The sequence below is a fragment of the Hahella sp. KA22 genome (assembly GCF_004135205.1).
Taxonomy (GTDB): domain Bacteria; phylum Pseudomonadota; class Gammaproteobacteria; order Pseudomonadales; family Oleiphilaceae; genus Hahella.
This window is the reverse complement of sequence record NZ_CP035490.1, coordinates 5,562,843-5,619,927: the sequence shown is the minus strand read 5'-3', so window position 1 is coordinate 5,619,927 and position 57,085 is coordinate 5,562,843. Positions and strand designations below refer to the sequence as shown.

The window sequence follows — 57,085 nt, the reverse complement described above, 5'->3', positions numbered from 1 at the left end:
CCGCCGTAGACCTGCATGCCGTAGCTTGTGCACTCCTGGGCTGTTTCCGTCAAAAAGGCTTTGACGATTGGCGTCAGCAGCGCCAGCTTCGCTTCTGCGGCGGCTTTGACGTCAGCGTCTTCGCTGTATAGCGTCAGGTCGATTTGCTGGGTGCAATACATCGCCAGGGCGCGTCCGCCTTCGCGGATTGCTTTTTGCGTCAGCAGCATGCGCCGTACGTCGGGGTGCACGATGATTGGGTCTGCGGGTCTGTCCTTGTTGACGGGGCCTCTGAGCGAGCGCATTTGCAGGCGATCGCGAGCGTAGCTGATTGCGCCTTGAAACGCCGCTTCCGTGGCCGCCAGACCTTCCAGCCCTACGCCGACGCGAGCCGCGTTCATGAAGGTGAACATGCAGTTGAGACCGCGGTTGGGCTCGCCGATCAAATAGCCGCGAGCGCCGTCGAAATTCATGACGCAGGTGGCGCTGCCTTTGATGCCCATCTTATGTTCAAGGGAACCGCAGGATAACGTATTGGATGTCGTGATTTCGCCGCTGTCGGACACATTGAATTTGGGGACGATAAACAGGGAAATCCCTTTGGTGCCCGCTGGCGCGTCCGGTAGACGAGCCAGGACGACATGGACGATGTTGTCGGACAGATCATGGTCGCCGGCGGAGATGAATATTTTTGTTCCGGTTATTGCGTAAGCGCCGTCGGATTGCGGTTCAGCTTTGGTTTTCAGCAGCCCCAGATCTGATCCGCAGTGGGGTTCTGTCAGACACATGGTGCCGGTCCAGCGGCCTGCAATCAGATGAGGTAAGAAGCGCTGCTTTTGTGAATCCGAACCATGAGCCAGGATGGTTTCAATACAGCCCTGGCTCAGTCCCGGGTACATGGCCCAGGCGTGATTGGCGCCGGAGAACCACTCGGACAGAATACTTGACAGGGAATAGGGCAAGCCTTGGCCATCGTACTCTAACGGCTGCGACATGGCTGGCCAGCCGCCCTCGACATATTGTTGATAGGCTTCTTTAAACCCTTTAGGCGTTGTTACTACACCGTCATTCCAAGAGCAGCCTTCCGTATCTCCCGCCGCATTCAGCGGCGCCAGGATATTCTCCGCAAATTTACCGCCCTCCTGCAGGATCGCCTGCACCATATCCGGCGTTGCATCCGCGAACCCCAGTTTTTCGTAATGCTCAAAGAAACCCAGCAGTTCATCCATCACAAACGCCACATCACGCTGCGGAGCTTTGTAGTTCAACATATGCCTACCTCGTATTATCAATCACGAACAGCCAAATATACTCAGCCAATAAACCCAGTTTACCCGCAGAGGCAGGTTAAGCCGTTGGTGGTTTTTGACAAAAATGATGCGGGATTGGACGGAGTGAGGAGATGTCTTTAAGTGTCGCTGGCAGAGACCGTAAGTAAATGGAAGGGGGGGGAGAGTTATTGAGTTTCTGAAAGCAAAAAGCCCGCAACAGCGGGCTTCCAATTCAAGTCATTAACTTTGGACTTTGCCTTTAGGCAGTCCAATGACGATTGATATCAGCGCCATGAGCCCCAGCAGCCAGCAATACTGAATGTTGCCGATCAGTTCTACTGGAGAGACTTTGGCCAGGGATGACGCCAGCAGGGCTTGTGCGCCGTAGGGGATGATGCCCTGGACCACGCAGGAGAAGATATCCATTAAGCTGGCGCTGCGACGTGGGTCGACCTGATAGCGGTCGGCGATATCTTTCGCCAGACTTCCGGACAGTAGAATCGCGACGGTGTTATTGGCGGTGCAGACGTTGGTCAGAGCGACAGTAGCGCTGATGCTCAATTCGCCGGCGCGGCAGGTGTGCTGCTTGGCTCCGCCAAGACGGCTGATGCGGTCGATGGTCTTCGCCAGCCAATCCAGGCCGCCCTGTGACTTCATCATGGCGCCGAGGCCGCCGATCAACAGGGATAGGATCAGGATTTCCTGCATGCCTGTGTATCCTGCGTAAATGTCTTTGGACCAGGACGCCACGTTGTAGTCAGGCTGCATGAACAGACCAATCCCACCCGCCAGCACAATGCCGCTGAACAGCACCAGCATAACGTTGACGCCCAATACCGCCAGCGCCAGCACGGCGACATAGGGCAGGATGCGGATCAATTCGTAGTCCTTTGGCGCTTCCACCACGGCGTTACTGCTCTGGAAGTACAACCAGATTAAGGTCAGCGCCGCCGCTGGCGCTGCAATCATGAAGTTCAGTTTGAACTTGTCGCGCATTTCGCAGCCTTGGGTGCGAGTGGCGGCGATGGTGGTGTCGGAAATAATAGACAGGTTGTCGCCGAACATGGCGCCCCCTACCACGGTGCCGATGGTCAGCAGCATGGGGAGTTCCGTTGCGTCAGCGACGCCAACTGCAATGGGAGCAATGGCGGCGATGGTGCCCATGGAAGTGCCCATAGCGGTGGCGACGAAAGCGGTGATGATGAACAGTCCTGGCAATACCAGAGAAGGCGGTATCACGCTGAGCCCGAAATTAACTGTAGCATCCACGCCGCCCACGGCTTTGGCGACGCTGGCGAAACCGCCCGCCAGCAGATAAATCAGAACCATGGTGATGATTGTGTTGTCGCCGACGCCCTTGATAAAGGTTTCTATGCGCTCATTCAAGGTTCCGCGCGCCATCATTACCGCCAATAGAATAGCGGGCAGGATCGCGACCGGCGCGGAGATTTGATAAAAGGCGTACTCAACGCCCTCTGACTGATACCAGAGGCCGCTGCCGACAAACAGCGCCAGAAACAGCGCTAGCGGAAGCAAAGCTAAGGGAGATGCTTGGGACATATTACTTCTGTATTCCACGAATGATTAAGAGCCAACCCGTTCTGTACAGATACAGGGCGCGGACTATAAAAAGGCGAAAGATTATAGGTAACGGAAAATTAATCTCTAATAATTTATCGTGATCGGCAGCTTTGTTTCGGTTATAAGTCGCACCTTTTTAAGGTCATAAAGAAATATTTGGCGTAAAAACAGCTCCTTATATTTTCTGTCCTAGTGAAGCGTTCAGGCGTCGCCTTGAGTGCGTCATAAGTTTTTCGTAGAGTCAACGAACTGTCAGCTTTTCCGGGCGTCGGATTTTCTGTACATCCTTGGAAGTAGGGAAGCGCTGGCTGCTCACAGCAGTACTTTACGCAACTTCAGTCAAGGAATGATTGTTATGAGATTAGCTTTGTTGTTGATGACGGCAGTAGTATTGACAGGACTTCAGGGAGAGCGTGTTTTAGCGCAAGATTTCATTCTCCGACCGCAACGACTTATTGTTCACTATGTAGGCGATGCTTCGCCGCCTCGATTCTCTTCTTCCTTCTCTCTAATTTCTCCCTCCGCACGCAACGCTTTGCAAAGCATGGATTATCTACGCCCCCTTGCTGTTGGCGCTCGCCGCCTGTATCAGGCAAAGCGCCGGCTGACGCAGACTGAGCTGGCGCAGTTGAAACAAGATTTACTCAGTGACGCCAGCATCCTTGATGTGGAAGAGGACATATTACTGCATAAGGCGGTGGCTCCTGATGATCCGCGTTATGTCGAGCAATGGGGATATTTTGATGCAGTGGCGGGCATCAACGCGCCCGCTGCATGGAGCCTGGCGACAGGTTCAGGTGTCGTGGCGGCGGTTCTGGATACGGGAATCGTCGCCCACTCGGATATGGACGCCAATGTCGTCACCGGGTACGACTTTGTCAGCGATCCCGTTGTCGCCAATGATGGCGATGGCCGTGACGCCGACGCCAGCGATCCTGGGGACTGGGTGGCGCAAAATGAGTGCTATGACGGATCGGAAGCAGAGAATTCCAGCTGGCACGGTTCGCATGTGGCTGGGACGATCGGGGCTGTCACCAATAATCATATTGGCGTTGTGGGCGTGGCGTTTAATGCTCGCATATTGCCCGTTCGCGTATTGGGCAAGTGTGGTGGGTATCTGTCAGATATTGCGGACGCTCTGGTGTGGGCGGCGGGGGCTCCTGTGGATGGCGCGCCAGAGAATTTACATCCCGCCAAGGTTATCAACATGAGTCTGACAGGGCAGGGGCGTTGTGGTGGAACCATGCAGTCGGCGATCAATATGGCGCGCCAGCGTAATGTCAGTGTGGTGGTCGCCGCCGGCAACGCCAATTCGGATGTCCGCCAGTTTTTACCGGCGAACTGCAAAGGCGTGATCGCGGTAGCCGCCAATAACAGAGAGGGCGCGCGGGCCTGGTACTCCAATTTCGGTCGCAAAGTCGACGTTTCTGCGCCGGGGGGCGAGACTGATGTACTCAGCAACGGGGTGTTGTCCATTTGGAATACCGGCCTGACTGTGCCGGGGGAGGAGGCCTATCAATTCTATCAAGGCACCAGTATGGCGACGCCCCATGTGGCCGGGATAGCCGCTCTCTTGTATGAAGCTGACCCTGGAGCGACGCCGGGACGGATCGAAAGCGCTATAAAACTGGGAGCGAGGCCATTGCCCGGAGATTGTGATGGCGGATGCGGCGCCGGCATCGCTGACGCTACGCGAGCGCTGGCCGCGCTGAATGGCGACCTGCCGCTGCCGGCGCGGGGCGTGTTAAGGCTGGAGAATCTGCAAGGGGAGGAAAACGCATGGGACTACTATCGCTTTGAGGCGCCGCGCGGGGCCATTGAAATGGTGATCAGGACATTCGGCGGGACTGGCGATGTGGATCTCTATGTCGCTGACGATGTACGCCCCACACCGAATAAATATGATTGCCGCCCTTTCATAGACGGCAATGAAGAGCAATGCGTGTTTCCCAATCCCGAACCCGGCGTGTGGTTTATCGGGTTGCGCGGACGCCATAGCTATCGCGGCGTCAGCGTCACCGCCAGTTGGCGTAAACCCTAGCTGCCGCTATTTCTATTCAGACTGAGTTGACCTGCCTGATGCTGTCAAAGTGAAGGCCGTATTTGGCTAGATATTGACGCAACCGATGGGAATCGTTCGTCTGTTTTTTGCGGAGGCGGGAGGCATTATAAATAGTGCGTCCCGCCTCCGCGCCGTCCCGACAGTTTCTGCACACTTCGATGACGGCTTTCAGTTGCACTTTCTCAATATAATCAACGTGCTCAAGCTGTTCGAGGTCGAGATATTGTGCCAGAAAATCATCCAGCGATAAGCTGCTCACCATCGCCGGCGACTCGGCATGCGACCACAGATAACGCAGTCGCTGTAACTCTTCATCCACATGTTCCGTCTTGATGCGCCCTTTGTCCGCCAGAGTCGCCATGCGCACGATACTGGCGTTGAGGTCGCGGAAGTTGGCGGGCCAAAGCGCTTCGGGAGACAGTGCGAACTCAAGATAGCGGGCGCGGGCTTCTTTGTTGAACGTCACTCTCTCGCCATGGTTGCGCTCAAAGCGATCTAGTTCGTATTCGATGTTGGGCTCGACGTCCTGTTTTCGCTCCGCCAGTCCGGGGAGGCGGTAAGTCCACAAATTGATGCGCGCAAAAAGATCTTCTCTGAAGCGTCCTTCCCTGACTTCCTTGCGCAGGTCTTTATTAGTGCCGGCGATCAGCTGAAAGTCGCTTTTCTCCTCCAGGTCAGCGCCCATGGGCAGAAAGCATTTGTCTTCGATGGCGCGTAACAGCATGGCCTGTTCATCCAGGCCCAGCTCGCCCACTTCATCAAGAAACACCATGCCTTTGTCCGCGCGCTTTAATAAGCCGTCCCGCTTATCCAAGGCCCCGGTAAATGCGCCTTTCTTATGGCCGAATAAGGTGGACATGGCGTTGTCGCCTACCAGTGTGGCGCAATTGGTTTCCACAAAATCGCCAGTCACCAGATTGCGTTTCTTCTTCAGCTCATAGATGCGGCGAGCAATGTGAGATTTACCAGCGCCAGTCGGACCGGTAATCAACATAGGTGCGATAGAGCGCTGGGCGACCAGTTCGATTTGCTGAATCATCCGGTTGAAGTCCGGGTTGCGGGTCTGAATGCCGGACTTCAGAAAATCTTCACCCTCAAGGTGATCTTTGCGAAAGCGCTCCGCAATTGCATCGTACCTGGAAAGGTCCAAATCAATGATTTGGTGTCCCGGTTCGCTCGCACCTTCCTTTGGCGGCGCTGTTTGCAACAGTTTGCCGGGGAAAATACGTGATTCGTGCAATAGGAATATAACGATCTGCTGAATATGTGATCCGGTGGTGATGTGGAAGAAAGAATTGGCGCTGGGGTCAAACCTGAAGTCGGAAAGAAAGTCTCGTAACTGCAGATAGGTGACTTCTAATTCCCATGGGGAGGAGAAGTTCACTTCATGGATGACGACTTGCGTATCCGGGCTGACGACTTTGATGTCCTCCGCGACTTCTTCAGCAAGCGCCAAATCTTTACGTGAGCTGAGTAAGTGCAGCTCATCCACCGGAAAATGCTCGGGGCGTTGTGCGATAGAGACATTCGGCCTCCAGCGCTCCCAGCGCTTCTCAAACTTACCGCGACGCTTGGACACGACATCCAAAGTTGTGCCAAGAATGGATAGGACGATATTTTTGCTGTTCATCGAAATTTGGGACGTATCCAAGGCAATATTTTGATATCCGGCATGATATTTATTGCGGCGCGTATAAGCTACGTCCAATACAGTATTTTCTACTCGATAATTTTATAAGTCTTTATAAAACAGAGGTTTAGTTTTATTTTTGGCGTGGCGGGAATAAGTTGGCACGGCGCTCGCTATAACAACTACAGATCCTGGCTGGCAGCCATACCTTCAGAATCTGGCTCGTCTGAGAAAGAGAGCCGCTTTACGCCGCCTTAGCTTAATCGGTTAGAGCACTGGCTTCATAAGCCATAGGTTGTCGGTTCGAGTCCGACAGGCGGCATCAAAAAAGAGGTCGTGGCAGAGCGGTAATGCATCAGTCTGCAAAACTGACGATCGCGGGTTCAAATCCCGCCGACCTCTCCAGTTCATAAATATCCACTTTCCCATTGCGCCAGTCGTCTAATGGTGAGGACGCAAGGTTTTCAACCTTGTAATGTCGGTTCGACTCCGTCCTGGCGCACCAAAACTTCCTCTCATTGCTGAATAACGTTTTGGTCTCCTAAGAGTCTGTGTGTGCTGCTCAATTCTAAAAGCTCGACCTGAATGATCCACTGAGGAGTGAACAGCGAAAAAGTGCTGGCGTTGATAAGTTTGTTAGAGCTTGAATCTCAGGCTAACGGTTTATAGCTTGGCGACTGATGGTTGAATTTATTGGCGTTGGCTAAATTCTTGAGGTGTTTTGATTGGATGCTTTCTGTCGTCGGAGGGGGGCTTCTATCTGAAACCAGAAACAAAAAAAGCGCCTTATGCGCTTATTTGTCAGAGTTGAAGTTCAACTCTTTGCTGTCTTTATCCTTAAATTAAATGGTGCCGAGGAGAGGACTTGAACCTCCACGGGGTTGCCCCCACTAGCACCTGAAGCTAGCGTGTCTACCAATTTCACCACCTCGGCACTTCAGGATGGCGCGAACTTTACGCGTCGCCTGGATCTTTGTCAACGCTTTTTTTGAGTTGGGTTTTAACTTTTTTTAAAACCGCGCCCAATTTGAAAAAGTTGAATAAAAAGCAGGCGTTAAGGTGCTCTGAACCCTTAAGTTGTTCTAAATTTATACATGGGTCGGGCGCATCTGCGAATGGTTTTTATATGCGGGAATTATGTTAATGTGACGGAAAACCAACCATATCGGTCGCAGGTCCCGCTATGTTGATGAATTTTGTAGATTTAAGGTCCTTTTAATGGGAAAAAAGAAAAAGAGTAGTTTGGATCCCTTTGCGGAGCGCGAAGCCGCCCGTTATGAACACCCTACCGCGAGTCGCGAATTTATTCTTGCCTTTCTTGAAGAGCGCGGCGCTCCCGCAACTATTGAAGAAATAGCTTCCTCTTTTAATGTGGTGCAGCCTGAGCCCTATGAAGGTTTGCGTCGTCGATTGATCGCCATGTGTCGGGATGGGCAGCTGGTGTGCAATCGCAGGGGAGCCTATGGCCTACCAAAGAAGATGAATCTGATTCGCGGTCGGGTGCAGGGACACAAAGATGGCTACGGCTTTGTTATTCCTGAAGAGGGCGGCTCGGATTTGTACCTGTCGTCACGTCAGATGAAGCGGGTCTTTGATGGCGATATTGTGTTGGTGCGCGAAGAAGGCCGCGAATTTAAAGGTAAGCGTGAAGGCGTGATCGTTGAAGTGGTCGAACGGCGAACATTCGAAGCCGTAGGACGCATATATATGGAGAGCGGGGTCGCTTTCGTTGTTCCAGACAATCCTCGTATTACTCAGGACATCCTGGTGCCGGAACATGCTCTCAATGGCGCTAAGCACGGACAATATGTGACATTGGAGATTGTGCGTCAGCCCGATGTCCGCGTTAATCCCATGGGGCATGTTAAAGAGGTGCTGGGTGAGCACATGGCGCCGGGTATGGAAATCGATGTCGCTCTGCGCACTTACTCCATTCCATTCCGCTGGCCTGAAGAGGTCGATGCGGAGGCCGCCAAGTTCAAGTCCAAATTGAGTGCGCGCGATAAAGCGCACCGTGTCGACATTCGACATCTGCCATTAGTGACAATTGATGGCGAGGATGCGCGGGATTTTGATGATGCGGTCTATTGTGAGGCGAAGAAGTCTGGCGGCTGGCGTTTGTATGTGGCGATTGCTGATGTTTCTCACTACGTGAAACCACAGACGGCGTTGGACAAAGAAGCCTTTCAGCGCGGGAACTCAGTTTACTTCCCTAATCGCGTGGTCCCCATGTTGCCCGAGGTGCTATCCAATGGGCTGTGCTCGCTCAATCCTGATGTCGAGCGTTTGTGTATGGTCTGTGAAATGACCATTAGCCAGAAGGGGAAGCTGAGCGGCTATAAGTTTTATGAAGGGCTGATGCTTTCCAAGGCGCGGCTGACCTACACGAAGGTGGGCGCCTACATTGATGACCCTGAGTCTGCCGAGGGGAAAGCCTTTGCGGAAAGATATGCTGATCTGGCGCCGCATATTCGCGAGCTACATAAGTTGTATATGGCATTGAGGTTGGCCCGGGAAGAGCGCGGCGCCATTGATTTCGAAACCGTTGAAACCCGTATTCTTTTCGATTCGGACCGCAAGATCGATAAGATCGTACCTGTAGTGCGCAATGACGCCCACAAACTCATAGAAGAATGCATGCTGTGCGCCAATGTGGCGACGGCGAAACTGTTAGAAAAATACGAAATACCTTCTCTATTTCGCGTGCACGAAGGGCCTACGGCGGAGCGACTGGAGAATTTGCGCGCGTTTCTTGGTGAGTTAAGTTTAAGTCTTGGGGGCGGCTCCAATCCGAAGCCGTCAGACTATCAGGCGTTGACGGAGATTATCCGTGGCCGGCCTGATAGCGCCACACTGCAGACTGTCATGTTGCGTTCGTTGAGTCAGGCGGTATATCAGCCGGAGAACAAGGGTCACTTTGGTTTGGGGTATGAGGCGTATACGCATTTTACTTCGCCGATTCGTCGCTTTCCGGACTTGCTGGTGCACAGAGCGATCAGGGATCTGATTCGAAGTGAACGGCCCTGCAAGAATGTGCAGCGGGTAGAGGGCGCGCCAGCCTTACCTAAAAGCGCGCGTTATAACTATGACATGCAGGCGCTACTTGTTCTTGGAGAGCAATGCTCGATGACTGAGCGCCGCGCGGATGAGGCCACTCGCGACGTGATGAGCTGGCTCAAGTGCGAGTACCTGACTCAACATGTGGGCGAGAAGTTTGATGGTATTGTGGCGGCTGTCACCGCGTTCGGACTTTTCGTCGAGCTTAAAGATTTATATGTGGAAGGGCTTGTCCATGTTTCCTCGCTGAAGAGCGACTATTATCAATTCGACGCGGTGAAGCATCGTCTTGTCGGAGAGCGCACGGGCGTTACGCATCGCCTGGGCGATGCGGTGAGGGTGCAAGTGGTCCGAGTCGGACTCGAAGATCGTAAGATCGATTTGGAAATGATTGGCGAGCCCAAACGCTCGGCGTCGGGTAAAAAGAACAAGCGCAAGGAAATTCTGGCGCAATGGAATGAAGAGTGGAAAAAGGAAAAGAAAGCGGGTGGCGGACAGCCTGCAAAAGGCGCCAAAGGAGGCAAGCGTTCCGAGGCGAGTGGTCCTTTGCGCAAACCGCAAAAAAAAGGACGCCGCAAACGCTCTTAGCAGTATGAAAAAGCTGGCGTAAAGCAAACACTAAACCGGTAGAATGCCGGTTTTTTAACGTACGGAACGAGTTTAACTGTGTCTGAATCAAACATTGTGTTTGGGATGCATGCGGTAAGAGCGCTACTGCAGAAGCATCCGGGTAAAATTGATCGTTTACTGCTATCGGAGCAGCGCCATGATCATCGCTTGCAGGAGATAGCGCAACTGGCTCAAGAGCGTCGGGTGCCCTTTACTCAGGTAGGTAAGTCAGCGTTGGATAAGGCGGCTGACGGTGCGCATCAGGGGGTTGTGGCTTATCTGAAAGCGGACCGGATGAGCAATGAAACCGATTTGGAGGAGTTGCTTGAGAAATTGGAGGAGCCGGCGTTGTTGCTCGTCTTGGATGGCGTTACGGATCCTCATAACCTTGGAGCCTGTCTCCGTTCCGCTAACGCAGCGGGCGTGCACGCCGTCATCGTGCCGAAGGATAAATCCGCTCCGTTGAATGCGGCGGCTAGAAAAGTGGCTTGTGGGGCTGCAGAGGTAACGCCGCTGATTCGCGTTACGAATCTGGCGCGTACGTTGAAGCACATTCAAACTTATGGCGTCTGGCTGGTTGGCGCGGCCGGCGAAGCTGAGCAAAGTCTATACCAGGCTGACCTTAAGGGCTCAATCGCTATTGTGATGGGGGCGGAGGATAAGGGAATGCGCCGCCTGACCCGCGAAAACTGCGACAGTCTCGTCAATATTCCCATGTTGGGTGAAGTCAGCAGTCTGAATGTGTCCGTCGCCACAGGCGTGTGCCTGTTTGAGGTAGTTCGACAGCGCCAGTTTGGTTAGTTTGTGTTCGTTTTCGGGCTTGCAAGTCTTGCTGAACAGGCATAGAATGCTGCCCTCTTAAAACCACCATCAACTCCTTGCTTTACGAAAACGCAACGTAAGGCTGTTAAACCGAAGGGAGCTACAATGCGTCACTACGAAATCGTGATCATGGTTCATCCTGATCAAAGCGAGCAGGTGCCTGCAATGGTTGAGCGTTACACCTCCAGCGTAAACGCTGGCGGCGGTAAGGTTCACCGTCTGGAAGACTGGGGTCGCCGCCACATGGCTTATCCCATCAACAAAATTCACAAAGCGCACTATGTGTTGATGAATATTGAGTGTTCTCAAGAAGTCATCGACGAACTGATGCACAACTTCCGCTTTAACGACGCCATCCTCCGTGACCTGGTTATCCGTCGTAAGGATGCTGTGACCGAAGTGTCGCCCATCAAAGCAGCTGAGTCCCGCGAACAACGCGCTCCTCGTGGCGAAGATCGTCCCGCTCGCGTCGTTGCAGACGACGTTGACGACTCTGACGACGATTCTGACGACGAAGACAGCAACGACGAATAAGTTATAGGAGGCTACCCATGGCTCGTTTCTTTCGCAGAAGAAAGTTCTGCCGTTTTACTGCCGAAGGCGTAAAAGAAATTGATTACAAAGATGTAGAAGTATTGAAAGGCTACATCACTGAGACTGGCAAAATCGTGCCAAGCCGCATCACCGGCACTAAGGCGCGTTACCAGCGTCAGCTCGCCACTGCTATCAAGCGTGCGCGTTACCTGGCTCTGCTGCCTTACACTGATCGCCACGACGACTAAGCGCCTGAACTTTCCCGCCATTTCATCATTAAGTGAAATGGTCCAGAAAAATCAGGTTCTTAAAGGTTTGCCAATCGGAAGCTGAGAAGCTTCCGATTGTTACAAGATTTGAGGTAAACAAGATGGAAGTTATTCTTCTCGAAAAAGTAGCCAACCTCGGAAACCTTGGCGATAAAGTTAAGGTTCGCGCTGGTTATGGCCGTAACTTTCTGGTGCCTTACGGCAAAGCTGTTCCTGCAACTAAAGCGAATGTAGAGCAGTTCGAAGCTCGTCGCGCAGAGCTTGAAAAAGCGGCTGCCGAGAAGCTGTCCGAAGCTCAGGCTCGTGCAGAAGCTATCAACGGTAAAGAAGTGACCATCGTTGCTAAATCTGGCGACGAAGGTAAGTTGTTCGGCTCTGTTGGTACTAAAGACATTGCTGACGCCGTGACTGCTTTGGGCGTTGAAGTTGAGAAAAGCGAAGTTCGCTTGCCTGAAGGCGCTCTGCGCAACACCGGTGAGTACGAAGTAGACGTACAGATGCACACTGACGTTACAGCTACCGTTAAGGTAATCGTAGTCGGCGAGTAATCTCCGGTTATACAAGAAAAGGCAGTCCGCTCCATGCGCACTGCCTTTTTTTATGCTCCTAAGTCTTCACCATAGTCGTGTTGTCCATGCCCGCAAATTAGCGATAATAAGCGCTACTCTTAAAAGCTCTGCAAGTCATTATGAATGAGTCAGTAATACGTAAAGATTCGGTCAAGTCTTCGGAAGGACAGGGCCCAAGCGCCGCCCTGGTTGGTTCCTCTGCGATAAAGGCTCCGCCTCACTCGATTGAGGCGGAGCAGTCCGTTCTGGGTGGTCTGATGCTGGACAACGCCAGCTGGGACAAGATTTCAGACATCATTACAGCAAAAGACTTTTATCGTCTGGACCACCGCCTGATATTTGGCTCAATTTCCCGATTGGCGAATCTTGGCAGTCCACTGGACGCCATCACTGTCTCAGAAGAGCTGGATAATCGCAGTGAGTTGAACTCTGCGGGAGGGTTGGCCTATCTGAGTGAGCTGGCCAAGAATACGCCCAGCGCCGCCAATATTCGCGCCTATGCGGAAATCATTCGCGAACGTTCTGTATTGCGTCAGTTGATTACAGTCGCGAATGAGATCGCCGATGAGGCCTACCAGACGGAAGGACGCACCAGCACAGAGGTGTTGGATGATGCGGAGCGGCGAGTCTTTCAGATAGCGGAATCGCGACCCAATCAGGGTGGGCCTGAGTCGGTCAATCCGATTCTAACGAAGACGCTCAAGAAAATTGATGAGCTGTTCCACTCAGATGGGGCTATCACAGGCGTTACCACGGGGTTTCGCGATCTGGATGACCGTACCTCGGGGATGCAGTCTTCAGATCTGATTATCGTTGCCGGTCGTCCTTCCATGGGTAAGACCACGTTTGCGATGAACCTGGTGGAGAACGCGCTGATACTGGGGGGCAAGCCCGTCTTGGTCTTTAGTATGGAGATGCCTTCCGACTCTATCGTTATGCGTATGCTGTCATCTCTGGGGCGAATTGATCAGACCAAAGTAAGAAGTGGAAAGCTGGATGAGGACGACTGGCCACGTCTTACATCGGCCGTTAACATGTTGAAAGACAAGCCGTTATACATCGACGATACCGCGGCGTTAAGTCCGACGGAAATGCGCTCCCGGGCGAGAAGGGTGGCGCGGGATCATAATGGTGAAATTGGCTTGATCATGGTGGATTACCTTCAGTTGATGAGGGTGCCGGGAATGACGGAAGGACGTACGGCCGAGATTTCAGAAATTTCGCGGGGCTTGAAAGCATTGGCGAAGGAGCTGAACTGTCCTGTGGTCGCCTTGTCCCAGCTTAACCGTAGTTTGGAGCAGCGACCCAATAAGCGGCCAGTTAACTCTGACTTGCGGGAATCTGGAGCGATTGAGCAGGACGCTGACTTGATCATGTTCATCTACCGGGATGAGGTCTATCACGAAGACAGCCCGGACAAAGGTATTGCGGAAATTATTATCGGTAAGCAGCGTAACGGCCCTATCGGAACGGTGCGCTTGGCGTTCATGGGTAAATTCACAAGGTTTGAAGATTTGGCTCACGATTATGGCGGGGGAGACTACGAGTAATGCGTCCATCCCGCGCTCTTATTGATCTGGACGCATTGCGTCACAATATTCGTTTGCTGAATTCCATTGCTAAAAACGCTCGTTGTGCGGCGGTAATTAAAGCTGATGCATATGGCCATGGCGCAGTGGAAATCGCTCGCGCCCTGAAAGGGGAGGCTCCTAAACTGGCGGTGGCCTGCTACGATGAGGCGGTGAGCCTGCGTGAAGCGGGTATTACGACGCCGCTTTTAGTGTTGGAAGGATTTTATAGCTCAGAGGAGTTGGCTGACTCCACTCGTTGGCGCGATATAGAGTGGGTTGTGCATGATATGGAGCAATTGGACATGCTGTCCGAGGTGGCTCCTTTGCGCAAGGCCGGTCCTAATTCCGCCCGGATGCAAACCTGGATCAAGTTGAATACAGGTATGAACCGGTTGGGATTGCCGTTAAATAAACTGGCTGGCGTTGCTGAAATGCTGCGGCAGTTTCCCGGGCTTTCTGTTATTGGGTTGATGACCCACTTCGCATGCGCTGACGAACTGGATAGCTTATTGCAACAGAAGCAGTGGCGCGCGTTTCAAGCTGGTATGCAGGTGGCGGGATCGGGCGGCTGGAGTTACTCCTCCGCTAACTCGGCCGCCTTGTTGCAATATCCGGAAACTCATCTGGATTGGGTGCGCCCAGGTATTGCGATGTACGGCGCATCACCTATGGCGGATAAGACAGGGGCGGACTTTGGCTTGAAGCCAGTAATGTCTTTTGAGTCACGCTTGATTGCTACCCGGGAGCTGCAAGCTGGAGATTCTATTGGCTATGGCGCCGCCTGGACTGCGAACGGTCCAACAAGAATGGGGGTGGTTGCTGTAGGGTATGGCGATGGATATCCAAGACAGATGCGGAATGGTGCGCCTGTCGCCGTGTGCGGTAAGCGGACAAGCGTTATCGGGCGGGTATCCATGGATATGTTGACGGTGGATATTTCTCATATTCCAGAGGCGCGTATTGGGTCGGAGGTGGAGTTGTGGGGTGGGGCTGTTTCCGCTGATGAGGTTGCAGGATATGCGTCAACAATCTCCTATACTTTATTTACGGGTATGACCTCGCGTGTTCCCAGGGTATACCTTAATCGCTCGGAAGGGGTTTAAGGTGCAGCGTTAAGCTGGAGAATGGGGATAAAGCCCGGGGTATCGGGTTTGCGAAAATCCCTTCAAGCAGCCAATATTGTTAACATAATATCTTCAGGCGGTCCGCATTCCAGGGGCGCTAAAGGCTACGAGATACATTTAAGGGGTACATGAGTGATTGTTTGTGTGACGGGAGTCGATTCGCCATTAGGTAAGGCTATAGCTCAGCGTTTGCAGCAGAGCGGCATAGCGGTGGAGGGCGTTCCCTACGAGCAGTTTCTGATGACCAATGATGCGATCGTGCGAGCAATGAGAGCGATGCCCTCTGCGGATTTTGTTGTTCATGCTGCGGAGATGGGCGACTTATTTAAAGCGGAGCAGCATCCGGATTTGGCCTATCAGGTTAATGTGTCCGCTTGCGAGGCGGTGGCGGAAGTGGCGGCTTTATGGAAGGCGCCGATTATTCACCTCTCCAGCCATCTTGTTTTTGATGGCGTCAAAAAGAATCCCTATATTTCCGCCAACAAAGGACGTCCTCTTTCAGTGTATGGGCGGACTAAACTGCAGAGCGAACAATGGCTTCAGGAAAACTATAGCAAGCATCTGATCTTGAGGGTCGGGTGGTTGCTGGAGGCGGGCGCCCAAGGCTGGTTGCAGACCATGCTTTCTGCGCTGTCTTCAGGAAAGCGTCTGAACGCCAGCACCGATATGCAGCTGACTCCCGTGGCGGTGGATGATGTGGCGAGAGTTGTAGACGCGGTTATTAAGCAGTTGAGTTGTAATATCTCTGTGTGGGGTGTTTACCACTATGCTGGCGCTGAAGCTGTCACCCACTATGAGTTGCTGAAGGCGATTGTGCTGCAGGCGTTTGGGCAGGAAGAGATGTTGCAGGCCCTGATCGAGAAAAAGGGCGCTGATGTATTACCGGGGGTGGCGCTTCCGGCGAATGGCGCGTTGGGGTGTATCAAGCTGCGCAACACCTTTGGCGTTAAGCAGCTTCCCTGGCGCCGCTATCTGCCGGCGTTGATTGAACAATGCCAGCAGCGTGGCGGTGTAAAAGCGGCTGAAAACTGCCTGGAAGAGACCCGTTAACGAGCGTTAAGGGCTGATTCCTTCTGCTGCTCCAGGCACTTGGTGTCGTGGCGAAGAATTTTCTGTAGTTCGTCCAATTGCAATATCTGAACTTCCCTTCCTTGAACTTTTATAATGCCGTTGTTCTGGAAGCGGGTAATGACCCGGCTGACAGTTTCGACGGCCAAGCCTAAATAGTTGCCGATATCGCTGCGAGGCATAGGAAGTCTGAAGTTTGTGCCGGACAGGCGACGACGACTGAAGCGGGTCGACAGGGATAATAACAGAGAGGCTATACGCTCTTCCGCTGAATTTTTGCTTAGTAGCATCGTGAGCTGCCTGCTTTCCTGAATCTCTTTGCTCATTAATGAGAAAAAGTGGTGTTGCAGGCTGGGGATGTCCGAAGCAAGGTCTTCAAACTTTTCCAGAGGAATTTCGCATACGCTGGTGCGCTCAAGGGCGACGGCGGAGCAGGAATATTTTTCCATGCTAACGCTGTCCAGGCCGATAATCTCGCCAGGCAGATAAAAGCCAGTGACCTGTTCCTCGCCTTCCTCAGATACGGTGAATGTTTTGATCGCGCCGCTACGAACTGCGAAGCACGAGCGGAATGGGGTGTGTTGCTCAAAGATATATTCGCCGCGATTGAGCATTTTGCCCTGACGAATGATTTCTTCCAGACGATCAATATCTTCAGCCCCAACCGCGATAGGAATGCAAAGCTTGCTCAAATTACATTCGTGGCAGCCTCTGTGTAAGCTAAAAGGAGAGGAGGTTGCTATATGCTTGCTTTCCATCGGTTGCCTCGTGGCTGGATGAGTGAAACTGCTTAAAGAGGCTTCTAGGATAGCCAATAGCTATTTAAAAGCAAATCCCTACGATGGGAAATTTACAGGGAAACCTACGCTCGCCTTTGTTTTTACATTGTTTTCACCTTTTGTTACAACTGGGTTTGAGTGTAGCGAATTGCTCTTGCTGGAAGCTCGCTGTTATCCAGGGTCTTGTAGTAGTCGTCCAACTGTGTGGCGTTGCGCAATTGATAGTGGGGCGTGTAAGAAAAAGCGCCCAGCCCAACGCCATGCAGGCAACTGACTCCTTGGCTAATCAAGCCTGTCCAGGGTAGTGCGAAAAAGTCCTGCGTGATCGGGATAAACGATGCGGACTTAATGCGTCGCTTGAAATCTTTTTGCGCGGCTTCCAGGCCTGATGTGCTGGCGAATTCCGTTTTATGGCTGGAAAGTAGGATGCCTTGCGGTCTCTCTGTCAGAATTTCTTCAAGATGCTCGGATAGTGCGGCGACGGTCGCAGGAGTCACTTTCAGGCGCAGGTAAACGGCTTTGAAGTCGAATGCCCGAATGGTCTGCAGCCAATCCTTAAGGTTCTCAATAGGGAAGGACTGTGCGTATTCGCCGGGATCATTGATGCAGATGATATTGAAGCCCAATCCTTTGATCAGGGCTAGCGCTTCCTCGGACTCAGGGCGAGCGTCCAATTCAATGACATGGCGTGCGTCGGCGCCGAAGCTCAGTTTGAACTCCCGACCTAAATAGTACATCACCTGCGTCTGCGCTGCGGGAGTGAGCTGGCGAACCAGATCGCCGAACCAATGCAGGTACTTAACCTGACTGCCGACGGGGAGGCTTTGCTTGAGTAGTCTCACTTCTTTCACGACATAGTCGATGTACTTTTGCAAATTTGCATTCATAGATGGGAGTCTGCGGGTGTAATTTTCCGCGCTGACAAGTGTATTAAAGCAGGGCGCCTGAACGCTCAATGCGAACCCGCCTTCATAATATCGAGCCAGAGAGCTGTTGCGATAGTCCGCGTCATAGGCTCCCTCGTCCAGGGCGCTCCAGTTTTCACTGGAGAACTCTTTAGGGGGGGAGTTGAGCAAATAAACCCAGCTATCATTACCCCCATTTTGTATCGCTTGTTCGACAACCTTTCCAACTGGCATATTGGGTCTCCAACCAGGTAAGAAAACATCTGCGCGCGTTTGACTATCATTGTCAGCGATTTGGCGCGCGCGCCTGCTGTCACACTTGTTGGCAAGTGGATCCCCCCTCTCTCCATGCTCAGTGTATCCAGCTCCCGAAAGGGAGTCTTGATATTGATCAAGGGGTGAGCGGGTGGCTGTCTGAGAGGGTGTACTTTAGTCGCAATATCCCTCAAACATTGGGTTTCTGGGGCGTTGAGGGATAACATTCATTGCAGCTTTGGGCGGGGAGTTGATATCCTTTGCGGGCATTGAAAAAAGGCGGGCAAAAGTGCAGGCATTTCAGCTATTTCGGTCTTTCGTTTTTTATATTGGGTATGCTTGGGGCGTCATCATCACATCTTTGATTGGGATGCTGGTAGGCCCTTACGTCAATTTTGAAAAGCGGTATTACATCGTATCCCGGTTTAATGTGTTCGCACTTTGGTGGGCGCGTATTGTCTGCGGTATACGTTATGAGATCGAGGGGCTGGAGAATATTCCAAAAACGAGCTGCGTGGTTGTCAGTAATCATCAGAGCGCTTGGGAGACCTATTTGTTAGGGGTCATATTTCGTCCTCAGTGCACAGTGCTTAAGCAAGAGCTGATGAAGGTTCCGTTTTTTGGTTGGGCGCTAAAGAGGTTGAAACCTATCGCCATCGACCGGAGTAAGCCGTCAGCGGCGCTTAAGCAGCTGCTTAAGCAGGGAAAGGAGCGTTTGACGTCAGGGTATTGGGTTGTGATTTACCCCGAAGGGACGCGCGTTCGTCCTGGGCAGGTCGGTAAGTACAACAAGGGCGGCGCTTTATTGGCTGTCAGCGCGGGCGTTCCTTTGCTGCCTGTGGCGCACAATGCTGGAGATTGCTGGCCTGCCGGCAGCATTAGTAAGCGTCCGGGATTGATAAGGGTCAAAGTCGGGGCGCCGATTGAAACCAGTGGACGAGCTACCGATGAGGTCCACAAGGAGATGGAAGAGTGGATAAGGCGGAATTCCGCCGCCTTAAGCCAAGCGTAAAACTCTCTATTTGTAGTTCGAGTACACTTTGTCTAAATAGCCTTCGGTGCGCATCTTGTCGAGCACTTTGTTGAGGTGCTCAATATTTTCGTCAGGTGTGTCCTTGTTCATCGCCAGATATAAGCTGGTGTCTCGTATAGTAAAGATAGGTTTGATGTCGGAAACTCCAGCCAGCTTGGCGTAGTAGTAGCCTGAAGCGGTGCTGGAGATCCAGAGGTCAACCTGTCTTTGCTGCAGTCTCTTTGGGTTGAGGCTGTCATCTTCCAGCTCTGAAGCATTGAAACCGTTGTTCTTCAAAAACTGCGCTCTGGAGTCGTCCTTGTAGCAGCCAATCAGATAAGGCTTGGCGTCTTCTACAGAGTTGATTTTGATAGTTGTGTCATTTCTTGCGAAGAAGACCCAGTCATTCTTGGCGAGCGGCCCAACCCACTTGAACAGCGGTTTGCGCGCGTCAGTCAGTGTGGTGCCGAATACGCCGCGGAATTCCTTGCGTTGTGCAAAGTTATAGGCGTAGTTCCAGTTTCTGAGCTTCATGCGGTAGTCGTAACCAGAGCGTTTGAAGAGCTCTTTGACAATGTCCACATTGATGCCGCTGATAGCGTCAGCTTTGTGTTCGTATTTGTGGTCTTCCTCGCCCATGTTAAAAGGCGGGAAATTTTCCGTGACCAGGTTAAAGGTTTCGCCACGAGCAATGGCGGAGAGAAAGAGAACAGAAACCAACAATAGCTTCTTAGCGATCATTAAATCACCTCAAACGGCTGGGCGGATAGTGTTCTGACTAACGATTAGTCTGGTTGCATATTAAACAGCTGATGTAGGTGTCTTCCGAATAAGTAGTTTTCCGGATAAGTGAAGAAAAAGGGTGGGAAAGTCCCTGTGAAGCCCGTGGATTCGGGCTTCGCCGGATTTGTAAGGCTCTGTTGTTTATCTGTATCTGGCGGTAATTTTGTCCAGTTCGCCGCTGGAGCGCATTTTTTCCAGGGCTTCGTTCAGTTTGTTCACGTATTCATCCGGGGTTTCCTTGTTTACCGCCAAAAAAAGTTGCGTCTCTCTAACTGTGAATACAGGTTTGATGTTGGTGACGCCATTTTTCGCAGCATAGTATGGGCCGGAGACGGGGCCGGATATCCAGAGGTCGATCTGGCCGTTTTGCAGTCTTTTGGGGTTCAGGGCATCGTCGTCCAAACTGGAAGTCTCAAAGCCGTTGGAAAGTAGCCACTGTTCTCTAACGTCCCCTTTGTAAGCGCCTATCTTGTACTTCTTGGCGTCCTCAATGGAATTGATTTTAATGGTAGAGCCACCCTTGGCGTACAGTACCCAGCCGTCAGAGGCGATAGGGCCAACCCATTTGAAAAGCGGTTTGCGTGCGTCAGTGAGAGTGGTTCCAAATACTCCCCGGAACTCTTTGCGCTGAGCGTAGTTGTATGCGTAGCTCCAATTACGCAGCTTCATGGTGTAACCGATTTTCGCCTTAGTAAAAATCTGTTTAACAACATCAGTAATCAGACCAGTAATATCCTCGGGTCTGTGTTCGTACTCAGCATCATTAACGCTCATGTTGTAGGGGGGGAAGTTCTCGGTAACCAGATTGAAAGTTACCTCTTCCGCATTTGCTGATAAGCAGAGAGTGGCGCATAACGCCAAAAGAAGGGAGCGAAAATAATACATGTCTTAACCTCGAATGTAGCTACCCCATTAAGGATAGTCCGTCTATCCGAAAAATCCACGGTATGCCGAGAATTTTTTTTGTTATTTTGTTGATTTTATTAACAAAAGTACACAGTGAAAATAGATGGGCTATATTTTGATGCGTTTTGGTTGTTGGGAGCGTGGTGGAGGTGCAGAAAAGAGGGAGAATAGAAACAAAAAAGCCCGCTTTAAAAGCGGGCTTTCGAAACTTGGTAGCAAGGGGCGGATTTGAACCGCCGACCCCAGCATTATGAGTGCTGTGCTCTAACCAACTGAGCTACCTTGCCGTCTCATTTGAGGCGCGTATTCTGTTGTTTTTTACCGGGCTTGTCAACCCTAAAAAATCATCAGTTTATACGTTAAATCGGAAATGAATTACGTCGCCGTCTTGAACGACGTAATCCTTGCCTTCCAGGCGCCATTTTCCGGCTTCTTTGGCTCCTTGTTCTCCGTTGAAGGAGGTGAAGTCGTCATAGCCGACCACTTCAGCCCGAATGAATCCGCGCTCAAAATCGGAGTGGATGACGCCCGCCGCCTGAGGTGCGGTTGCGCCGATTTTAACGGTCCAGGCGCGGACTTCTTTTACACCAGCGGTAAAATAAGTCTGAAGACCCAGTAGTTTGTAGCCTGCCCGAATGACGCGATCAAGTCCGGGCTCTTCCATGCCCAGGTCGGCCAGGAATTCGGCTTTCTCTTCGTCCTCCAGTTCTGCGATTTCGGACTCCAGCTTATTGCAGATGGGCACGACGATAGCACCTTCTTTTTCGGCAATAGCTCGCACCACGTCGAGGTGGGGGTTATTCTCGAAACCGTCTTCGGCAACGTTGGCGATGTACATGGTTGGTTTAACGGTAAGTAGGCATAACTCTCTGATCGCCAGCATTTCATCTGCGCTGAGATTTAAGGCGCGTACGGGCTTGGCTTCATTCAGGTGCGGCAGTAACTTTTCCATCACCTCAATTTGCTGTTTGGCGAATTTGTCTCCGCCTTTGGCGATGCGCGAGATCCGCTTGATGCCTTTTTCTACTGTGTCCAGGTCGGCGAGAGCCAACTCTGTATTAATGACGTCAATGTCGGCGGCTGGGTCGACTTTGTTCGCCACGTGAACCACATTCTCGTCAGCAAAGCAGCGCACCACGTGTGCGATAGCGTCGGTCTGTCTGATGTTCGCCAGAAACTGATTACCCAAGCCTTCGCCTTTGGAGGCTCCAGCTACCAGGCCTGCGATATCGACAAATTCCATGGTAGTGGGGATGACTTTCTGAGGCTTGACGATTTCCGCCAGCTTTTGCAAACGAGGGTCGGGCATGGCGACGATGCCTGAGTTGGGCTCAATGGTGCAAAAAGGGAAGTTTTCGGCGTCGATGCCCGCTTGGGTGAGTGCGTTGAACAGGGTTGATTTGCCTACGTTAGGGAGTCCGACTATGCCGCAATTAAATCCCATGATATGTCCTCAAAGCTCGGAAATTTAAGTAATTAGATCTCTATAAGGTCTCGGCGGCCCATCCTGTGCAGATAATGCAATAAACTTGCTGTCTGGTGTGGAGGGCGGAAAACTAAGCCGCAGGCTCAAACTTTGAGGGCTGCGGGTGGTAATCTTGAAACCGGTGCGCTTTAGGCGCGTTAGTGGGCGCAAATTATACGCATTCGGAGAGGTGTGAGCCAGTTGGCTGGGGAGGAAATGCGTCAGGCGCGAAAGCTGTGCAGGCGGTTCATCGCGGTATCCCACTGGCCGGAAATGATTGCCTCCAGGTGGGTGTCCAGTTGATAAAACGCAGATTCCAGCTTGTCCATATCCTCTTTATTAATTCTGCCAAGGACATGGCCTGTCACTTTGCTTTTGTCTCCGGGATGGCCGATACCCAGTCGCATGCGGGGGAAGTCTTTATTTCCGCCAAAGCAACGAATGATATCGCGCAGGCCGTTGTGCCCTCCATGTCCGCCGCCAAACTTGAGGCGAAGCGTTCCGGCGTCAATGTCCAGTTCGTCGTGCGCCACCAGTATATTTTCCAGTTCGATTTTGTAGAACTGGCTGAGGCTTAGAACGGATTGGCCGCTGCGGTTCATGAAAGTGGTGGGAAAAAGCAGGTGGATGTCTTCGCCAGCGATAGATATTTTGCAATAGTCGCCGTGAAGCTTTTTGTCCGGTCTTAAGAATTGTCCTTTCTTTCTGGCTAGATGCTCCAACCAGAGAGCCCCGGCGTTATGCCGGGTCTGGGCATAGTCGGGGCCGGGATTTCCCAGCCCGACAATGGCGCGAACAGGCTTCGACATGGAGCCTTATTCAGCCTCGCCTTCGCCTTCAGCTTCTTCAGCCTTAGCGCCTTTCGGCTTGTGTACTGCAACAACAGGCAGGTCGTGGTCTGCGCCTTTTACCAGCTCAGCCAGCTCAACACCTTCAGGCAGTTTCAGGTCAGAAAGGTGCAGAATTTGCTCAACCTGTACGGAAGTCATGTCGACTTCGATGAACTCAGGCAGGTTGGCGGGCAAACATACTACTTCAACTTCTGTTTGCTGGTGAGAAATAACTCCGCCGCCTTGACGTACGCCTTCGCACTTGTCTTCGTTGATGAAGTGCAGAGGAACGTTTACGTGCAGTTTCTGACCTTTTTGTACGCGCAGGAAGTCCGCGTGCATGATGATCGGCTTGTATGGGTGGCGTTGCAGATCTTTCAGGATGACGGACTCGCTAGTTCCTTCAACGTCCAGGGTCAGAATGTGAGAGTAGAACGCTTCATTCTGCAGGGCGTGGCTCAGCTGGTTGTGGCTGACGGAAATGGCTACAGGAGCGGTTTCGCCGCCGTAGATGATTCCAGGAACTTTGCCGTCAATGCGACGTAGGCGGCGGCTCGCACCTTTCCCCTGAACGTCACGCTTTTCAGCGTCTAAGCTATATTCATTACTCATGATGATTTCCTCAGTTTTAAACCCGGCAGGCCCGCGACCAGGCCTGAAGGGTGTTGTGGTTACCGGTTGAAATTACCGGTGTCTTAAACAAACAAAGCTTCCATGAAGGAAGCTTTGTCGTTTTATCCCGCTATATATCGGGATAATTATCCGAACATGGCGCTGATCGACTCTTCGTTACAAACGCGACGAATCGATTCGGCCAATAGGCCCGCCAAAGAAAGCTGGCGGATTTTATCACATTTCTGGGCTTTGTCACTCAATGGAATTGTGTCAGTGACCACAAGCTCGTCCAGTACGGAGTTTTCGATGTTTTCGATAGCCGGGCCGGAGAGTACAGGATGAGTGATGTAAGCGATAACTTTGCTGGCGCCGTGCTCTTTTAGTGCGTTAGCGGCTTTGCAAAGGGTTCCTGCTGTGTCCACGATGTCGTCGACCAGGATGCAAACCTTGTCTTGCACTTCGCCGATAATGTGCATGACCTGAGCTTCGTTGGCGCGAGGGCGACGCTTGTCGATGATTGCCAGATCCGCGTCGTCCAGTCGCTTGGCGAATGCGCGGGCGCGCACAACGCCGCCCACATCCGGGGAGACGACAACGAAGTTTTCAAAATTGCGACGCTCGATATCGTCAAGCATGACCGGTGTGGCGTAGGCGTTGTCCACTGGGATGTGGAAGAAGCCCTGAATCTGGTCTGCGTGAAGATCAACGGTCAGTACGCGATTGATGCCGACGCCGGTAAGTATGTCCGCAACGACTTTTGCGCTGATAGGGACACGGGAGGAGCGGGGTCTGCGATCCTGGCGAGCGTAACCGTAATAAGGAATTACTGCGGTGATTCTACCTGCCGAAGCTCTTCTGAGCGCATCAGCCATAACCACCAGCTCCATCAAATTATCATTGGTGGGCGCACAAGTAGGCTGAATGATGAAAACGTCCCGACCGCGCACGTTCTCATTGATCTCCACCGATACTTCGCCATCGCTGAAGCGGCTGACGGAAGCGGCGCCCATAGGGATATGGAGCGTATCAACGACGTTCTTGGCTAGTTCGGGGTTTGCTTGGCCGGTAAAAACCATTAACTTGGACACGGGACGTACCTTCATAATAGCGTCTAGGCAAATAATGAATTTTTAAAGGAGTGGGTTTGGAAGTTGGCTGGGGTGGTAGGATTCGAACCTACGCATGACGGGATCAAAACCCGCTGCCTTACCGCTTGGCTACACCCCAGTGGAGTCGCATTTCTGCTATCAGTTTTAATGATGACGCCATTTTTTGAGTTCTGAATGAACTGGCGACTCATTAATGCTCTTGGCGACAAAGCCGTGATATTTTGTCGGCATTTGGGAGAGAACATATTCCGCTCGCTTTTTTTCGGAGAAGCTTGCAAAGATGCAGGCCCCTGTTCCGGTTAATCTAGCTGGCGAAAATTGATCTAGCCAATTTATCGCCTCGCGAATCTCTGGGTACATCCTGCAAACCACTGTTTCACAGTCGTTTCGGAGGTTTTCGAGATCTCCCTCAAGAGCGGGCGCTATTGTGCTTTTTGGGGTGTCTCTTGTCAACCACTTATCTGAAAAAATTTTAGCGGTGGATATATGGAGGTTTGGGTGGATGACTAGATACCATTTTTCCTGAGTGTCGACGGGATGGAGAATGTCTCCTACACCTTCAGCGAAAGCCGTCGCGCCGAGGACGAATACAGGTACGTCCGCACCGAGTTTGAGTCCCAGTTCGGCCAGGGTCTCGGTATCGAGATCTATATCCCACAATTTATTTAACGCTAACAGCGTCGTCGCTGCGTTGGAGCTGCCTCCGCCGATGCCGCCGCCCATTGGCAGCTTCTTATCTATATAGATGGAGACTCCGCTGATCTGCTTGGCCTTATTTGGGGTTGCGGCCACCACATGCTCCTTTAGTAAGTGGGCGGCTTTGATGATCAGGTTTTCTGCCTCCGGCACACCGGGGAGGTTTGGCTCCAGCGTTATACTTTGATCGTCTCTGGGAGTGAAGCTCAGGCTGTCGCCGTAATCCAGTAATTGAAACAGGGTTTGCAATTCGTGGTAGCCATCGGGGCGTCTGCCAGTGATGTGCAGAAAAAGGTTGAGTTTCGCTGGAGAGCTTAGGGTCAGGGTTTCGTTGCGCATAGGAAGTGTGAAGGTTAAAGCGGGTGATTGCTGGATTGGGGTTGTGGCGCTCAGGGGCGCCACTCTGTTATCGCCAGTTTGACGCGGGCGTCTTCGCTGGTAAGGGTGATTTTTTCCGGTAGCGACAGGTCGCCGACCTGTGTAAAGCGGCCATATTCAATCAGCCAGCCGTTCTGTTCAATGCTGACCAGCTCGCCATCGACACTGAATGTAAGCTGGTTAGACGTTTTCGCGTCAGGAACGCCGCGCACCCAATAAGGCAGTGACTCAATAGGAATCGACCATCCCAGAGCGTGCTCCAGCAGTTGCTGTGGGCGTTCGGAGAATAGTGGGTCGTTATCGGGCTGTGAAAGGCGAATGCCTTTGGGAGAGCCCTCTATCTGTGTTGCGCCTAACCCTAATAAAGAAGAGGAAACATGAATGGCGAAGCGGTCGCCCTGTTGGCTCCACTCGTTGATGAGGGCGCTATCCAGCCGGTCTCCTCTGCGTACGCTCAGTTTGCCTTGTAGTCGCCAGTGGTCGAACGTCAGCAAAGCGCTTTTGCGTTGTGACCAGTCGCCGGGCGCATTCAGAGTTGTTTCTTTAGGGGGCGTCAGTTGACAACCGCTTAAAGCGATCAGCGTTGTGAGCAATGTGGCGAAAAGGCGTCCGCCAGAAAATGTTTTTGACATCTATCGCGTCCGTTTATATGGATGGCTTGTCTGAATTGACTGCCGGGCGGGGATTGATGCTCCCGCCCGCATGAGTTATGAGGGAATTAAAGGTCTACGTTCAGACGCTTCAGGGTTTCATTAAGAAGCCGATGATCGGGTTTTGTATTCAGCGCTTCACGCCAAATATTTTTTGCATCGTCCTGTTTGCCAAGGGACCAGAGTACTTCACCTAAATGGGAGGCGACCTCCGGGTCTGGAAACTTGGAGTAGGCTTCCTGAAGGAAACCGACAGCTTCGCCAGACTTGCCTAAGCGGAACAGGACCCAGCCCATGCTATCAAGTATGGCGGGATTGCCTGGGTCCAACTCCAGTGCTTTGTTGATCAGATTGTACGCTTCTTGGGTGCGGTCAGTGCGATCCGCAAGTGTGTAGCCCAATGCATTCAGTGCGACGGCGTTGTCTGGATCAAGCGCAATGATGTGGCGCAGGTCGTCCTCCATGCCTTCCAGTAATCCCATGCGGTCTTTTAGCATGGCTCTGGCGTATAGCAATTGCAGGTCTTCAGGATATTCCTCTACCGCTTGGTCTGAAAGCTTCAGCGCGGCGTCGAGGTCATCCAGCTCCAGCATAAGGTTTATTTGTAATTCCCATAGCTGGCTGGCCTGGGAGGGTAAATTTTCCCGGGCCTCGGTGAACGCCGCTTCCGCTTCGCTTTGGCGGCCTGAGCGGATCAAGAGATAGGCGGAGCGCGCAAGGGCGTTGAAATAATGGCCGCCACGGGTCACATTCTGGTAATGCTGGATAGCGTCTTCGACTCTGTCTTCCTGGTCGGCGATGCGCGCCAAATAAAAATGAGCCTCATTGAGATGCTGCCCTTGCTTGACAAGATCTTCTAAATGCTTGCGGGCTTCCTGTGTATGTTGATTTTCAAGGGAGACCAGCGCATAAGAGAGCTTGAGGTGCGGCGTATTCGGGAAGCGGTTCATCAGCTCCTTATATATAGACTGTGCGGCGTCGAAATTGTGCGCTTCAATCTGGGTGCGGGCATATAGCGCGCCAACTTGCACTTCATCAGGATGCTTGGCGTACTGCTTTTTCAAATAGGCGAGAGAGACATCAACGCCTTTGACGCTTTTAAGCAGGCGGGCGCGTAAGGCGATCACCGCTGGGTTATCTGGTGAGGTTTTTAGCAACGGGTCTGTGCTGGCGAGAGCTGCTTCCTCCATGCCATTGATTTCCTGCAGCACGGCGTAGCCGTACATGAGTTCACCGTTCTCCGGGTGACGCTCCAGGATTTTTTTGTACAGGTTGAGCAGCTCTTTCTTTTCCTCATCGGTCAGGTTTTTGGCGTGGACAGCGAGGCGGTCGAACGTTGTCGGTCCTTCGAGCTCCAGTACCTGCTCCATATGGGACAGCGCTTCTGGATACTGCTTTTGCTTAATGAGCTGGAAGGCGGCCAATTGGTGAGCATCTACGTTCTCTGGCTCCACTTCGGTCCACAGCAGCGTCATTTCGGTCATGGCCGCGTCGTCTTTTATATACTGCGCGGCGTTGAGCGCCCGGCGTATAACGCCGATGTCGCGAGTTTCGCGGGCGACTTTCAAATAGTTCTGCAACAACATGTCAACTTGGCCGCGCTGCCCCGCGACTTCGGCGGTAAGCAAGTCCAACAGTGTGGAGCGGCTGAATTGTTGCGGATAGGGGGACTGTTCATCCGGGGCGGGAGCAAGCTCGGAGTCATCGTAGGCTTGGAGCACCGGGATGGGGCGTTGTGTGACGGGGTCCGTCACCTCTTGTGTTTTTTGCAGGCCGGTGAACTGACTGCAACCGGGAAAAACAACACAAACCACCGCGCTGAGCAGCGCTCGATGCAAATATTTCATTGATACTATCTTATTACCGGTCTTATGACGTTTTATCGAGAGGTTCGCTCACAAGCTAGCATATACCTCCTACTTAGCATAGCTCTATTCATTAAAGCTTGTTAACCGCTCGAAGCCTTTATTGATGAGAGGTAAATCCTTCTCTTTGCAGTTTATTTTGCAATGGTTTTCAACGGGGCTGAGGAAGGGCGGCAGAAGCGGAAAATTCAGGATTGGCCGCCTATAATTTGTTTTAGATTAAAACTTCGTCGCCGTGATTTCGGTATATTTTTTAAGATAAGTCATTGTGCGCAGCGGTCAGCGCGTTAAAATGGTCGCCGGCTTGGGAGATGTCCTGGTTGTTATGGCGCTTTTTGTTATAAGTATTAATCATAAAACCGCCCCGGTTGCGATCCGGGAGAAGGTGGCGTTCGGCCCGGAAAAGATGGCCGATGCATTGGCGCACCTGCGCTGCCGCCCAGATATCGACGAAGTCACGATCCTTTCTACGTGCAATCGCACGGAGTTGTACTGCTCCACGCCGGGAGAGCCGGATGAAATAAGCCTGATAGAGTGGCTTGGGCAGTACCATCAAGTCAGCCTCACCGAACTGAAAGCCTGCTGCAATATATATAATGATGAAGATGCTGCGCAGCACATGATGCGCGTCGCAAGCGGCATTGATTCTATGGTGTTGGGCGAGCCTCAGATTCTTGGGCAAATGAAAGAAGCGCATGCTTCCGGTAGAGCCGCTGGTTCGTTGGGCGGCCCTTTGGATCGCCTGTTCCAGCATGCTTTCGCTGTAGCGAAGCGGGTGCGGACTGAAACAGCCATTGGCGAAAACCCAGTCTCCGTTGCTTATGCCGCAGTGAGCATGGCGTCGCACATTTTCTCTAACATGGCGCAGAATACCGCTCTGTTGATTGGCGCTGGCGAGACAATCGAGCTGGTGGCGCGTCATTTGTATCGTGCGGGGGTGCGTTCGCTGATTGTCGCCAATCGTACGCTCTCCCGGGCCAGAGACCTGGCCGCCGAATTTCACGGCAGCGCCATAGGGCTCTCCGACATCCCGGAATATCTGCACCGTGCGGATATCGTCATCGCTTCCACCGCCAGCCCGCTGCCTATTCTTGGCAAGGGAGCAGTGGAGAAGGCGCTCAAGCGGCGCAAGCATAAACCCATGTTTATGGTGGATATCGCGGTTCCCAGAGATATCGAAGAAGAAGTCAGCGAACTCGCCGATGTATATCTCTATACCGTGGACGATCTGCGTCAAGTCATCGAAGATAACATGAAGTCGCGAGAAGGCGCCGCTGAAGAAGCTGAGCGTTTGATTGCGGCAGGCGCTGCGGATTTCATGTATCATCTGCGCGCTCTTGATTCGGTGTCGGTTTTGCGGCGCTTTCGCGACCAGGCGGAAGGCGTCCGCGACGCAGAGCTGCAGAAAGCCATCAGACTGCTTAACCGGGGGGACGACCCCGAATCCGTCCTGCGCATGCTGGCTCATGGACTCACCAATAAGCTGATACACCATCCTACCGTTCAGGTTCGTCGCGCTTCCGCGGAAGGGCGTCAGGAAGTGACTGGCTGGTTGCGGGATCTGTTTCAGCTTCCGGATGAAAAAGTTAAGAACGATTAGCGTCCGTTGAGGCCGGAATCCGGCCAACCTCTATCCCCGTTTCGGTCGACTGCGTAATTTCACTATGGTTATTGGTTTATGAAAGAATCGATTAAGTTAAAGCTCGATCTTTTGAAAGATCGTTATGAGGAAGTAGGGGCGTTGCTCTCTGACCCGGACATCATCAGCGTCCAGGAAAAGTTTAAAGAATTGTCGAAAGAGTACGCGGAACTGGAGCCGGTGGTGCAGTGCTATCAGGAATACCAGAACGCGTTAAACGCCATTGAAGAGTCCAAGTTGTTGCTTAACGACAGCGATGCGGACATGCGGGAAATGGCGAAAGAAGAACTGGCTGCGGCGGAAGAGTCCAGCGACCAGTTAGAGAAAGATCTGCAGATTCTGTTGTTGCCCCGCGATCCGCGTGATGGCTCCAACGTGTTTCTTGAAATTCGCGCAGGGACCGGCGGTGATGAGGCGGCTATTTTCGCCGGCGACTTGTTCCGCATGTACTCCCGCTACGCTGAACTGAAAAAGTGGAAAGTGGAGATTGTCAGCGAAAGTCCTGGCGAACATGGCGGCTATAAAGAAGTGATCAGTCGCGTTGCCGGCGATAATGTCTTCAGTTTGCTGAAATTCGAATCTGGCGCTCATCGCGTGCAGCGGGTGCCCGAAACGGAATCGCAAGGCCGCATTCACACCTCCGCCTGTACGGTGGCGATTCTTCCAGAAGTTGAGGAAGTAGGGGATGTCGACATTAATCCCGCAGATTTGCGCGTAGATACTTATCGCGCCTCCGGGGCGGGTGGTCAGCACGTTAACAAAACCGACTCCGCTATTCGTATCACCCACTTGCCGTCAGGCATTGTCGTGGAATGTCAGGACGAACGTTCGCAGCACAAAAACCGCGCTAAAGCCATGTCATTGCTGAAAGCCAAGCTGCTTTCCTCTGCGCAGGAAAAGCAAGCGAAGGAACAAGCCCAGACGCGTAAATCGCTGGTGGGCAGCGGCGACCGCTCCGAACGTATCCGCACTTACAATTATCCACAAGGGCGTATCACAGATCACCGCATCAACCTGACTTTGTACAAGCTGGAGGAAGTGGTGCAGGGCGATCTTGATCCGGTAATCCAGCCTTTGCTTCAGGAATATCAGGCGGAAATGCTGGCCAGCATCAGCGAGTAAGTGATAAACCGGGACCGGACTTATGCGCATAGACGAAGCCCTGGCCTGGGCGAAAAGCCGGCTTGAGACGGAAAGTCCCAAGCTGGACGCCGAAGTGCTGCTTGCTCATGTATTGGGGAAAGGCCGGACGTATCTGATCAGCCATAACGACAGCCTGCTGGATGATTCTGCTTTGCAGGCGTATCAGCGGCTTATCGTCGAGCGTGAAACAGGCCGACCGGTGGCGCACTTGATCGGCAAGCGGGAATTTTGGTCGCTGGAGTTTCAAGTCAGTCCCGCCACGTTGATTCCTCGACCGGAAACCGAATTGCTGGTTGAGCTGGTCCTTGAGGAGGCGCTGCCTGCCAGGGCCAAGTTGTTGGATTTGGGAACAGGGACCGGCGCCATTGCCTGCGCGCTGGCCCATGAGCATCCTGACTGGCGCTTGACCGCAGTGGATTTCAGTCAGGAGGCGGTTGAATTGGCGACGACCAATGTTCAGTCGCTTGGGCTGGCGAACGTACAATGCCTGCGTTCCGACTGGTACGAGGCAATAGCGGACGAGCAGTTCCATGCCATTGTCAGTAACCCTCCCTATATTGATGCCTTGGATGTCCATCTGAAGCAGGGCGATGTGCGCTTTGAACCTGCGTCCGCACTGGTGGCTGCAGATCATGGTTTGGCGGATATACGCGTGATCGCCGCTGGCGGCGAGCGATACTTGCTGGCGGGTGGTTTGCTGGCGGTGGAGCATGGTTACGATCAGGGCGCTGCGGTGCGCGAAATTTTTTCCGATGCCGGTTACGTTGGCGTGCGGACTCATCAAGACTTGGCGGGACATGATCGAATCACCCTGGGGCGCTTGCCTGTATAGCGCTGGCGCGCCGAGGTATGGAGGATGCTATGCGGGATGAAATGAACGATACGCTGCTAATGCGTTATAACCGGCAAATCATGATGCCGGATTTCGATATCGCGGGTCAGGAAGCGTTACGAAACAGCTCCGCGCTGGTTATCGGGTTAGGCGGCCTTGGGTGTCCCGCCGCCATGTATTTAGGCGCAGCTGGTTGCGGACGGATGGTGCTTGCGGATTTCGATGCAGTGGATCTCTCCAATCTACAGCGCCAGATCGCTCATAGAGAGCAGGACGTTGGCGTCAATAAGGCTGAGTCCGTGCGGCGCGCGCTTGCTGATATCAACCCGGATGTCAGCGTGGAAACCATTACTCTGCCTTTGCAGGATGAGTCATTGTCCGCCGCGATTGCGGATGTGGATGTTGTACTGGATTGTACAGACAACTTCGCTACCCGGTCAGCGGTTAATGAGGCTTGCGTGCGTCACGGCAAGCCTCTGGTGTCAGGAGCGGCGATTCGTTCAGAAGGGCAACTGGCGGTGTTTGATCCACGCAGAGACGACGCACCTTGTTATCACTGTCTTTACGGCATGTTGTCTGAGCAGCAACTGACCTGTTCCGAGGCTGGCGTCATTGCGCCTCTGGTGGGCGTTATAGGCAGTCTGCAGGCGTTGGAGGCGGTGAAAATCCTGAGTGGATTTGGCGATACCTGCGCCGGCAGACTGTTGTTGCTTGACGGAAAAACCATGCAATGGCGCGAATTCAAGGTGCGCAAAGATCCGTCATGCGCTGTGTGCGGGTGAGGCCGAGTCTTTAAGTTCCCGAAACGCCTGCAGCGCCCGCTCGCGGCTTGCTTTCAAATCCACAATCGGAGCAGGATAACCCAACCGGCTCCTGGCGTCCGTCGGGGGCTGGTGGATGTGTTTGGTCGATAGCTCGCTCAGCTCGGGCACATAGTGACGAATAAAGTCTCCGTTTGGATCGAACCTTTCACTTTGCGCTACCGGATTGAACATACGGAAGTAGGGCGCAGCGTCCACGCCGGTGGAGGCGCTCCATTGCCAGCCGCCGTTGTTAGCGGCGAGGTGCCCGTCTATCAATTTGCGCATAAAGTAGCGCTCCCCCAGGCGCCAATCCAGCAACAGGTTTTTGCTTAGAAACATGGCGCAGATCATGCGCAGCCGATTGTGCATCCAGCCCGTTTGATTCAACTGCCGCATGGCGGCGTCGACGATGGGTATTCCCGTTTTCCCTTCGCACCATGCCAGAAAGTCTTTTTCAGAATGTCGCCATTGCAGGTTTTCCGTTTCCTCTTTAAAGGCTTTCGTCATGCTGATGCGGGGAAAGTCATACAGAATATGAATGTAGAAATCCCTCCAGATCAATTCATTTATCCAGGTGTCCACGCCTTCGCCTGCATTTTGCGATGCGTGGCGATGTTGCTGCGCGGCGTGAAAGCATTGCCGACCGGAGAGCACGCCCAGAGCGAGGTAGGGTGACAGCTGGCTGACGCCGTCAATGGCGGGAAAGTCTCGTCGCTCATGATAACGGTCAACCTTTTGTTCAAGAAACTCGTCCAGCTTCTGCAGGGCTGCGTCTTCCCCGGCGGCGTAAGCGTCTGAGGAAACTTTGTCAAAGCCTGTGACGGATTCAGGTATGTCATCTCTGTTTGAGTGCGTTGGCAATGGCTGTTTCTCTGGCGCTGGCCAAAGTTCAATATGCTCCGGGCATTGTGAAAACCAGGCGCGTTTATAGGGGGTAAAAACGGCGTAGGGCGTTCCCTGTCCGGTGCGTATGGAGCCAGCGGGAAGAATGCTTTGGTCGCGGAATTTGAGGGCTTCCAATCCTTCCTCATTCAGTGTCGCCTTGACGGCTTTGTCTCTGCGCCTCTCATTAACGCCGAATTCCTCATTAAAGGTTAACGCGCCGCATTGATGCTGTCGCATAAACGAAAGAAGTTTGGCCGGCGCTTCGTCAAAGCGAGAAGCGTCTAGAATAAACAGTGGAATATTCAAACCGGACAGCTCAACCTGCAGCGCTTTGAGATTGCGTAGCATGAAGTCCAGTTTGATATCCGCCATGTCATGGCTGCGCCACTGCTCTGGGCTCATCAGGAAGCAGGCGATCAGCTCAGAGTTTTGCTCTCTGGCGCGTTGGGCGGCGGCGTATAATGCCGGGTTGTCGCGGGTGCGCAGGTCATTGCGGAACCAGTGCAGGGTTCGCGGCATGTGATCTCCTTCAGGGATTATTTGTTTGCGATTTGTGTATCTCGGGTTATTTTATTTACGCATAAAGTTTATGAATGGACGCCTCGAAAGAAAATTATCGGGCGCGGAATAATTGTGGAGTGGCTGTGAAGCATGTTGAGTGGATGTGAGAATGACTGAAGGCGCATTGAACAAGCAGGAAGAGGCTATGAAAAGCGATTCTGCAGGCCGGCGAGAGCACTTGGTGGTCGGCTGGCGGGAGTGGGTGGCGTTGCCGGAGTTGGGCATCTCAAGAATCAAGGCGAAGGTGGATACCGGAGCGAGAACGTCCGCGTTGCATGCGTTTGAATTGGAGTCTTATGAATCGCCGACGGGAACCCGTGTGCGCTTCGCTATTCACCCGGTTCAGGGGGATAGTGAGAAAGTGATTGAGTGCGACGCTGCGGTGATCGATCAGCGAATGGTGTCGGATTCCGGCGGCCATCGGGAAATGCGTTTTGTGATCAGCACTCTGCTTCAGGTGGGCGGCCACGCCTGGCCCGTGGAGATGACGCTTACCAATCGCGACAGCATGCGCTTTCGTATGCTGCTGGGACGCACCGCAATGGCGGGCCGGATACAAGTGAATCCGGCCGCCTCCTATCTGATGGGCAAAATCAAGAAATCATAAATTGGCTTCCGCAAACTCCGCCAGAGCGGATCTGGGCACGCCGCGCAGATGAACATGCGCGCCGTGCTTAAAGCCGCGGAAGCGTTCGGTCATATAGGTTAAACCTGAGCTGGGCGCATTTAAGTAAGGGGTGTCGATCTGCGCCAGATTGCCAAGGCAGACCACCTTACTGCCGTTACCGGCTCGGGTGATGATGGTTTTCACTTGATGCGGCGTGAGGTTCTGGCACTCGTCGATAACGATCAGACTGTGCTGGAAACTGCGCCCGCGGATGTAGTTCAGCGATTTGAACTGTATCGGCACTTTTTGCAGGATGTACTCCACACTGGCGGACATATTTTCATCATCGTGGTGCAACGCCTCCAGGTTGTCGGTAATGGCGCCCAGCCAGGGCTCCATTTTTTCCGCCTCGGTGCCGGGCAGAAAGCCGATGTCTTCGTCGAGCCCCTGAGTGCTGCGGGTGACGATAATACGCTTGTAACGTTTGCTCGCCACTGTCATTTCGATTGCTGCGGCCAGAGCCAGAATGGTCTTGCCTGAGCCGGCTGCGCCGGTCAGATTCACCAAATGAATATCCGGGTCCAGCAACAGTTGCAGCGCTACCGCCTGATAGATATCGCGGGGCGTTAATCCCCAGGCTTCTTGCTGCAGTAGTTTATCGCGAGACAGGTCGCGCACCACCATGTGATCGTCGCGGAAATCGGAAACGCGTCCCACGAACCCTTGCTCGTCAATGATGAAATCATTGCGATTCAGGTCCTTCAACTCCGGCAGGCGCGGAATAACGTGCTCGGTGAGTCCGTCTTTCTGTAGCGTCTCTACTTTGTTGATGTTATCCCAGAAGCTATGGTTAAACTCCTGGTAGCCTTTGGGCAGCAGATCAATATCGTCGATCAGCTGGTCGGTGTGATAGTCCTCCGCCTCTACGCCGCAGGCTCTCGCCTTCAGGCGCATGTTGATATCTTTACTCACCAGAATGGTGGGGCGGGATTTGTGCTTGCTCTGGAGAGTCACCAGGGCGTTGATAATCTTGTTGTCGTTAAGCGTTTCCGGCAGCTGCACCTGGTGAGTGCCTTCCAGGTCCATCAGGATGGAAATGGTTCCCAGAGGTTCGCCTTTGGCTACACGTACGATAGGGACGCCTTTCTCTATTTCTTTGGGCGTGGCGTTTCCCAGTGATTTATCTATCAGGCGAATCGCCTGACGGCAATCGGCGGCAATGGATGATTTGCCAGTCTTCAGACGGTCTAACTCCTCCAGCACAGTAATGGGAATAACGACTTGGTGTTCTTCGAAGTTGAGAATGGCGTTTGGATCGTGGATAAGGACGTTGGTGTCAAGCACATAGGTCTTCAATTGCGAACGGGATCGCGCCATGCTTTATTTCCTTTGCCGGTTGATGAGCAGCAACGTGTCTGGGAGTGGTTGGCGCAGGCCGCGCCTGATGGTCGAATGCGAGGATGTGTGAGGAATGTGTAGGTTTGAATCAACAACCCACTCCCTGCCATTGATGTCTGGTTATTGTTCGACGTTAAAGGACCTGGTTTCTCTGCGGTAACCGAGCAGTCATTTAACGTCCCTCACTTGCATAATAACCTACGCATGTAATTTTGGAAGCACTGGAATAATAAAAAACGGATTAGGCTGGTTGCAGGACTCCGCGCCATAGCAAGGTCATGGATTCTCTCAATGCAGGTTCAAATGCTGGAACCAGTGCGTCCAGATTGCGTTGCGTTAGCACTTCTTTCACCTGGGCGGGAACGCTCTGCATCTGCCACAAGCCCAACAGCAATGCATTAGTGTGAAGCAGCAGATTGAGACATTGGGTTTCGGTAAGCTGGGGTAAATGACGCCGTAAGCCGACGGCCAGTATCTGGATGCGCCCCATCAGTTCTGCTTTAAAATCGGCGACACGTTCTGCTTCCACATTACGTTCGAGAATGGAGCTGGTCATAGAGGCCAGCGGCATGAAATGAGGATGCTCCTGAACAAACCGGGTCGTTTGATTGATTAGTCCGCCGATGAGGTCTTCGTTAGATTTTTCTCTGTCATCAGCGACTTCCGTCAGTTCTTGCAGTAGCTGCTGGTATAGCGCGCCAAGCAGGTCGAGAAAGATTTCTTCTTTGGTTTTGAAGTAAAGGTACACGGTTCCTTTGGCCAGTCCAGCCTGCTGGGCGATGCTGATTACTGACGGCAGCTGTGTGGGTTGCAGTAAGTAAAGCGCGCGAGCGGCTTCGAGTATGCTGAGTCGGCGCGCGGCCTTTTCTTGCTCATCAATAGCGCGGCTGCGCCGGGTTGGGTGTTTCACTGAGACGTTTACCTGCTTAGTACTACATCGTTAAACGATAGACGTCGTTATTCTAGCATTTAAGCTCTCTTCAAGTGTTGTGAACTAGGCATGGCTATGGGGGAAGAGTAGAATGTTTCGCGCAACGATAATAATTCCGCCGACCTGAAGAGGATTTTGGACGATGACTCTGGTCGCAAGCGACATCATGACGCCCCACATTAAATCAGTACCCGCCAGCTGGACGATGCAAAAGTTCGGCGCGTTCCTGGCTCAGAATGGCATTTCTGGCAGTCCTGTGGTGAATGACCGAAATGAAGTGGTCGGCATCGCCACTTTGTCCGATATCGCGGACTTTCATCTCAACCATGTCGACACCAATTACGACGCGCAAATGACGCCGGAGGAGCAAAAAGAAGCTCGCCGTCTGCGTCAGTTCATTTTTGAGGAAATGGTGAAAGTGCCGGTGGAGGTGGGCGACATCATGTCTCCCATCCTGCTGTATGTCACCGAAAACACGCCCTTATCGGAAGTCGCGGAGCTGATGATGAAAGAGCATCTGCACCGGATTTTCGTCATGCGCGATAAAAAGGTGGTGGGAATCATCACCACCTACGACATGCTGAAAGTGTTGAAAGAAAGTTTGAACTAATTTAGTTATTGCTCGGCTCTGGTTTCCACCGCGACAACGTTCCCTGCGTCATCGTAGCGCACGCGGGCGTTGCGATAGGGATCGCTGTTGGCCAGCTTCTCTAGAGCGCGCATGGACTTGTAGGGGATATCGACGATCAGCGAGTTCACCAGCCAACTGGGGATAGCGCCAGCGGGCTCGGTGTGCTGCAGCCATGTCATGCGAGTCTGAGATTCCCCCTGTGGTTGAAACAGATAGTGCGTCTCTTGTTGGTGCACGCGCACATACTTATCTTTTTCCGGCACTTTACCGTCTACGGCGTACATATCCATGGTCACTGCCTCAGTGGCGGGATCGCGCTGAGTGCTGATTTCCAGCACATAGTCCCTATCACGCACTGGCCAGGGCAAATCATTCACGGAATAGGCGTAGCGCTTGGTGAAGTTGTCGCGTTCCACTTCCTCTGAGGCAATGCAGCCATGCACCCATTTCATGCAGGAAGTAGGGTCAGCCATCACTGCGAGAATCGAACTCAATGGTGTATTCAGCACTGTTTCCGCTTTGAACGCTTTGAAGTCGGACCCGGAGAAATCCATGGTGAAGATTTTTACCCCGTCTTTATCGAACTCAAGCCGCCATTGCTCAGAGTCCATTGGGATTTCCGCTTGAGTGGAAGAAGCGGAGGTGAACAATAAAAAGATGCTGAATAGAAAGCTGGCGAAGATATGTTCCGGGGAGGTGTGTGTCAGGTGTGAGCGCCGCATTGTTATAGTTGTTTCTCCATAAAAAGCCTGGGCAGCGGTAGCCGCTGTGGGGCTGTTATGTTAGCACTTGCGACAGCGTCAAAATGATAAGAAACGCCCATTTACAGGTGGCGGCTAAATCGGGATCAGGATACCGGGGGGCAGTGTGGGATCGGGATATGGAAACGGTATATAAAGGAAAGAAGCGTATCAACGAGAGTTAAGAAGTAAGCCTGCGCGTGAGTGAAGCGCAGGCTGAGAACTCATTCGGGGAGGGTGATGTTCAGCTCCAGCACGGCGCAGTCATCGTTGCGGTCAATCTGCACCTGAATATCTTCCCGATTGATTTTGACGTACTTACCGATCACTTCCAGGATTTCCTGTTGCAGTTGCGGCAGGTAATCCGGTTGATTGCGCTGGGATCGTTCGTGGGCAACGATGATCTGCAGACGCTCTTTCGCTACGGAAGCGGTCGCCTGTTTGTTGCTGCGGAAATAATCCCAGAAGCTCATGCCTTACCTCCAAACACGCGTTGGAAGAAGCCTTTTTTCTGTACGTCCAGGAAACGGTGCTCGCGATCTTCACCCAAAAGACGGGCGACAGCGTCTGCATAGGCTTGGCCCGCGTCGCTCTGTTGGTCGTGAATAACTGGAACGCCCTGGTTGGAGGCGGTCAGTACGGACTTTGATTCTGGAATAACGCCCAGCAACGGCACCGCCAGAATTTCCTCTACGTCCTGCACGCTCAGCATTTCGCCGTTCTGTACGCGCTCTGGATTATAGCGAGTCAGCAACAGGTGCTCTTTCACCGGATCGAGACCCATTTCCGCACGACGGGATTTGCTGTGCAGGATGCCCAGAATGCGGTCGGAATCGCGGACGGATGAAACTTCCGGATTGGTGACGACAACGGCTTCATCGGCGTAATACAGCGCCATCATAGCGCCGTGCTCAATGCCTGCTGGAGAGTCACAGATAATGTATTCAAAGGTTTCGGACAGCTCGTTCAGCACCCGCTCCACCCCTTCTTTCGAGAGGGCTTCTTTATCGCGGGTCTGCGACGCTGGCAGAATGCTCATGTTCTCTGTGTATTTATCTTTGATAAGCGCCTGATTAAGGCTGGCTTCATTGTTGATCACGTTGACGAAGTCGTAAACAACACGGCGCTCGCAGTTGAGAATCAGATCGAGGTTGCGCAGGCCTACATCAAAATCAATGACTACCGTTTTATGGCCCAGCTTCGACAAACCTGAAGCAATCGACGCGCTGGTGGTTGTTTTGCCTACACCGCCTTTACCTGAGGTAATTACGATAATTTTGCTCAATTTGGTAACCCTTTCCACTCAATCTCTGTAAGTTGAAAATTATAAAGCTCTTTCCCAAAGCAACCCGTCGATCCTGTTTTGCAGCCGCTACATGGCCTTTATTGTCAGCTTTTCCCCATCCAGGCATATTTGCGCCGCTTGTTTCCAATGCTCGCCCTGTAAGTCTTCACTGATTTTATACTGCCCCGCTACTGATACAAGCTCAGCTTCCAGGCTTTGGCAGAATATACGGGCGCTGGCGTCCCCTTGCACTCCAGCCAGCGCGCGTCCACGTAATGGAGCGTAGACGTGAATATTGCCGTCGGCCAGAATTTCCGCCCCGGCGCTGACCGGCGCCAACACGATGAGATCGCCGCCGGGGGCGTACACCTGTTGCCCTGAGCGGACGGGCGTGGTGATGATGCGATTGGCTACACGCTGAGGCGGCGCTTCATCTCGCCCGGTCTCAGCGGCGGCGCTGGGCGCTGGCTCTTGCACAGGCGCTTCCGCCTCTGCGTTTCGGGTTCCTCGGGACGGTTGAAATACCGCCAGCCCGGCAGTCTGTGCGGCGGATGTCTGTTCCGGCGCATCTGTTCTCACCCCGATCAGGCGAATGCCTTCTTGTTCGCAAAGCGTTTGAATCAAGGAGAAATCGAGAGGAGAGTGGGCTTCAGCCAGTTTTTCGAGTCCAACGACGATAGGCAGGTTATGAAACAGGTTGGGAGCTTGCTTCACCTTTTCCCGTAATTCTTCGGAAAACTTATCCGGTTCGAAATACAACAGCTCCAGGGTGGTTAGGGGAACCATGCTACCCTTGAACTGCAAGCAAGGTGACGAAAATAGGTCGGCAGTCGCCTGCGGCATAATAAAAGTTAATCCCTATCGTTTTTTTGTCGTTGCCGGGATTGTACTTTAATCGTTCGCTCAGGGTCCATGGTATAAACGTGTGCGGAAGGCGATTCCAGCGGGTTCCCGTAGGAGAGAGGGTTAATTATTTGTCATATGCCCTCTAGGCTTGTTTTTGTACAGCCTGTTCTCTAGCTCTATAGGCCTAGACGGACAAGGCCGTGGCCCCAATGGAAAAGCCGATGGCGGCGCCGACCAGCACGTCGCTGGGGTAATGCAGACCAAGCACTACTCGAGATAATGCGACACAAAGTGTAAAAGGCAGCACGCACAGCGCCAGAACGGGACTGATTTCCGCCGTCAGCAGGGTGAAGCAAACCGCGTGGAGAGTGTGACCGCTTGGGAAACTGTATTTATCCAGCACTTTGGCGTCGCAAGTGATGTCGTTATGGGTGATGAAGGGACGTTCACGCACCAGCCATAGCTTGAGTAGCTTATAGATCGCGGTGCAGATGAGGGCGGTGACAATCATGAAGCGCCCGGTTTCCCAGCCTTCAATCATGCATACGACGCCGATCAGGGCGTACCAGAACACTCCGTCGCCGAGGCGACTTACTGTGCGGAAAAACGGCGCAAGACGACGGCGTCTGGCCCAGGCGATGGCGGTGCGGCAGATGCTTTGCTCAAGCTCGTCAGCTCGGCGAAACAGCTCTGAGGCTCTTGGCTGATTCATGTTGTTGCTCCCCTTTAGCTTCTCCGGACAAAAGAATGTGTGCGAAACGATCGACAATCTGACTCCAGTCCAACGGTAATGCGCGACCGCGCGCCGCGGCGCGAAGGCGCTTGAGATGGCTCGGACGCAGCGCCAACGTTAGGGCGTGACGGCAGAACGCGTCGCAGTCCTGTTGTGGCGCCAACATGCCGCTGACTTCGTGCTCCAGGTGTTCACGGGCGGCGGCGTCGTCGAAACTGACGATTCCCAGGCCGCTGGCCATCGCCTCCAGGACGACATTGCCGAAGGTGTCGGTGAGGCTGGGAAACAGAAAAATGTCTGCGCTGGCGTAGTGGCGCGCCAGATCGTCGCCGCGTTTAACGCCCGCCAGAATGATGTCCGGATGCTTGGCGGCGATGCGTTCCCGCAAGGGGCCGCCGCCCACCATCACCATGCGCGCCTTGCTGACCTGTTGCTGGGCGCGTCGAAAAGCGGCGATCGCGAGATGAATATTTTTCTCGCTGGCGAGGCGTCCCACATAAATGAATACAGGGCTTTCTTCGCGCACTCCCCATTCCTCACGTAGTTGCTGGCAGCGAAGCGAGGGATTGAACTGGCTGCAATCCACGCCGCGGCTCCAGACCCGGGTGTTGCGCACTCCCATCTCGGAAACGGCCTCGGCGGTTTGTCGGGTCGGCGTCAGCGTCAGCAAGGTGCGGTGATGGAACCAAGTCAGGTAGCGGGTGATGAGTTTGGTTAGCCAGCCGAATCCGTAAAAGGCGCTGTAGCTGTGAAAATTGGTGTGAAAGCCGCTGATCACTGGTACGCCCAACGCGGTAGCCGCGCTCACCGCACTCCAGCCCAAAGGTCCCTGAGTCGCTACATAAACGGCGCTTGGCGTGTCTTGGCGCCAGGCTTTCAGTAAGCGACGGCGGCAGGGCAGGCCGAACTTAAGGTCGCCGTATCCGGGAATCGGACGGCCGCGCACGAGAATATGCTCCATGGCGTCAATCAGCTCGCGTTTCTCTCCGGGAGGCTGATTGGGGCGTACCACCTGCACCCGGTATTGGCGGGATAATCCTTCGCTGACGTAGCGCAGCGTATTGGCGACGCCATTGATTTCGGGAAAGAACGTTTCGGTCACAATGGCTATTTTGGGGCGCGGACGTTCCCGTTCCGCTTCAGCGGCTCGTCCCTGAATGTCCTGCAAGCTGTGCTTTAAAATCATGCATCTCACAAATATGGCTTGGCTAGGACTACCTTCCTCCCGCAAAGTTACAGAAAAACTAATCGGAGATTGCAGATTTGTGACGATTGCCATTTTTGCAGGCGACCGTTATGGTTTGCGGACAACCGCCATATTTTGCAGGCTGCGGGCCTGTTCGCCGCTAATGTGATTACTCAGAAGGGGATGCCATGCAATACCGTCAGTTAGGAAAAACGGACCTGAACGTCAGCGCTATTTGTCTGGGCACGATGACCTGGGGGCAACAGAACACCGAAGCGGAAGCGCACGAACAGCTGGATTACGCTGTAGATCAGGGTATTAACTTCATTGATACGGCGGAAATGTACCCGGTGCCGCCTCAGGCTGATACGCAGGGGCGCACGGAGACCTATCTTGGTTCCTGGCTGAAAAAACGCAGTGACCGCAACAAATTGATTATCGCCACCAAGGTCACGGGTCCCGCCGCGTCATTCAGTTATCTGCGCGGCGGGCCGCGCCTGACCGCCGCCCATATCAGCGAAGCCATAGACGCCAGCCTTAAACGTTTACAAACCGACTATGTGGACCTGTATCAGGTGCATTGGCCGGACCGCAACACAAACTTCTTTGGCAAGTTGGGTTACGAGCACAAAGAAGAAGAGGACGCCACCCCCATTCTTGAAACCCTTGAAGCGCTGGCGGAGCTGGTGAAAAGCGGCAAGGTCCGGCACATCGGGCTGTCAAACGAGACGCCCTGGGGTGCGATGAAGTATCTCAGCTATGCTGAATCACTTGGATTGCCCAGAGCGGTGAGCATTCAAAACCCCTACAATTTATTGAATCGCACCTTTGAAGTCGGACTGGCGGAAGTGGCGCACCGCGAGAGCGTCGGGTTGTTGGCGTACTCACCACTGGCCTTTGGTATTCTCAGTGGTAAATATCTGGGCGGCCAGCGTCCCGCCAATGCGCGTATTACGTTATTCAGCCGTTTCAGCCGCTACTTGGGGGCGCAAGCTGAGTTGGCGACGCAAACTTACGTGGAAGTGGCGGAAAAACATGGGTTGGACCCGGCGCAGATGGCGCTGGCGTTCGTGACCTCTCGACCCTTCGTCACCAGCAATATTATCGGCGCCACCAGCATGGACCAGCTGCGTTCTAATATCGACAGCGCTAACCTGACGCTCAGTAACGAGGTGTTGCAGGATCTGGAGGAAACGCATCAGCGTTATACTTTCCCATGCCCTTAACAGGCATGCCGCGCTCATTCAGGTTGGCGTAACCGCCTGAATGAGCGGATGACAATACAATATTAATATGGCAATGATATTGGCATGTTAATAACTAGGCGCATGGATGCGCCTGCGCGGCGGCTAGCCGCGGGAGACAGGGCCTGACCTGTGCAGGCCCTGTCGTTGCAGACAAATAGAAGGAAGCTATTTGACTGCCTGATTAATAACAACAGCACAGAGCACTTAAATATGGCCGCGGATGTAAAGGAAGCCCCAGCCTGGTCGGAAAAATTAATGTGGGGCGCTCTCAACGCCCTTGAGCGCTATCTGTTTTCCGAGAATTTCTTCATCGCGAATCTGAGTCCGTATGAGGAGATCTACCGCGACGGCATTATGTCGGTACGTCACTATCTCCCGTTGGAAGAGGACGAAATTCAGGTCGGCGATGAAACTATCCCCGTCGAAAGAATGAAACAACACACGCCGTTGGTGCTGGTTCCGCCTCTGGCGGCGACGTCGATGATTTTCGATATTTTGCCGCAACGCAGCATTGTCCGTTACTTTCTGGCCAAAGGCTTTGACGTTTATCTGATCGATTGGGGTGAAGTGACCGAAGACCATTCTCACCTGTCTCTGGAAACCTATGTGATGCAGTGGATGCCCGACGCATTGCGGCAAATCCGCCTGCATAGCGGCCGCGAAGACGTCTCTTTTTTCTCCTACTGTATGGGCGGGCTGCTGACTCTTATGTACGCAGCGGCGAGCCAGGACCCGAATATTCGCAATCTGGTGACAGTGGCGAGCCCGGTGGACATGCATCAGAGCGGTATGGCGGGAAGGGTGCTGTCATTGGTCTATCGGCCCGCCAACATTATTTCCCGGGTATTAAATTTCTCTCTGATGGATTTACCCGCGCGTTTTCTGCATATCCCTGGATGGGTGAATTCTCTGGCGTTCAAGCTTACCAACCCAATGGGCAGTCTGATCAGCTCATTGGAGCTACTGGTGAATCTGTGGGACCGGGAGTTCGTCAAGAATCACACCACCATGAGCCAGTGGTTCAACGATATGGTGGACTACCCAGGGCAGACCATTAAAGAGATGCTGGTGAAAATGGGCCTGCAGAACCAGATGGCGCGAGGGCGTATGAAAATGGGGGCGACGTCTGCGGAGTTCTCCGCTATCAAATGTTCGATTCTGGCGTTTGCTGGCGACGCGGATAAATTGGTCAGCATCAAAGCCGCTCATAAGGTGCTGGACATTGTTTCAACAGAAGACAAGGAGTTCTGTGTCGCTCCCGGCGGCCATGCCGGCGTGTTCGCCGGGGGGAAAGCGCCACAAAACGTATGGGCGATAAGCGCCGACTGGCTGGCGCAAAGGTCCGGCGAAAAAACGTCACAGGCGTAAAAAACGTGACAAAGACTACTTTTTGTCATAATTATGGCTAAAATCAGACGAAAGTATGGCTTTTGATAACTTAGTCACGCCGCGGGTAATTTTTATACAGTAGTATTAGAACCATAGAAACGAACCCGTAAGTTGTAAGTAGTTTTCCGGAGACCAGCGCCATGATGTTAAGACTATTCGCCCTCCTTCTGGTTCTGAATGTTGCAGGTCAGGTCTCCCGCGTAGATGCTGCAGAGCCCGCTCAGGCCGTATGGCCAGCGGATCAAAACTACACTGCTCAAGGCGCAGTCAGTGAAGGTGGAGCCGGCGATTGCGTACGCCGGGCGCTGGTGATGCTGGCGAACCAGTTTCTGAAAGGCGCTGTAGAAGTCGAACCCCAAGGTCATCGCCCTCAAACTTTCGGTCAAGTCCTTTCCCATCCTCAATATAATTTTGACGCCATTGAAGAAGGCGTAAGCGTTTCTGTTTCCTGGAACTTCTGAGTAATCTCTGGCGAGTGGGCGCTCCTGGCTTTGTCAGGGCGCGAATCCGGCGCTAAATCCCTCCGTTAATCCCTGTCATAGCAAACCTCCAAGCAAATTTTACTTCCTCCCTTATCTATTTTTTGACCTTTTACAATTTTTTCCTTCGCCAGCGCCCTGATTGTCCTGCGTAAAATGGCGAATTACACAGCATGGTATAGACTTATTTATTAAGTACGTGCGGAAAACTTTCCCAACATATATCAGGCCGTTATCCGAAATAGCTTGGAATAACCCTGAAACTTCTTTCCGCACGCTCAAATTTCTGTCATGTGATCCGGTTTGAGGCTGTGTGATGAATTTATCAAGTATCAGTGTCCGTTTGCCGTTGCTGTTTCTAAGTCTGGCGACGCTTATGTTGATCGGTTTCGGATACTTCGATTACTCGACGACGAAAAGCGAAGTACAGGCAAGACTTGAACGAAGTGCGAACAACATACTCGGACGGTTGTCGCTGAGCCTGCCGGCTCCGATATGGAACTACGAAACGGAATTCCTGAACCGCAACATCGAATCGGAAATGCAGGACGCCATTGTGGCCGGCATCGTCGTTAGTAACGAAGAAAACAGGTTGGCCGCCCAATATAAGGAAAGTGGCGAAGGCGAAATCCAGAAAGTTGAAGAAGGCGCGGATCTGCCTGACTTGAGTCAGGATATGGTGCTGACCCGTGACCTGATTTACGTGGAAAGCGGCGCAGAGAACAAAGTCGGCAAAGTAGAACTTTATATTGATCAGACACCGGTTAAAGTCGCTTTAGACCGGGTCTTTATGAAAACCGTGGTGCAGATAATCGTGCTCGACGCTATTTTGGCGGCGGTCATGATTTTACTGCTGAAAACCACGGTGCTGACGCCTTTGAGCAACGTCACTCACGCCATCAGTGATATCGCGCAGGGCGACGGAGATTTGACGCAACGTCTGAAGTTCAAGCGTAAAGACGAATTTGCAGCTTTGGGCGAGCAGTTCAACATATTTATAGAAAAGCTTCAGGGTATTATCGGGCAGGTGGTGGAGACATCGGATCAACTGCTGCACAGCTTTACCGAGTCCAGCGACAAGGTGGAAGAAATCTCCAGAGAGATGAGTAATCAGCAGCAGCAAATAGATATGGTGGCCACCGCCAGTACGGAAATGTCATCCGCGATCGATGGCGTCGCCAAGAGCGCGGCGCAGGCTTCAGAGGCTACGCAGAAGGCGGACGAAACGGCGCAGCAGGGCGAAAAAGTCGTACAGCAGGCCATCACGGTTATTCAAAGCCTTGCCAAAGAAGTGGATCATGCGACGGATGTGACCGAGAAGCTGGCGGTAGAGGGCCAGAATATCGGTACGGTTCTGGACGTTATCAAAAGCGTTTCCGAGCAGACTAACTTGCTGGCCCTTAACGCGGCGATCGAGGCGGCGCGGGCTGGCGAACAGGGGCGGGGCTTCGCCGTAGTGGCGGACGAAGTGCGCACGCTGGCGCAACGCACCCATGAGTCTACCGACGAAATTCAGCAGATCATCGCGCGCTTGCAGCACTCCACCGAGGAGGTCAAAGCCGGCATGGGGCTGGTGAAAGACCAGGCGCAACATGGCGTCACCCAGGTTCAGGAGGCGGGCAAGTCAATTGAGATCATCGCCGGGGCGGTGGACAAGATTACTGAGATGAGCACCTTCATCGCGGAGGCTGCTCATGAGCAGAGCCTGGTAGTCTCGGAAATCAACGAAAACGTGGTCAATATCGCCAAAGTGGCGGAAGACTCCGTTGTCCGGGCGGGCGAAACCGTCGAAGCGAACAAGAAGTCCTCTGCGGACGCCAAACGTCTACGCGACCTGGTGCGCCAATTCAAGATTTAACCTTCATAACCGCGCATGGATGCGACATGGCTACGCTAAGCGGCGCAACAGCGCCGCTTTTTTTATGCGCTAGGATTTATCCTATGGTCGGTTTGATTCTCTATTGACGATCGTCAAGTCATTTCCTAGTGTTCATTCACATACTGGGCGCGTGAGTCACTGCGACAATCCCTGACGCCATGTAGCGTTCCCAGAGCGACAGTCTTCAACGTCAAGTCAAAGACGGCTGACCGCGGGGTGAGTTGGATTGCATGCCGCCGTACTGTGGTTGGCGAAAAATAACAAAAGGAACCAGCGATTATGAGTCAAGAACGTCCACGGACCTTCAGGAAGTTGTCCGATTGCGTCGACGCTATTATTGAAAGAGTAGGGAATAAGATCGTGCTTGGCCTGCCTCTTGGTCTGGGCAAGCCTGTTCCTCTGGTGAATGCGATCTACCAGCGGGCCAAAGACGACGCCAGTCTTAGTTTGAAAATCGTCACTGCGCTGTCTCTGGAAAAGCCGGTTGGCCGCAGCAAGTTAGAGCGTAATTTCCTAGAGCCATTCGTTGAGCGGCAATTCGCTGGCGTCCCTGACCTGGATTACGTGCTTGACCTTCGTAACAACAGTCTGCCTCGTAACGTAGAGGTGGCGGAGTTCTTCTTCAAAGCCGGCAGCTATTTGAACAATGCCCGGCAACAACAGAATTACATGAGCAGCAACTACACCCACGCCGCTAGAGATCTCATTGCTAACGGCGTTAATGTGGTGCTGCAGATGTTGGCCTATCGCGACATAGATGGTAAGCCCTACTACAGCTTCAGTTGTAATCCAGACCTGTCCATCGATCTGGAGCCCATGCTGCACGAACTCGCTGCGCAGGGGGCGCCAATCGCTATTGTAGGAATGGTCAATCGCCGTCTGCCTTTCATGCACAATCACGCGGTGCTGGAGCCGGAGCGGGTTGATTTTGTGGTGGACAGCCGGGATTTCGACCATCCCTTGTTTGCGACGCCTAACATGGCTATATCCCCCGCCGATCACTTTATTGGTTTTAACGCCAGTACGCTGATTCGTGATGGCGGTACGCTGCAAGTGGGGATCGGCTCATTGGGAAGCGCACTGGTTTACAGCACGATCTTGCGCAGGGAGCAGAATCAGGTTTACCGCGAGTTAATGCGTGATCTGGACTTGCGCGACAAGTTCCCGGTCGTTGACGCTATCGGCGGCGATGATCCCTTGTCCCAGGGACTGTATGGATGCAGTGAGATGATGGTCGATGGTTTTATGTATCTCTATAAGGCCGGCATTCTCACCCGTGAAGTCTTTGATGACCTGGTACTGCAGAAGTTGCTGAATCAGGGCGATATCTCCACCCAGGTGGATCTGCGCATCCTCGATGCGCTGGTCGATGCGGACGTCATTCATGCCAAACTGCGCGCCCGGGATGTGCAGTATTTGATTAAGTACGGCATTTTCAAACCTCAGGTCGAGTTCAAAGGCGGCGCGCTGGTGTGGCAAGGGGAGCCGATCGAACCGGATCTGAGCTCTCAGGAAGCGCGTACGAAAATCGAAGCGATTTGTCTGGGCGAGAACTTGAAAGGTGGAGTCGTCATGCATGGCGGTTTTTTCCTTGGTCCACAGCGTTTTTACGACATGTTGCATGAGCTCAGTGACGAGGAGCATCAAAAGTTCTGTATGACCAGCGTCAACTTCATTAATCATCTGTACGATCACAAGTTTGGCGCACAGGCGTTGAAGGTGGCGCAGCGCGCCGAGTCCCGCTTTATCAACTCGGCGATGATGGTGACGCTGAACGGCGCGGTGATCTCGGACGGGCTATGCAACGGGAAGGTGGTGAGCGGCGTTGGAGGGCAGTATAACTTTGTCGCTATGGCCCATGAGATCCCTCAGGCGCGCTCCATCATCAAGCTGAAATCCACTCGTAATTCCGGCGGACGCAGTCTCTCCAATATTATTTTTAACTATGGGCATATGACGATCCCCCGACATTTGCGGGATATTTTCGTGACGGAATACGGCATCGCTGATGTACGCGGCAAACCGGATAAGGATGTGTATATCGAGCTGATCAAAGTTGCGGATTCACGTTTCCAGGACGAGTTGCTGCAGCAGGCGAAGCGGGCGGGTAAAGTGCCGGCGGACTACATTTTGCCGGAGGCCTATCGCAGCAATACGCCGGAAAAGCTTCGCGCACTGCATCAAAAGTACAGCGCCAAGGGCTTGTTCCCGGCCTTTCCGTTCGGGTGTGAGTTTACCGAGGAAGAGTTGAAGATAGGCAAGGCGTTGAAAGCATTGAAAGCGAAGACCTCGACCAAATTAGGTTTGGCGCAGGCGCTGTGGCGCGCTTTCCATGTACGGGAGACGCCATTGGAGCTTGCACCGATACTCAAGCGGATGAAACTGGATCAGCCACAGGAAATCAGAGAACGCATGGAGCAAAAGCTGTTGATTGCGGAAATGGCTGGCTGAGCCGGGAGCTGAGTCTAAAACAGCGCCTCCCCATAAATTAGCGGCTTCACGTAAAACAGGCGAGGCGCTTCGTGATAGAATCCCGCCTTTTTTGCGGAACAGAATTATGCGACCAAAAGTTTTTACCGTGGATTACAACCTGAAAAACGCCGAAGGAGAGGTGGTGGACACCTCATTCGGCGGTGAGCCTCTGGTATTCATGCAGGGCGCGGGGCAGGTGACCCCAGGGTTTGAACAAGGGCTGGCGGAGCATATCGCCGGGGATGTCGTGTCGCTGACCATTCCTCCAGAGCTGGCGTATGGCGCACTGAGGGAAGAGCTGGTGCAATTGGTGCCGGCCGATCAGTTTGAAGGCGTTGACGAATTAAAGCCGGGCATGCTGTTTCAAACTCAGTCCGGAGCCGAGCGCAAGGTGATTAAAGTGGTCAGCATCCACGGAGAAAAAGTGCTTGTGGACGCCAACCATCCTCTGGCGGGACTGACTCTGTACTTCGAGGTTCACGTCAGATCGGTACGGGAAGCGACCGACGACGAAATCAAATCAGGCTACGCCGTCGGCTAACGCCCAGTCAGGCTTGGGATCGTTGCTCCAGTACATTTGCTGCAGTGATGTTTCCACCTGCTGTTGTGCTGTCCTGGCGACGCTTTCCGCAGGCGTATCCATTGCGACTTCCATGACTGGATGAATCGCCACGTAGACGTCCGTCGGCGTGGCTTTCATCAGTCTTACCAAATGCGACACGAATTCGTCGTCGCCGATAAACGGCGCGTAAGCATCCGGCACATTGTCCCGTCGGTAATGCAGGGTGATGGGCTGTATCGGAACTTGCGCCCGAATCGCCGCATTTAGCAGGCGTCCATGAAATTTCTTGACCCGCTGGCCATCCGTCGTTGTACCTTCTGGGAAAATCAACGTTGTGGCGCCGTCGCGCATGCAGGATTCAAGCTCCGTCACTACTTGCCGCGCTTTGCCGCCGCCCCGGGTAATGAATAAGGTGCCGGCCTGTGCAGCCAGCCAGCCTATGAAAGGCCAGCTTCTGACTTCTGCCTTGGACAAGAAGTGTAATGGCTTGATAGCGCCCAAGACTGGAATATCCAACCATGAAATATGGTTACTGATCACCATCACCGGCCCGTCATGGAGTTCACCGGAAGCGTGAATACGCAGGTTCAGCACCCGGCATAAACCCGCCAGCCAGAAGCGAGCGATTGGCGCGCGCTGCAGCCAGCGAGGCTTGATGGCGTCTATAACCCCCACAATTGCGGCGAGCACCGCGCCCCACATCAGATAGGGGATCAGAATCGAGGCTCTCAGGAACAGGCGAACTAAATTCATGGCGTCCTTCCTCCGGGCGTCAGTCGCAGTGATCAGGCTTGTGGTTCTTTCATAAAGTGCTTCGCGTAGCGCGCAGCCAGTGCATCGATGTGTAACAGAATAAACAAATCGGCGCATTGGAAATCAGGGTCCCAACATGGATCTCCGCCGATCTGGGCGCCCAGGCGCATATAAGCGCGTATCAGAGGAGGGACCGCTGCTTTGCTGGGCGCGGGACCAACAGGCTGGGGCAAGATCCGCTTGGGAATGACTCTGGCGTTTTCCTCGGTGAGACACCGCTCCTGTAACTGGCGTGTGATAGACCAAGCTTCCGCTGTGCCCTCTATGACGCTGATGGAGCCGCATCCCAATAAGTAGTCGAACTCATTGTCAATGACGTACTTGGCGATGCCTGACCACAGCAACGCCAGGGTGGCGCCGTTACGGAAAGCGGGATGTACGCAGGTGCGACCGATTTCCAGTTTACGCCCCGGCAGCTGATAGATCGCGCTGAGATCAAACTCGCTTTCAGAATAGAAACTGCCCGCCAGTTTTGCTTTGTCATCGGCAAGCAAACGAGTGGTGGCGACCACTTGTCCGCTGATGTTGTCTTTCACCAACAGGTGGTCGCAAAAAGGATCGAAACTATCGCAGTCCAGTCCTGGGACCGGGCTGTGGAGATTGGCGCCGAATTCTTCCGTAAATATCCGGTAGCGCAGTTGCTGCGCCATGATCACCTCTTCACTACGCTGCGCCACGCGAACGAAGAGCTCCGCTTTCTTTGATTCCGCCTTGGCTAAGACGACTCGCTGACCTGATGTGTGCATAGTAATTCTCTTTATAGTGTTTTGGCGGATACTATGGCGATCACGTGACAGGGGGGTGACGTTGCAGTTACTGGTTTATGACAATTGTTTTTAAGTAAGCGTTGGTGTACTTGCTAAGTCACTTGACTGAGAAAGGGGTAATTTTTGTAAGACTGGTTATACTTATGTGGATAAAAGTGCTATTTTTCTATAAGTCACGAATAATTCTAAATTTTATTGGGGGCCATTCAGGAAAGGATGGCGACAGGGGCAGGGACGGGACTCAAAATCTATAATGTGAGAGATACGGATACCGTGGATACTAATGAAGCTTGGCGCATATTGATCGTTGAAGATGATGAACGTTTGGCCGATCTTACCAAAGAGTATCTTGAATCGAATGGCTTGATGGTCTCCGTTGAGCCCAATGGCAGTAAGGCTGTTGAGCGAATTCAGAATGAGCAACCCGATCTGGTCGTATTGGACCTGATGCTGCCGGGCGAAGACGGTCTTTCCATTTGCCGCAAAGTACGGCCGAGTTATAACGGCCCCATTCTGATGCTGACCGCGCGTACAGATGACCTGGACCAGGTATTGGGCCTGGAAATGGGTGCGGATGATTATATGTGTAAGCCGGTGCGCCCGCGGGTGTTGCTGGCGAGAATCCGCGCGTTGCTGCGCAGGGTGAAGGAGCAGGGCGAAGCGGCCGCAGAATCGCCGGTCGCCGAACAGTCTGGAGACGGTCCAGTGCGTCTGGTTTTCAATAACCTGGTGATCGATCGCTCTATGCGCGAAGCCTGGTTGGAAGATCAGAGTATCGACTTGACCAGTGCGGAATTCGATTTGTTGTGGTTGCTGGCCAGCAGCGCCGGCAGAGTGCTCAGCCGGGAAGAAATTTTCACCGCACTGCGCGGTATTGAATATGATGGGCAGGATCGTTCCATCGACGTCAGAGTTTCCCGCATCCGACCCAAGATAGGGGACGATCCGGTGCATCCCAGACGAATCAAAACGGTGCGTAGCAAAGGATACCTCTTCGTTAAAGAAGCCTAACCGGGACAACAGGGCTCACTGTGAATAACGTCTTTCTGCGCGTATACAGCGGCGTAGCGTTATCGTTGCTCGTATATGCAGTTATAGCACTGGGCCTTTTTCACTCCATAAACGCCGTGCGTTACCTGCAGTACCGAGAGCAACGCGTAGCGCCGCTATTCAACTGGGTCATAGAGCAGCCGGAAGAACGGCTGGAATTCCTCAAATCCATCACTACCGCTGATCTGACATTTGATTTGCTCGCTCCGGCGGAGTTTGAGTTCAGTCGTTTGGAGCGGGAGCGCCTGGCCTACGGGCAAACCATCGTTCTTTCCAATAACGCCGGCATACATGCCTTCGCCCAGGCCGGCCCAGATAAAATGCTGGGCGCTTATTTCGCCGACCTGCCATTGGAAAGCGCTTTGTGGGCGGCGCGCTTGATCTCTCTGCAGACCCGAGCCGTGGCCAAAGAGTCCCGTGAAGATACTCTGTTGGAATTGGGTAAGTCCTTTAACCTGTCAGCGAGTCTGGTCCCGCTTAGCGTGATTGCGGAGTGGCCCGCCAATATTCAGGGGCGCTTTTTGAAGGAGGGCTGGACCTCACTGCCGTCTCAGGGGCGCAAAGGCGATGCGCTGGCGGTGTCGTTCGACAAACAGTTCATTTTACAGATCGACCCGGTGCCGACGTTCAATCCCTGGGCCTGGCCGGTGTTGACGACGTTGATTGTCGCCGGGCTGGTATGTATCGGCGCCACACTTTACCTGCTGCTGGAAAAACTTGAGCGCCGCTTGCGTAAGCTGGAAACCGTGGCCAGTCGTATTGCGCGTGGGGAGTTGGACGCCAGGGTGGATGACAACCGCTTTGACGCTGTTGGACGTCTGGGGACGGTATTTAATCGAATGGCGGAGCATATTCAGAGACTGGTTGCGGTGCAGCGGGAAATGATTCATGCGGTGTCGCATGAATTGCGTACGCCGGTCGCCCGCATCCGCTTTGGCGTGCAGATGATTGAAGACAGCACGGAAGATCAGTTCCTCCACAAGCAGCTGTCAGGGATTGATTCGGATATACAGGAACTCAACGAGCTGATAGATGAAATCCTCACCTATGCTCGCCTGGAGCAGGGTGGACCTATCCTGGACTTCCAGGAAGCGAACGTTAAAGACATCGTCAATCAGGTGGTGGGAGAGCAGAGTTCTGTTAAACCAAACCTGGAGATCAGCGCGGATTTCGTAAGAGGTTCGGATCGTTGGAAAGTGTCTGAAGTCGAGCCTCGCTATATCCATCGCTCAGTGCAGAATTTAGTGGGTAATGCAACGCGCTATGCTAAGTCGAAAGTAGTTGTGCATTGTAATTTCGGCCAGGAAACCTGCCGTATTGATGTTGAAGACGATGGGCCAGGTATTCCTGAGTCGGATTGGGAGCGCGTATTCACGGCCTTCGCGAGGCTCGATGATAGTCGCACCCGTAGTTCCGGCGGGTACGGTTTGGGGCTTTCCATTGTTCGACGAATTCTATATTGGCACGGCGGACAAGCCTTTGTCGGCCGCAGCGAGAATCTTGGCGGCGCCAAGTTCAGTCTGGTCTGGCCCCGTAAACAAGGGGCATAAAAAAAGCGCAGCTTGAGCTGCGCTTTTCAAGTCTATTTCGCTTCCCTTACTTGCTGATCACTTTCAGGTTGTCGATGTACATGCTGGTGGAAGGCTGTGCGCCAATCACATGCAGGCGCAGCTGAGAGATGGTCCCATTCGGAGACAGGTTCAACTCACCGCTGATGTTCTGCCATTGTGACGTGGCGATATCCTGGCCGCCCAGCTTTTTCCAATGACCGCCGGAGTTATCAACGTAGTAGACCCACAGTTCAGCTTTGTCGGATGAGCGGCGGCTGCTGGCCAGATAAACGTCAGCGCTGACCTGATAGGGCTTACCGGCTTCCAACAGGCCATGTGCATTGAAACCAGGGCCAGAGTACCAGCGGTAGCGGTAGCTGCTGAGCAGGCTGTACTTGCCGGAAGCAGCCGTATCGCTCAGGTAAAGTCTGGTTCCGAAATAGTTACTCCAGCCGCGAGTCCCGTTCTCAAAGCCCTCATTAATGATTTCTTTGCCGCCGGGGTTGCTGGTGTCGCCGCCGTTGTCATCCCCATCGTCCCCGTCACGGTTGAGAGGAACAATCTTCACTTCGTCAACCAGCATGTCTACGCCAGCGCTGGCGCCGTAAATCAACATGCCTACGTCACGAATGTCGCCTTTGGCGTCCAGCGTAAAGGTGCGTTCATACTTGGACATTTCGCTGTTGGTGAATGACGCGCGAGAAAGGTACTGATAATGCGTGCCGCTGTCGTCAGAAACTTTGAATACAACGCGCATATTCTCGCGACTGCCATTTTCACCCAGGCCGAGTTTGGCGGTTAGTTTATATTCAACGCCAGCTTTCAGTTTGCCGGTCAGCTTCTGGTAAGCGCCAGCGTAGTAGGCTGAGCGATTGGTGATTTCCAGAATATAATCACGGCCGCAGTCTTTCTTGAAGTAAGCTTGTCCCAAGTCGCCAGCGTTGCTGTAGCTGGTCCAGCTGGACAGCTCATTGAAGTCGCCGTCTTCCACCAGGTTGTCGTTCAACTCTGGCTTGCTGCATACAGTGGTGTCGTCGCCGTTATCTCCATTATCGCCGCCGTCATCTCCACCATTGTCATCGCCGCCGTTGTCGTCTCCGTTATCGTCGCCATCTCCACCGTCGTCGATCTTCGTAGGGAAGAAAGCGGCGATCTGATCGCCAATCTTGCGCAGGTTCTGCGCCGCATCGGCGCCGTTGCTCTGTCCCGCGCTGACGCCACAAGCCTGGCCTTCACATTTGTTGAGGTCCGGGTTGGACATCATTTGCAGCTGGTTACGTGTATTGTAGGCCTGAGGATAGGCCATGATGGTGCTGAATGAGCCGTACACGCCGTGGCCGCGGGCCCAGGACCAGATGCCGCCTTGCGAGTTTTGAACGGCAGAGTGGCCAAGGCTCATGTTATGGCCGAGTTCGTGAGTGAAAGTGCTGTATCCGCAATCTACGCCGACCAGACTGAAACCGGCTGAAGCGGCGTTGCTGTAAAGCTGACCTGAGCTGGAGTTACCCGGTGGAACATAACCGATACCGCACACATACCCGCCATTCATAGGCTCGCGCAGGTTGATCAGGGTAACCAGGTCAGCGCCGTACTTCTGGCGCAGTGAGGCGACAGTGTTGTTGCGGCTGAAGGAATCCAGGTTGGAGCTGTTTACATAAACATAGTTTGAATTGATCTTTTCCGCGCCTACAAGGCGCAGACGCATATCAACATTACTGTTCTCGTAGGCCTGGTTGCTGTACTCGATATAGGACGCAATACGGGCGTCGATATCGCGACCATTGGAGGTCTGTGTCGCTTGGTCAATGTACAGAACCAGTACGTCTACGGTGTTCTTCGCATGCGCGGAGCCGGCTCCGACGCTGGCGGCGAACATAAGGGCGGCGGCTTTACTAAAATTCATTATAGTTTTCCTTTTTTCATTTATATTTTATGAGTTGCTTTGAGGCTGTTCGGGCGTTGGCAGATCCAGAGGTGGAATCGGCACGCCGTCTTCAGTTGGGGTGATCCGGCTGTTTATTTCGCCTTCGTCGGTGAGGGTGACCTGTCCGGTGTCGTTATTAATAACGGCGGAATAAGTGCCAGTGCGGGTGGCGATGACTACATGTGTGTCCATCTCTCCGCGGGTGATTATGACGTTATCTGTTGGGGCTCCGCCGACCAGCGGGCCTTTCCAGACTTCTATTGTGTCTAGCTGATTGTGAGTGGAAGTGATTTCCGCAAGCAGCGACTCATTTCTTTGCGGGATAGGCAGTTCCAACTG

51 protein-coding genes and 6 tRNA genes (2 of these 57 only partly in view) are annotated in these 57,085 nt (G+C 53.2%); 27 read left to right on the top strand and 30 right to left on the bottom strand.

Annotated elements, in window-relative coordinates:
* Together EUZ85_RS24790 and EUZ85_RS24785 are read right to left on the bottom strand one after the other, a co-directional pair.
* Positions 1-1,250, bottom strand: the 5' portion of a protein-coding gene (locus EUZ85_RS24790) for an acyl-CoA dehydrogenase C-terminal domain-containing protein (RefSeq protein ID WP_127972827.1). 550 nt of this gene lie to the left of the window's left edge; 1,250 of the gene's 1,800 nt are visible here — the first part of the coding sequence; the start codon lies at positions 1,248-1,250; its stop codon lies beyond the left edge, outside the window.
* A gap of 240 nt (positions 1,251-1,490) precedes the next feature.
* A complete protein-coding gene (locus EUZ85_RS24785; protein ID WP_127972826.1) occupies positions 1,491-2,810 on the bottom strand; it encodes a Na+/H+ antiporter NhaC family protein in 1,320 nt (439 codons plus the stop codon).
* A gap of 376 nt (positions 2,811-3,186) precedes the next feature.
* On the opposite strand from EUZ85_RS24785, the gene EUZ85_RS24780 reads away from it, so the two are divergent.
* The gene (locus EUZ85_RS24780) at positions 3,187-4,872 is read left to right on the top strand and encodes a S8 family peptidase (RefSeq protein WP_127972825.1); all 1,686 of its coding nucleotides are present in this window, start codon (positions 3,187-3,189) and stop codon (positions 4,870-4,872) included.
* Positions 4,873-4,888: 16 nt separating this feature from the next.
* Here EUZ85_RS24780 and rtcR read toward each other — a convergent pair whose 3' ends face one another.
* Entirely contained in the window at positions 4,889-6,523 is a 1,635-nt protein-coding gene (rtcR, locus tag EUZ85_RS24775) for an RNA repair transcriptional activator RtcR (RefSeq protein ID WP_127972824.1), read from the bottom strand.
* A gap of 248 nt (positions 6,524-6,771) precedes the next feature.
* Between rtcR and EUZ85_RS24770 the strand changes: the two genes are divergently transcribed.
* The 3 genes from EUZ85_RS24770 to EUZ85_RS24760 all read left to right on the top strand — a co-directional run bounded on the left by EUZ85_RS24770 (position 6,772) and on the right by EUZ85_RS24760 (position 7,028).
* Positions 6,772-6,845, top strand: a tRNA-Met gene (locus EUZ85_RS24770).
* An 8-nt stretch (positions 6,846-6,853) separates the two neighbouring features.
* A tRNA-Cys gene (locus EUZ85_RS24765) sits at positions 6,854-6,928 on the top strand.
* Positions 6,929-6,953: 25 nt separating this feature from the next.
* A tRNA-Glu gene (locus tag EUZ85_RS24760) sits at positions 6,954-7,028 on the top strand.
* Between the two features lie 342 nt (positions 7,029-7,370).
* Here EUZ85_RS24760 and EUZ85_RS24755 read toward each other — a convergent pair.
* Positions 7,371-7,457: transfer RNA gene (locus EUZ85_RS24755), tRNA-Leu, on the bottom strand.
* Positions 7,458-7,741: 284 nt separating this feature from the next.
* Here EUZ85_RS24755 and rnr point away from each other — a divergent pair.
* The 8 genes from rnr (at position 7,742) to EUZ85_RS24715 (ending at position 16,128) form a co-directional block, all read left to right on the top strand.
* On the top strand, positions 7,742-10,168 hold the full coding sequence (gene rnr, locus EUZ85_RS24750; protein ID WP_127972823.1) for a ribonuclease R: 2,427 nt from the start codon (positions 7,742-7,744) through the stop codon (positions 10,166-10,168).
* Positions 10,169-10,273: 105 nt separating this feature from the next.
* Entirely contained in the window at positions 10,274-10,990 is a 717-nt protein-coding gene (rlmB, locus tag EUZ85_RS24745) for a 23S rRNA (guanosine(2251)-2'-O)-methyltransferase RlmB (protein WP_241567100.1), read from the top strand.
* A gap of 126 nt (positions 10,991-11,116) precedes the next feature.
* The gene (gene rpsF / locus EUZ85_RS24740) at positions 11,117-11,545 is read left to right on the top strand and encodes a 30S ribosomal protein S6 (RefSeq protein ID WP_127972821.1); all 429 of its coding nucleotides are present in this window, start codon (positions 11,117-11,119) and stop codon (positions 11,543-11,545) included.
* 17 nt (positions 11,546-11,562) lie between these two features.
* On the top strand, positions 11,563-11,793 hold the full coding sequence (gene rpsR, locus EUZ85_RS24735) for a 30S ribosomal protein S18 (protein ID WP_011395632.1): 231 nt from the start codon (positions 11,563-11,565) through the stop codon (positions 11,791-11,793).
* Between the two features lie 122 nt (positions 11,794-11,915).
* Positions 11,916-12,362: a 50S ribosomal protein L9 gene (rplI, locus tag EUZ85_RS24730; RefSeq protein WP_127972820.1), complete on the top strand. Its 447-nt coding sequence runs from the start codon at positions 11,916-11,918 to the stop codon at positions 12,360-12,362.
* A 140-nt stretch (positions 12,363-12,502) separates the two neighbouring features.
* The gene (dnaB, locus tag EUZ85_RS24725; RefSeq protein WP_241566854.1) at positions 12,503-13,933 is read left to right on the top strand and encodes a replicative DNA helicase; all 1,431 of its coding nucleotides are present in this window, start codon (positions 12,503-12,505) and stop codon (positions 13,931-13,933) included.
* On the top strand, positions 13,933-15,057 hold the full coding sequence (gene alr, locus EUZ85_RS24720) for an alanine racemase (RefSeq protein WP_127972819.1): 1,125 nt from the start codon (positions 13,933-13,935) through the stop codon (positions 15,055-15,057). Before dnaB ends, alr begins: the two co-directional genes overlap by 1 nt.
* A 165-nt stretch (positions 15,058-15,222) precedes the next feature.
* The gene (locus EUZ85_RS24715) at positions 15,223-16,128 is read left to right on the top strand and encodes a sugar nucleotide-binding protein (protein ID WP_241566853.1); all 906 of its coding nucleotides are present in this window, start codon (positions 15,223-15,225) and stop codon (positions 16,126-16,128) included.
* Here EUZ85_RS24715 and fnr read toward each other — a convergent pair.
* The gene (gene fnr / locus EUZ85_RS24710) at positions 16,125-16,904 is read right to left on the bottom strand and encodes a fumarate/nitrate reduction transcriptional regulator Fnr (protein WP_127972817.1); all 780 of its coding nucleotides are present in this window, start codon (positions 16,902-16,904) and stop codon (positions 16,125-16,127) included. The genes EUZ85_RS24715 and fnr overlap by 4 nt on opposite strands.
* A gap of 143 nt (positions 16,905-17,047) precedes the next feature.
* Positions 17,048-18,064: a hypothetical protein gene (locus EUZ85_RS24705; RefSeq protein WP_127972816.1), complete on the bottom strand. Its 1,017-nt coding sequence runs from the start codon at positions 18,062-18,064 to the stop codon at positions 17,048-17,050.
* Between the two features lie 310 nt (positions 18,065-18,374).
* Between EUZ85_RS24705 and EUZ85_RS24700 the strand changes: the two genes are divergently transcribed.
* Entirely contained in the window at positions 18,375-19,097 is a 723-nt protein-coding gene (locus EUZ85_RS24700; protein ID WP_371683218.1) for a lysophospholipid acyltransferase family protein, read from the top strand.
* 6 nt (positions 19,098-19,103) lie between these two features.
* On the opposite strand, the gene EUZ85_RS24695 is transcribed toward EUZ85_RS24700, so the two are convergent.
* The 11 genes from EUZ85_RS24695 to EUZ85_RS24645 form a co-directional block, all read right to left on the bottom strand.
* A complete protein-coding gene (locus tag EUZ85_RS24695; RefSeq protein ID WP_127972815.1) occupies positions 19,104-19,838 on the bottom strand; it encodes an ABC transporter substrate-binding protein in 735 nt (244 codons plus the stop codon).
* Positions 19,839-20,021: 183 nt separating this feature from the next.
* Positions 20,022-20,765, bottom strand: a complete 744-nt coding sequence (locus EUZ85_RS24690; RefSeq protein WP_127972814.1) for an ABC transporter substrate-binding protein — start codon at positions 20,763-20,765, stop codon at positions 20,022-20,024.
* A gap of 231 nt (positions 20,766-20,996) precedes the next feature.
* Positions 20,997-21,073 (bottom strand) — tRNA-Met (locus EUZ85_RS24685).
* Positions 21,074-21,138: 65 nt separating this feature from the next.
* Positions 21,139-22,230 carry a redox-regulated ATPase YchF gene (gene ychF, locus EUZ85_RS24680; protein WP_127972813.1) on the bottom strand — a complete coding sequence of 364 codons (1,092 nt, stop codon included), beginning with the start codon at positions 22,228-22,230 and terminating at the stop codon, positions 21,139-21,141.
* Positions 22,231-22,472: 242 nt separating this feature from the next.
* Positions 22,473-23,060, bottom strand: a complete 588-nt coding sequence (gene pth, locus EUZ85_RS24675; protein WP_127972812.1) for an aminoacyl-tRNA hydrolase — start codon at positions 23,058-23,060, stop codon at positions 22,473-22,475.
* Positions 23,061-23,066: 6 nt separating this feature from the next.
* The gene (locus EUZ85_RS24670) at positions 23,067-23,693 is read right to left on the bottom strand and encodes a 50S ribosomal protein L25/general stress protein Ctc (RefSeq protein ID WP_127972811.1); all 627 of its coding nucleotides are present in this window, start codon (positions 23,691-23,693) and stop codon (positions 23,067-23,069) included.
* 146 nt (positions 23,694-23,839) lie between these two features.
* Positions 23,840-24,784 (bottom strand): ribose-phosphate diphosphokinase, encoded by a 945-nt coding sequence (locus EUZ85_RS24665; protein WP_127972810.1) that lies wholly within the window; start codon positions 24,782-24,784, stop codon positions 23,840-23,842.
* Positions 24,785-24,848: 64 nt separating this feature from the next.
* Positions 24,849-24,923, bottom strand: a tRNA-Gln gene (locus EUZ85_RS24660).
* Positions 24,924-24,949: 26 nt separating this feature from the next.
* Positions 24,950-25,840 carry a 4-(cytidine 5'-diphospho)-2-C-methyl-D-erythritol kinase gene (gene ispE / locus EUZ85_RS24655; protein WP_127974565.1) on the bottom strand — a complete coding sequence of 297 codons (891 nt, stop codon included), beginning with the start codon at positions 25,838-25,840 and terminating at the stop codon, positions 24,950-24,952.
* Between the two features lie 50 nt (positions 25,841-25,890).
* Positions 25,891-26,511, bottom strand: coding sequence for a lipoprotein insertase outer membrane protein LolB (lolB, locus tag EUZ85_RS24650; protein WP_127972809.1), 621 nt, complete (start codon positions 26,509-26,511; stop codon positions 25,891-25,893).
* Between the two features lie 86 nt (positions 26,512-26,597).
* Positions 26,598-28,376, bottom strand: a complete 1,779-nt coding sequence (locus tag EUZ85_RS24645) for a tetratricopeptide repeat protein (RefSeq protein WP_127972808.1) — start codon at positions 28,374-28,376, stop codon at positions 26,598-26,600.
* 343 nt (positions 28,377-28,719) lie between these two features.
* On the opposite strand from EUZ85_RS24645, the gene hemA reads away from it, so the two are divergent.
* The 4 genes from hemA (at position 28,720) to EUZ85_RS24625 (ending at position 32,790) form a co-directional block, all read left to right on the top strand.
* Entirely contained in the window at positions 28,720-29,994 is a 1,275-nt protein-coding gene (hemA, locus tag EUZ85_RS24640) for a glutamyl-tRNA reductase (RefSeq protein WP_127972807.1), read from the top strand.
* A gap of 78 nt (positions 29,995-30,072) precedes the next feature.
* Positions 30,073-31,155, top strand: coding sequence for a peptide chain release factor 1 (gene prfA / locus EUZ85_RS24635; RefSeq protein WP_127972806.1), 1,083 nt, complete (start codon positions 30,073-30,075; stop codon positions 31,153-31,155).
* Between the two features lie 22 nt (positions 31,156-31,177).
* Entirely contained in the window at positions 31,178-32,008 is an 831-nt protein-coding gene (prmC, locus tag EUZ85_RS24630; RefSeq protein ID WP_127972805.1) for a peptide chain release factor N(5)-glutamine methyltransferase, read from the top strand.
* Positions 32,009-32,037: 29 nt separating this feature from the next.
* Entirely contained in the window at positions 32,038-32,790 is a 753-nt protein-coding gene (locus EUZ85_RS24625; protein ID WP_127972804.1) for a molybdopterin-synthase adenylyltransferase MoeB, read from the top strand.
* Here the strand turns inward: EUZ85_RS24625 and phrB are convergent.
* A complete protein-coding gene (gene phrB, locus EUZ85_RS24620; protein WP_127972803.1) occupies positions 32,770-34,215 on the bottom strand; it encodes a deoxyribodipyrimidine photo-lyase in 1,446 nt (481 codons plus the stop codon). The two genes, EUZ85_RS24625 and phrB, sit on opposite strands and share 21 nt — an antisense overlap.
* A gap of 187 nt (positions 34,216-34,402) precedes the next feature.
* Here phrB and EUZ85_RS24615 point away from each other — a divergent pair, with 187 nt between their 5' ends.
* On the top strand, positions 34,403-34,864 hold the full coding sequence (locus tag EUZ85_RS24615; RefSeq protein WP_127972802.1) for a RimK/LysX family protein: 462 nt from the start codon (positions 34,403-34,405) through the stop codon (positions 34,862-34,864).
* On the opposite strand, the gene EUZ85_RS24610 is transcribed toward EUZ85_RS24615, so the two are convergent.
* Both EUZ85_RS24610 and EUZ85_RS24605 read right to left on the bottom strand, forming a co-directional pair.
* Positions 34,859-36,241 carry a PhoH family protein gene (locus EUZ85_RS24610; RefSeq protein ID WP_127972801.1) on the bottom strand — a complete coding sequence of 461 codons (1,383 nt, stop codon included), beginning with the start codon at positions 36,239-36,241 and terminating at the stop codon, positions 34,859-34,861. The genes EUZ85_RS24615 and EUZ85_RS24610 overlap by 6 nt on opposite strands.
* A 262-nt stretch (positions 36,242-36,503) precedes the next feature.
* Positions 36,504-37,172 carry a TetR family transcriptional regulator gene (locus EUZ85_RS24605; RefSeq protein WP_127972800.1) on the bottom strand — a complete coding sequence of 223 codons (669 nt, stop codon included), beginning with the start codon at positions 37,170-37,172 and terminating at the stop codon, positions 36,504-36,506.
* 163 nt (positions 37,173-37,335) lie between these two features.
* Between EUZ85_RS24605 and EUZ85_RS24600 the strand changes: the two genes are divergently transcribed.
* Entirely contained in the window at positions 37,336-37,803 is a 468-nt protein-coding gene (locus EUZ85_RS24600; protein WP_127972799.1) for an HPP family protein, read from the top strand.
* Between the two features lie 5 nt (positions 37,804-37,808).
* On the opposite strand, the gene EUZ85_RS24595 is transcribed toward EUZ85_RS24600, so the two are convergent.
* The 6 genes from EUZ85_RS24595 to EUZ85_RS24570 form a co-directional block, all read right to left on the bottom strand.
* Entirely contained in the window at positions 37,809-38,546 is a 738-nt protein-coding gene (locus EUZ85_RS24595; protein ID WP_241566852.1) for an START domain-containing protein, read from the bottom strand.
* 242 nt (positions 38,547-38,788) lie between these two features.
* A complete protein-coding gene (minE, locus tag EUZ85_RS24590) occupies positions 38,789-39,037 on the bottom strand; it encodes a cell division topological specificity factor MinE (RefSeq protein ID WP_011395660.1) in 249 nt (82 codons plus the stop codon).
* A complete protein-coding gene (gene minD, locus EUZ85_RS24585; protein ID WP_127972798.1) occupies positions 39,034-39,849 on the bottom strand; it encodes a septum site-determining protein MinD in 816 nt (271 codons plus the stop codon). The genes minE and minD overlap by 4 nt, the downstream gene beginning before the upstream one ends.
* Positions 39,850-39,936: 87 nt before the next feature.
* Complete coding sequence (gene minC / locus EUZ85_RS24580; protein ID WP_127972797.1) at positions 39,937-40,692, bottom strand: septum site-determining protein MinC; 756 nt, start codon at positions 40,690-40,692, stop codon at positions 39,937-39,939.
* A gap of 187 nt (positions 40,693-40,879) precedes the next feature.
* Positions 40,880-41,407 carry a phosphatase PAP2 family protein gene (locus EUZ85_RS24575; RefSeq protein ID WP_127972796.1) on the bottom strand — a complete coding sequence of 176 codons (528 nt, stop codon included), beginning with the start codon at positions 41,405-41,407 and terminating at the stop codon, positions 40,880-40,882.
* The gene (locus EUZ85_RS24570; protein WP_127972795.1) at positions 41,367-42,614 is read right to left on the bottom strand and encodes a glycosyltransferase family 1 protein; all 1,248 of its coding nucleotides are present in this window, start codon (positions 42,612-42,614) and stop codon (positions 41,367-41,369) included. The genes EUZ85_RS24575 and EUZ85_RS24570 overlap by 41 nt, the downstream gene beginning before the upstream one ends.
* Positions 42,615-42,802: 188 nt before the next feature.
* Between EUZ85_RS24570 and EUZ85_RS24565 the strand changes: the two genes are divergently transcribed.
* The 6 genes from EUZ85_RS24565 to EUZ85_RS24540 all read left to right on the top strand — a co-directional run bounded on the left by EUZ85_RS24565 (position 42,803) and on the right by EUZ85_RS24540 (position 50,621).
* Complete coding sequence (locus tag EUZ85_RS24565) at positions 42,803-43,840, top strand: NADP(H)-dependent aldo-keto reductase (RefSeq protein WP_127972794.1); 1,038 nt, start codon at positions 42,803-42,805, stop codon at positions 43,838-43,840.
* 231 nt (positions 43,841-44,071) lie between these two features.
* A complete protein-coding gene (locus tag EUZ85_RS24560; RefSeq protein WP_127972793.1) occupies positions 44,072-45,229 on the top strand; it encodes an alpha/beta fold hydrolase in 1,158 nt (385 codons plus the stop codon).
* 161 nt (positions 45,230-45,390) lie between these two features.
* Entirely contained in the window at positions 45,391-45,711 is a 321-nt protein-coding gene (locus tag EUZ85_RS24555; protein ID WP_127972792.1) for a hypothetical protein, read from the top strand.
* Positions 45,712-46,045: 334 nt separating this feature from the next.
* Positions 46,046-47,587 carry a methyl-accepting chemotaxis protein gene (locus EUZ85_RS24550; RefSeq protein ID WP_127972791.1) on the top strand — a complete coding sequence of 514 codons (1,542 nt, stop codon included), beginning with the start codon at positions 46,046-46,048 and terminating at the stop codon, positions 47,585-47,587.
* Positions 47,588-47,887: 300 nt separating this feature from the next.
* Positions 47,888-50,059, top strand: a complete 2,172-nt coding sequence (locus EUZ85_RS24545; RefSeq protein WP_127972790.1) for an acetyl-CoA hydrolase/transferase C-terminal domain-containing protein — start codon at positions 47,888-47,890, stop codon at positions 50,057-50,059.
* Positions 50,060-50,165: 106 nt separating this feature from the next.
* The gene (locus EUZ85_RS24540; RefSeq protein ID WP_127972789.1) at positions 50,166-50,621 is read left to right on the top strand and encodes a peptidylprolyl isomerase; all 456 of its coding nucleotides are present in this window, start codon (positions 50,166-50,168) and stop codon (positions 50,619-50,621) included.
* Here EUZ85_RS24540 and EUZ85_RS24535 read toward each other — a convergent pair.
* Both EUZ85_RS24535 and EUZ85_RS24530 read right to left on the bottom strand, forming a co-directional pair.
* Positions 50,601-51,395 (bottom strand): 1-acyl-sn-glycerol-3-phosphate acyltransferase, encoded by a 795-nt coding sequence (locus tag EUZ85_RS24535; protein WP_127972788.1) that lies wholly within the window; start codon positions 51,393-51,395, stop codon positions 50,601-50,603. The genes EUZ85_RS24540 and EUZ85_RS24535 overlap by 21 nt on opposite strands.
* 32 nt (positions 51,396-51,427) lie before the next feature.
* Positions 51,428-52,201 carry a GNAT family N-acetyltransferase gene (locus EUZ85_RS24530; protein ID WP_127972787.1) on the bottom strand — a complete coding sequence of 258 codons (774 nt, stop codon included), beginning with the start codon at positions 52,199-52,201 and terminating at the stop codon, positions 51,428-51,430.
* Positions 52,202-52,495: 294 nt separating this feature from the next.
* On the opposite strand from EUZ85_RS24530, the gene EUZ85_RS24525 reads away from it, so the two are divergent.
* Together EUZ85_RS24525 and EUZ85_RS24520 are read left to right on the top strand one after the other, a co-directional pair.
* Positions 52,496-53,233 carry a response regulator gene (locus tag EUZ85_RS24525; RefSeq protein ID WP_127972786.1) on the top strand — a complete coding sequence of 246 codons (738 nt, stop codon included), beginning with the start codon at positions 52,496-52,498 and terminating at the stop codon, positions 53,231-53,233.
* A gap of 20 nt (positions 53,234-53,253) precedes the next feature.
* Positions 53,254-54,822 (top strand): ATP-binding protein, encoded by a 1,569-nt coding sequence (locus EUZ85_RS24520; RefSeq protein WP_127972785.1) that lies wholly within the window; start codon positions 53,254-53,256, stop codon positions 54,820-54,822.
* Between the two features lie 46 nt (positions 54,823-54,868).
* Here EUZ85_RS24520 and EUZ85_RS24515 read toward each other — a convergent pair whose 3' ends face one another.
* On the bottom strand, positions 54,869-56,725 hold the full coding sequence (locus EUZ85_RS24515; protein ID WP_127972784.1) for a carbohydrate binding domain-containing protein: 1,857 nt from the start codon (positions 56,723-56,725) through the stop codon (positions 54,869-54,871).
* A gap of 27 nt (positions 56,726-56,752) precedes the next feature.
* Positions 56,753-57,085 carry the 3' end of a hypothetical protein gene (locus tag EUZ85_RS24510; protein WP_127972783.1) on the bottom strand. The gene runs 420 nt beyond the window's last position, so the window shows 333 of its 753 coding nt (coding positions 421-753); its start codon lies beyond the right edge, outside the window; the stop codon is at positions 56,753-56,755.

Coding starts and splice junctions, on each gene's coding strand:
- fnr (WP_127972817.1), bottom strand. CDS start 16,904: ATGGAAAGCAAGCATATAGCAACCTCCTCTCCTTTTAGCTTACACAGA.
- EUZ85_RS24615 (WP_127972802.1), top strand. CDS start 34,403: ATGAAAAGCGATTCTGCAGGCCGGCGAGAGCACTTGGTGGTCGGCTGG.
- EUZ85_RS24780 (WP_127972825.1), top strand. CDS start 3,187: ATGAGATTAGCTTTGTTGTTGATGACGGCAGTAGTATTGACAGGACTT.
- EUZ85_RS24600 (WP_127972799.1), top strand. CDS start 37,336: ATGACTCTGGTCGCAAGCGACATCATGACGCCCCACATTAAATCAGTA.
- EUZ85_RS24690 (WP_127972814.1), bottom strand. CDS start 20,765: ATGTATTATTTTCGCTCCCTTCTTTTGGCGTTATGCGCCACTCTCTGC.
- prmC (WP_127972805.1), top strand. CDS start 31,178: ATGCGCATAGACGAAGCCCTGGCCTGGGCGAAAAGCCGGCTTGAGACG.
- EUZ85_RS24540 (WP_127972789.1), top strand. CDS start 50,166: ATGCGACCAAAAGTTTTTACCGTGGATTACAACCTGAAAAACGCCGAA.
- minE (WP_011395660.1), bottom strand. CDS start 39,037: ATGAGCTTCTGGGATTATTTCCGCAGCAACAAACAGGCGACCGCTTCC.
- hemA (WP_127972807.1), top strand. CDS start 28,720: ATGGCGCTTTTTGTTATAAGTATTAATCATAAAACCGCCCCGGTTGCG.
- rlmB (WP_241567100.1), top strand. CDS start 10,274: ATGCATGCGGTAAGAGCGCTACTGCAGAAGCATCCGGGTAAAATTGAT.
- minC (WP_127972797.1), bottom strand. CDS start 40,692: ATGCCGCAGGCGACTGCCGACCTATTTTCGTCACCTTGCTTGCAGTTC.
- lolB (WP_127972809.1), bottom strand. CDS start 26,511: ATGTCAAAAACATTTTCTGGCGGACGCCTTTTCGCCACATTGCTCACA.
- ychF (WP_127972813.1), bottom strand. CDS start 22,230: ATGGGATTTAATTGCGGCATAGTCGGACTCCCTAACGTAGGCAAATCA.
- prfA (WP_127972806.1), top strand. CDS start 30,073: ATGAAAGAATCGATTAAGTTAAAGCTCGATCTTTTGAAAGATCGTTAT.
- alr (WP_127972819.1), top strand. CDS start 13,933: ATGCGTCCATCCCGCGCTCTTATTGATCTGGACGCATTGCGTCACAAT.
- EUZ85_RS24645 (WP_127972808.1), bottom strand. CDS start 28,376: ATGAAATATTTGCATCGAGCGCTGCTCAGCGCGGTGGTTTGTGTTGTT.
- EUZ85_RS24705 (WP_127972816.1), bottom strand. CDS start 18,064: ATGCCAGTTGGAAAGGTTGTCGAACAAGCGATACAAAATGGGGGTAAT.
- pth (WP_127972812.1), bottom strand. CDS start 23,060: ATGTCGAAGCCTGTTCGCGCCATTGTCGGGCTGGGAAATCCCGGCCCC.
- rtcR (WP_127972824.1), bottom strand. CDS start 6,523: ATGAACAGCAAAAATATCGTCCTATCCATTCTTGGCACAACTTTGGAT.
- EUZ85_RS24530 (WP_127972787.1), bottom strand. CDS start 52,201: ATGCACACATCAGGTCAGCGAGTCGTCTTAGCCAAGGCGGAATCAAAG.
- EUZ85_RS24555 (WP_127972792.1), top strand. CDS start 45,391: ATGATGTTAAGACTATTCGCCCTCCTTCTGGTTCTGAATGTTGCAGGT.
- EUZ85_RS24625 (WP_127972804.1), top strand. CDS start 32,038: ATGCGGGATGAAATGAACGATACGCTGCTAATGCGTTATAACCGGCAA.
- EUZ85_RS24565 (WP_127972794.1), top strand. CDS start 42,803: ATGCAATACCGTCAGTTAGGAAAAACGGACCTGAACGTCAGCGCTATT.
- EUZ85_RS24670 (WP_127972811.1), bottom strand. CDS start 23,693: ATGAGTAATGAATATAGCTTAGACGCTGAAAAGCGTGACGTTCAGGGG.
- EUZ85_RS24570 (WP_127972795.1), bottom strand. CDS start 42,614: ATGATTTTAAAGCACAGCTTGCAGGACATTCAGGGACGAGCCGCTGAA.
- EUZ85_RS24545 (WP_127972790.1), top strand. CDS start 47,888: ATGAGTCAAGAACGTCCACGGACCTTCAGGAAGTTGTCCGATTGCGTC.
- rpsR (WP_011395632.1), top strand. CDS start 11,563: ATGGCTCGTTTCTTTCGCAGAAGAAAGTTCTGCCGTTTTACTGCCGAA.
- EUZ85_RS24535 (WP_127972788.1), bottom strand. CDS start 51,395: ATGAATTTAGTTCGCCTGTTCCTGAGAGCCTCGATTCTGATCCCCTAT.
- EUZ85_RS24785 (WP_127972826.1), bottom strand. CDS start 2,810: ATGTCCCAAGCATCTCCCTTAGCTTTGCTTCCGCTAGCGCTGTTTCTG.
- dnaB (WP_241566854.1), top strand. CDS start 12,503: ATGAATGAGTCAGTAATACGTAAAGATTCGGTCAAGTCTTCGGAAGGA.
- rpsF (WP_127972821.1), top strand. CDS start 11,117: ATGCGTCACTACGAAATCGTGATCATGGTTCATCCTGATCAAAGCGAG.
- EUZ85_RS24515 (WP_127972784.1), bottom strand. CDS start 56,725: ATGAATTTTAGTAAAGCCGCCGCCCTTATGTTCGCCGCCAGCGTCGGA.
- phrB (WP_127972803.1), bottom strand. CDS start 34,215: ATGCCGCGAACCCTGCACTGGTTCCGCAATGACCTGCGCACCCGCGAC.
- ispE (WP_127974565.1), bottom strand. CDS start 25,840: ATGCGCAACGAAACCCTGACCCTAAGCTCTCCAGCGAAACTCAACCTT.
- EUZ85_RS24575 (WP_127972796.1), bottom strand. CDS start 41,407: ATGAATCAGCCAAGAGCCTCAGAGCTGTTTCGCCGAGCTGACGAGCTT.
- EUZ85_RS24550 (WP_127972791.1), top strand. CDS start 46,046: ATGAATTTATCAAGTATCAGTGTCCGTTTGCCGTTGCTGTTTCTAAGT.
- rplI (WP_127972820.1), top strand. CDS start 11,916: ATGGAAGTTATTCTTCTCGAAAAAGTAGCCAACCTCGGAAACCTTGGC.
- EUZ85_RS24595 (WP_241566852.1), bottom strand. CDS start 38,546: ATGCGGCGCTCACACCTGACACACACCTCCCCGGAACATATCTTCGCC.
- EUZ85_RS24560 (WP_127972793.1), top strand. CDS start 44,072: ATGGCCGCGGATGTAAAGGAAGCCCCAGCCTGGTCGGAAAAATTAATG.
- EUZ85_RS24695 (WP_127972815.1), bottom strand. CDS start 19,838: ATGATCGCTAAGAAGCTATTGTTGGTTTCTGTTCTCTTTCTCTCCGCC.
- rnr (WP_127972823.1), top strand. CDS start 7,742: ATGGGAAAAAAGAAAAAGAGTAGTTTGGATCCCTTTGCGGAGCGCGAA.
- EUZ85_RS24610 (WP_127972801.1), bottom strand. CDS start 36,241: ATGGCGCGATCCCGTTCGCAATTGAAGACCTATGTGCTTGACACCAAC.